This window comes from Streptomyces sp. NPDC006393, from assembly GCF_040628575.1.
Lineage (GTDB): Bacteria > Actinomycetota > Actinomycetes > Streptomycetales > Streptomycetaceae > Streptomyces.
In genome coordinates this window covers 1-51527 of the sequence record NZ_JBEXZD010000050.1, presented here as the reverse complement: position 1 = coordinate 51527, position 51527 = coordinate 1, and the positions used below count along the sequence as shown (strand labels likewise).

At 70.9% G+C, this 51527-nt stretch carries 40 protein-coding genes and 1 pseudogene; 17 read left to right on the top strand and 24 right to left on the bottom strand.

From position 1 onward, the window contains the following. Positions 1-176: 176 nt before the first annotated feature. Positions 177-2960, bottom strand: a complete 2784-nt coding sequence (locus ABZ484_RS21455) for an AAA family ATPase (protein WP_358867485.1) — start codon at positions 2958-2960, stop codon at positions 177-179. 324 nt (positions 2961-3284) lie between these two features. Between ABZ484_RS21455 and ABZ484_RS21450 the strand changes: the two genes are divergently transcribed. Then, positions 3285-3878, top strand: coding sequence for a malonic semialdehyde reductase (locus tag ABZ484_RS21450; protein ID WP_358867484.1), 594 nt, complete (start codon positions 3285-3287; stop codon positions 3876-3878). 90 nt (positions 3879-3968) lie between these two features. Here the strand turns inward: ABZ484_RS21450 and ABZ484_RS21445 are convergent, their stop codons facing one another. The 6 genes from ABZ484_RS21445 to ABZ484_RS21420 form a co-directional block, all read right to left on the bottom strand. Then, positions 3969-4424, bottom strand: coding sequence for a hypothetical protein (locus ABZ484_RS21445; RefSeq protein WP_358867483.1), 456 nt, complete (start codon positions 4422-4424; stop codon positions 3969-3971). A 131-nt stretch (positions 4425-4555) separates the two neighbouring features. Continuing rightward, the gene (locus ABZ484_RS21440) at positions 4556-5071 is read right to left on the bottom strand and encodes a flavin reductase family protein (RefSeq protein ID WP_358867482.1); all 516 of its coding nucleotides are present in this window, start codon (positions 5069-5071) and stop codon (positions 4556-4558) included. 235 nt (positions 5072-5306) lie between these two features. Continuing rightward, positions 5307-6176: a dioxygenase gene (locus tag ABZ484_RS21435; RefSeq protein ID WP_358867481.1), complete on the bottom strand. Its 870-nt coding sequence runs from the start codon at positions 6174-6176 to the stop codon at positions 5307-5309. Between the two features lie 67 nt (positions 6177-6243). Continuing rightward, complete coding sequence (locus tag ABZ484_RS21430; RefSeq protein WP_358867480.1) at positions 6244-7305, bottom strand: maleylacetate reductase; 1062 nt, start codon at positions 7303-7305, stop codon at positions 6244-6246. Between the two features lie 737 nt (positions 7306-8042). Then, positions 8043-8789 (bottom strand): SDR family oxidoreductase, encoded by a 747-nt coding sequence (locus tag ABZ484_RS21425; protein ID WP_358867479.1) that lies wholly within the window; start codon positions 8787-8789, stop codon positions 8043-8045. Between the two features lie 118 nt (positions 8790-8907). Next, positions 8908-10608 carry an FAD-dependent oxidoreductase gene (locus ABZ484_RS21420; protein ID WP_358867493.1) on the bottom strand — a complete coding sequence of 567 codons (1701 nt, stop codon included), beginning with the start codon at positions 10606-10608 and terminating at the stop codon, positions 8908-8910. A 185-nt stretch (positions 10609-10793) separates the two neighbouring features. On the opposite strand from ABZ484_RS21420, the gene ABZ484_RS21415 reads away from it, so the two are divergent. Together ABZ484_RS21415 and ABZ484_RS21410 are read left to right on the top strand one after the other, a co-directional pair. Further along, the gene (locus ABZ484_RS21415; protein ID WP_358867492.1) at positions 10794-11771 is read left to right on the top strand and encodes an RNA polymerase sigma-70 factor; all 978 of its coding nucleotides are present in this window, start codon (positions 10794-10796) and stop codon (positions 11769-11771) included. After that, positions 11755-14202 (top strand): SpoIIE family protein phosphatase, encoded by a 2448-nt coding sequence (locus tag ABZ484_RS21410; protein WP_358867478.1) that lies wholly within the window; start codon positions 11755-11757, stop codon positions 14200-14202. The genes ABZ484_RS21415 and ABZ484_RS21410 overlap by 17 nt, the downstream gene beginning before the upstream one ends. A gap of 23 nt (positions 14203-14225) precedes the next feature. Here ABZ484_RS21410 and ABZ484_RS21405 read toward each other — a convergent pair whose 3' ends face one another. After that, complete coding sequence (locus ABZ484_RS21405) at positions 14226-14780, bottom strand: TetR family transcriptional regulator (RefSeq protein ID WP_358867477.1); 555 nt, start codon at positions 14778-14780, stop codon at positions 14226-14228. Positions 14781-15178: 398 nt separating this feature from the next. Between ABZ484_RS21405 and ABZ484_RS21400 the strand changes: the two genes are divergently transcribed. The 4 genes from ABZ484_RS21400 to ABZ484_RS21385 all read left to right on the top strand — a co-directional run bounded on the left by ABZ484_RS21400 (position 15179) and on the right by ABZ484_RS21385 (position 19747). Then, entirely contained in the window at positions 15179-16294 is a 1116-nt protein-coding gene (locus ABZ484_RS21400; RefSeq protein WP_358867476.1) for an ABC transporter permease, read from the top strand. A 249-nt stretch (positions 16295-16543) separates the two neighbouring features. Continuing rightward, the gene (locus ABZ484_RS21395; protein WP_358867475.1) at positions 16544-17017 is read left to right on the top strand and encodes a carboxymuconolactone decarboxylase family protein; all 474 of its coding nucleotides are present in this window, start codon (positions 16544-16546) and stop codon (positions 17015-17017) included. Between the two features lie 405 nt (positions 17018-17422). After that, entirely contained in the window at positions 17423-18655 is a 1233-nt protein-coding gene (locus ABZ484_RS21390) for a glycoside hydrolase family 6 protein (RefSeq protein ID WP_358867474.1), read from the top strand. 726 nt (positions 18656-19381) lie between these two features. Beyond that, the gene (locus ABZ484_RS21385) at positions 19382-19747 is read left to right on the top strand and encodes a hypothetical protein (RefSeq protein WP_358867473.1); all 366 of its coding nucleotides are present in this window, start codon (positions 19382-19384) and stop codon (positions 19745-19747) included. Positions 19748-19770: 23 nt separating this feature from the next. On the opposite strand, the gene ABZ484_RS21380 is transcribed toward ABZ484_RS21385, so the two are convergent. Continuing rightward, positions 19771-20802: an endonuclease/exonuclease/phosphatase family protein gene (locus ABZ484_RS21380; protein ID WP_358867491.1), complete on the bottom strand. Its 1032-nt coding sequence runs from the start codon at positions 20800-20802 to the stop codon at positions 19771-19773. Between the two features lie 329 nt (positions 20803-21131). Between ABZ484_RS21380 and vanR-Sc the strand changes: the two genes are divergently transcribed. The 3 genes from vanR-Sc (at position 21132) to ABZ484_RS21365 (ending at position 24353) form a co-directional block, all read left to right on the top strand. Beyond that, complete coding sequence (gene vanR-Sc / locus ABZ484_RS21375) at positions 21132-21845, top strand: VanSc-type vancomycin resistance response regulator transcription factor VanR (protein ID WP_358867472.1); 714 nt, start codon at positions 21132-21134, stop codon at positions 21843-21845. Positions 21846-21855: 10 nt separating this feature from the next. After that, on the top strand, positions 21856-22947 hold the full coding sequence (locus tag ABZ484_RS21370) for a HAMP domain-containing sensor histidine kinase (RefSeq protein ID WP_358867471.1): 1092 nt from the start codon (positions 21856-21858) through the stop codon (positions 22945-22947). Between the two features lie 281 nt (positions 22948-23228). Then, on the top strand, positions 23229-24353 hold the full coding sequence (locus tag ABZ484_RS21365; RefSeq protein ID WP_358867490.1) for a peptidoglycan bridge formation glycyltransferase FemA/FemB family protein: 1125 nt from the start codon (positions 23229-23231) through the stop codon (positions 24351-24353). Between the two features lie 108 nt (positions 24354-24461). On the opposite strand, the gene murF is transcribed toward ABZ484_RS21365, so the two are convergent. From murF to ABZ484_RS21340, 5 genes are all read right to left on the bottom strand, one after another. Beyond that, a complete protein-coding gene (murF, locus tag ABZ484_RS21360; protein ID WP_358867470.1) occupies positions 24462-25805 on the bottom strand; it encodes a UDP-N-acetylmuramoyl-tripeptide--D-alanyl-D-alanine ligase in 1344 nt (447 codons plus the stop codon). Further along, a complete protein-coding gene (gene vanX / locus ABZ484_RS21355) occupies positions 25802-26464 on the bottom strand; it encodes a D-Ala-D-Ala dipeptidase VanX (protein ID WP_358867469.1) in 663 nt (220 codons plus the stop codon). Before vanX ends, murF begins: the two co-directional genes overlap by 4 nt. Further along, complete coding sequence (gene vanA-Sc, locus ABZ484_RS21350; RefSeq protein ID WP_358867489.1) at positions 26454-27500, bottom strand: D-alanine--(R)-lactate ligase VanA-Sc; 1047 nt, start codon at positions 27498-27500, stop codon at positions 26454-26456. The genes vanX and vanA-Sc overlap by 11 nt, the downstream gene beginning before the upstream one ends. Continuing rightward, positions 27493-28533, bottom strand: a complete 1041-nt coding sequence (gene vanH, locus ABZ484_RS21345; protein ID WP_358867468.1) for a D-lactate dehydrogenase VanH — start codon at positions 28531-28533, stop codon at positions 27493-27495. Before vanH ends, vanA-Sc begins: the two co-directional genes overlap by 8 nt. 146 nt (positions 28534-28679) lie before the next feature. Continuing rightward, the gene (locus ABZ484_RS21340; protein WP_358867467.1) at positions 28680-29294 is read right to left on the bottom strand and encodes a TetR family transcriptional regulator; all 615 of its coding nucleotides are present in this window, start codon (positions 29292-29294) and stop codon (positions 28680-28682) included. Between the two features lie 178 nt (positions 29295-29472). On the opposite strand from ABZ484_RS21340, the gene ABZ484_RS21335 reads away from it, so the two are divergent. Both ABZ484_RS21335 and ABZ484_RS21330 read left to right on the top strand, forming a co-directional pair. After that, complete coding sequence (locus ABZ484_RS21335) at positions 29473-30951, top strand: DHA2 family efflux MFS transporter permease subunit (RefSeq protein WP_358867488.1); 1479 nt, start codon at positions 29473-29475, stop codon at positions 30949-30951. 319 nt (positions 30952-31270) lie between these two features. Beyond that, positions 31271-33145 carry a CocE/NonD family hydrolase gene (locus ABZ484_RS21330; RefSeq protein WP_358867466.1) on the top strand — a complete coding sequence of 625 codons (1875 nt, stop codon included), beginning with the start codon at positions 31271-31273 and terminating at the stop codon, positions 33143-33145. A 181-nt stretch (positions 33146-33326) separates the two neighbouring features. On the opposite strand, the gene ABZ484_RS21325 is transcribed toward ABZ484_RS21330, so the two are convergent. From ABZ484_RS21325 to ABZ484_RS21295, 7 genes are all read right to left on the bottom strand, one after another. Then, entirely contained in the window at positions 33327-35207 is a 1881-nt protein-coding gene (locus ABZ484_RS21325; RefSeq protein WP_358867465.1) for a DUF2264 domain-containing protein, read from the bottom strand. Continuing rightward, the gene (locus tag ABZ484_RS21320; protein ID WP_358867487.1) at positions 35204-36187 is read right to left on the bottom strand and encodes a hydroxyacid dehydrogenase; all 984 of its coding nucleotides are present in this window, start codon (positions 36185-36187) and stop codon (positions 35204-35206) included. Before ABZ484_RS21320 ends, ABZ484_RS21325 begins: the two co-directional genes overlap by 4 nt. Positions 36188-36210: 23 nt before the next feature. Then, the gene (locus ABZ484_RS21315; protein ID WP_358867464.1) at positions 36211-37074 is read right to left on the bottom strand and encodes a carbohydrate ABC transporter permease; all 864 of its coding nucleotides are present in this window, start codon (positions 37072-37074) and stop codon (positions 36211-36213) included. Then, positions 37071-38054 carry a sugar ABC transporter permease gene (locus tag ABZ484_RS21310; RefSeq protein ID WP_358867463.1) on the bottom strand — a complete coding sequence of 328 codons (984 nt, stop codon included), beginning with the start codon at positions 38052-38054 and terminating at the stop codon, positions 37071-37073. The genes ABZ484_RS21315 and ABZ484_RS21310 overlap by 4 nt, the downstream gene beginning before the upstream one ends. Before the next feature lie 29 nt (positions 38055-38083). Further along, positions 38084-39436 carry an extracellular solute-binding protein gene (locus tag ABZ484_RS21305; protein WP_358867462.1) on the bottom strand — a complete coding sequence of 451 codons (1353 nt, stop codon included), beginning with the start codon at positions 39434-39436 and terminating at the stop codon, positions 38084-38086. Between the two features lie 112 nt (positions 39437-39548). Beyond that, positions 39549-40691, bottom strand: a complete 1143-nt coding sequence (locus ABZ484_RS21300) for a substrate-binding domain-containing protein (protein ID WP_358867461.1) — start codon at positions 40689-40691, stop codon at positions 39549-39551. Positions 40692-40806: 115 nt separating this feature from the next. Beyond that, positions 40807-41388 (bottom strand): NAD(P)H-dependent oxidoreductase, encoded by a 582-nt coding sequence (locus ABZ484_RS21295; RefSeq protein ID WP_358867460.1) that lies wholly within the window; start codon positions 41386-41388, stop codon positions 40807-40809. Positions 41389-41835: 447 nt separating this feature from the next. Between ABZ484_RS21295 and sepF the strand changes: the two are divergent. The 3 genes and pseudogenes from sepF to ABZ484_RS21280 form a co-directional block, all read left to right on the top strand. Continuing rightward, a pseudogene (gene sepF, locus ABZ484_RS21290) lies at positions 41836-41937 on the top strand (cell division protein SepF); the annotation flags it as partial. Between the two features lie 113 nt (positions 41938-42050). Continuing rightward, positions 42051-42188 carry a hypothetical protein gene (locus ABZ484_RS21285; RefSeq protein WP_358867459.1) on the top strand — a complete coding sequence of 46 codons (138 nt, stop codon included), beginning with the start codon at positions 42051-42053 and terminating at the stop codon, positions 42186-42188. A gap of 310 nt (positions 42189-42498) precedes the next feature. Then, positions 42499-44868, top strand: a complete 2370-nt coding sequence (locus ABZ484_RS21280) for an isoamylase (protein ID WP_358867458.1) — start codon at positions 42499-42501, stop codon at positions 44866-44868. 95 nt (positions 44869-44963) lie between these two features. Here ABZ484_RS21280 and ABZ484_RS21275 read toward each other — a convergent pair whose 3' ends face one another. The 3 genes from ABZ484_RS21275 to ABZ484_RS21265 all read right to left on the bottom strand — a co-directional run bounded on the left by ABZ484_RS21275 (position 44964) and on the right by ABZ484_RS21265 (position 48362). Then, a complete protein-coding gene (locus ABZ484_RS21275) occupies positions 44964-46505 on the bottom strand; it encodes a 3-hydroxyacyl-CoA dehydrogenase (protein WP_358867457.1) in 1542 nt (513 codons plus the stop codon). A gap of 16 nt (positions 46506-46521) precedes the next feature. Continuing rightward, on the bottom strand, positions 46522-47352 hold the full coding sequence (locus ABZ484_RS21270; protein ID WP_358867456.1) for a CoA-transferase: 831 nt from the start codon (positions 47350-47352) through the stop codon (positions 46522-46524). A gap of 92 nt (positions 47353-47444) precedes the next feature. After that, positions 47445-48362 carry a CoA-transferase gene (locus tag ABZ484_RS21265; RefSeq protein WP_358867486.1) on the bottom strand — a complete coding sequence of 306 codons (918 nt, stop codon included), beginning with the start codon at positions 48360-48362 and terminating at the stop codon, positions 47445-47447. A gap of 254 nt (positions 48363-48616) precedes the next feature. On the opposite strand from ABZ484_RS21265, the gene ABZ484_RS21260 reads away from it, so the two are divergent. Both ABZ484_RS21260 and ABZ484_RS21255 read left to right on the top strand, forming a co-directional pair. Beyond that, positions 48617-49540, top strand: coding sequence for a LysR family transcriptional regulator (locus ABZ484_RS21260; RefSeq protein WP_358867455.1), 924 nt, complete (start codon positions 48617-48619; stop codon positions 49538-49540). Between the two features lie 533 nt (positions 49541-50073). Next, positions 50074-51411: an MFS transporter gene (locus ABZ484_RS21255; RefSeq protein WP_358867454.1), complete on the top strand. Its 1338-nt coding sequence runs from the start codon at positions 50074-50076 to the stop codon at positions 51409-51411. The last annotated feature ends 116 nt before the right edge of the window (positions 51412-51527 follow it).

Below are 51527 nucleotides of genomic sequence, written 5' to 3'. Positions count from 1 at the left end.
GTGCCCGCGGCGTGGACCGGGGCGTCCCGGTGCGGCTGCAACTCCTGCTGCTGACCACCCGTCTGGCCGCCGCCTGGGCCGGCTCCTCCGTGTCGACGCGCGGAACGGGCGGATGCTGCATCGTGCCGGGGTGAGCACCCGAGCGGACGGACCGAATCACCCGGGTGATCGGCGCGTCAGGCCTCCGGCGGGCCCGCGGCCTCGCGCTCCACGAGCAGCCGGGTCAGTTCGACTCTGGTGTTGATGCCCAGCTTGGTGAAGATGTGACGCAGATGGGTGTTCACGGTGTGGACGGACAGATACAGGCGTTCGGCGATGGCACGGTTGGTGAGCCCCTCCGCGACCAGCGGTGCGACCCTCAGTTCCGACTCGGACAAGCTGTCCCATCCGGACGTGGCCGCCGGGCGGTGCGGTCCGGGGGCGGCACGCACACCGAGGTCGGCCAGACGCCGCCGTACCCGGTCGTGGTCGCGGGTGGCGCCGCATCGCCGCAGCAGGCCCTGCGCCTCCCGAAGCTCCTGGACGGCCTCGTCGACGGCGCCCTCGCCGATCAGCGCATGGCCCAGATCCTCGTGGGCGGCAGCGAGGGCCAGGACCCGGGGTCCCAGCCGGTAGTCCCGGACGGCGGCCCGGAGCAGCCGGGAGCTGCCCTCGACCAGGCCCTGGACATGGGCGTGGACGGCCCGGGTGACGACGTGGCCGCCTGACTCGGCGGCGATGCGCCGCAGCACCGCGAGGATCGCCTCCGCCGCCTCCCGCCCGCCGCCCCGCAGCGCGATCCGCACCAGCCGCGGCCAGTGGCCGGGCGGTACCGACGGCAGCCAGGCCGGTCCTGTGCCGAATCCGCGGGTGAGGTCGGCCGCCTCCCGCGAGTGGTTCTCCGCGTCGAGCAGAGCGGCCTTGGCCAATGCCAGCCAGGGACCGTGCGGCGGGTTCGCGATGCCGGCCGTCGCCTCGGCGGTCCGCAGGTGCGTCCGCGCCTGGGACAGGTCTCCGCGGCGCACGGCGACATCGGCGAGCACCGCCCGCGCCAGCGGGACCGCGCGGGTGATCTCCAGTTCGTCGGCGACCGCCAGGCACGCCTCCGCCTCGACGGCCGCGTCGTCCAGGGCGCCGCGTTCGAGCAGCACGAAGGCGCGGTGGACGTACCAGTGCGGAAGGGACCAGCCGAGCCCCACCGCCTCGGCCTGGCGCCGGCCTTCCCGCAGGGTCCGTTCGGCCTCGTCCAGGCGGTCCGTAGCGGTCAGGACCGTGGCCAGCCACAGGGCGGGCACCCGCGGCGGGCGCAGCCGTATGGTGTGCGGCTCGGCGTCCGACCGCTGCCTGGCCTGCTCGGCGAGTTCGACGGCGTCGGACAACCGGCCGCGGTAGAAGGCGATCTGGGACTGGAAGACCATCGCGCTCACGACCACCGCGGTGTCCCGGCTCCTGCGGGCGCCCTCGATCAGCATGCCGCCGATCGCCTCGGCCGACACGAGCTCGCCCATCGACACCAGTCCGGTGCCCTGCGTCTTGAGCAGTTGGGTGCGCAGGTCCTCGCGCAGGTCGGGCAGCGCGAGCGCGAGGCGTGTGTGCGCCATGGCCGTCGTGTCGTCCCCCGTCGCCTGGTGGATCTCGGCCGCGACCAGGTGCAGGGCTGCCTGTTGAGCGGCGGCCAGGTCGTCGGAGAGCGTGGTGTTCACCAGGTGGAGTGCCTCGTGGATCCGGCGGGTCCCGGTGAGCTGGTACGAGGCCTCGGTCAGCAGCTCGATCCGGCGCGGGTCGCTCGGCGGCAGCCGTTCCGCGGCTTCGAGCGCGAGGTCGGCGGCGGCTTCGGGCACCGTCTCGGCGATGTCGCCCACCGCCCGCAGCAGCGTCCGCATCGCCTCCTGGTCCAGTGGCCCCCCGCCCAGCACGACGTGCCGGATCACCTCCGCCGACGGTGCGCCCGCGGTGCCCAGGAGCTCTCCGGCCTCCCGGTGCAGGGCCGATCTCATGGGCCGGGGGAGTTCCTCGTACACGGCGCGGCGCACCAGCTCGTGCCGGAAGGCCAGGCGGTCGCCGTCCTCCGCCAGCAGCTCGGCGCTCAGCACGGCGCCGACCGCGGGCAGGAGCGTTCCGACCCGGCGGTCGAGCATCCGGGCGGCGGTCGTGAGGTCGAACCTCCTGCCGAGCACCGAACCGACCTGGAGCAGCCGCATGGCGTCCTCGGGCAGTTCCCCGAGGAGCCGGTGGACGGTGCGCCGGAAATCGGCGGGGACGGGTGGACCGCCGGCGAGCGGAGCCTGGCCTCCGCTCCGCTCCAGGGCTCCCAGGAGCTCGACGACGAGGAAGGGGTTGCCGTGCACGTCCCGCAGGAGCGGCGCGAGGCCGGACTCCGGGGTGCGGCCGAGCAGGTCCGCGGCGATCTGCGTGATCGCCTCGGTGCCGAGGGGGCGCAGGACGAGCCGTGTGGCCCCGTTCTCCTCCCAGTGGTCGCGCGCACGGCGGGCCAGGGACCGCCCGCTCGCGGACTGCATGCCGAACAGCCACAGGATCCGTGAGCCGGCCAGCCGCTTCGGCAGCGCGCGCAGCGCGGCCAGTGTGGTGGGGTCCGCCCACTGCACGTCGTCGACCACGACCGACACCGGTGCCCGCCGGACCCGGCGCTCGAGGATCTCGGCGATGCGGTCGAGGACCCAGAACGGCTCCTCGGCGACGGCCTGTTCAGGCCCGTCGCGGTCGGCTTCGCCGGTCTCCCGCAGCGCGGCCAGCAGCGAGGACTGCGCGGCGTACTGGTCGAGCTCGTCGGCCTGGACACGGACGACCTCGAAGCCCTCCGCGCGACCGACGCGCACCGCTTCCTGAAGGAGCCTCGTCTTGCCCACGCCCGGGGCGCCTTCGACGAGCAGGCACATTCCGCCGCCACCGCGCACGGCGGTGTGGGCCCGGCGCAGGACCGCGAGCTCGCTGTCCCGGCCGCGGAGGGGGAAGGTCGTCATCACCGTTGGTCCGTGCCGTCGGGGGACCAGTCGGTGATCCTGTCGTTCCGCATGGGTCCAGCATGCCGGATCCACCCTGCCGGAGCGCTGCTCACCGTCCCGGCTTCACCCGGGTGACAACTCCTCGCCAGGGCCTGCCCGAGCGGCGATGCCCGCCGGCCCGGAGGCATGCGGCGAGCGGAGCGCGATCTCCCGCGAATCACCAGTTCATGCGATGTGGCCGGGAGTCGCCTCTCCGACACTGGCGACGTCGGGCGATGTGCGTCGGTCCCGTACGCCATCGAGCCCGCCCTGTCCCGTTTCCGACTTCCCTCAGAGGTGTCCATGTCTCTCGTACTCGACTCAGCGGCCCAACGTCTTCTGTTCCGCGACGCACGCACGGCGAACGCGTTCACGGACGAGCCGGTGACGGACGAACAGGTGCGCGCCATCCACGACCTGGTGAAGTACGGCCCGACCTCCATGAACCAGCAGCCGCTGCGTGTCGTCCTCGTCCGGTCGGACGAGGCCCGTGAACGCCTGCTCGGGCACATGGCCGAGGGCAACCGGGCCAAGACCGCTTCGGCCCCGCTCGTGGCCGTCCTCGCGGCGGACTACGAGTTCCACCGGGAACTGCCGAGCCAGTTCCCGCACTTCCCGCAGGCCAAGGACGTCTTCTTCGCCGAGCGGTCGGTGCGGGAGGAGTCCGCGCGACTCAACGCCGCGCTCCAGGTGGGGTACTTCATCGTGGGGGTCCGCGCCGCCGGACTCGCCGCCGGACCCATGACGGGCTTCGACGCCGAGGGGATCAACAAGGAGTTCTTCCCCGACGGTGAACACGGGGTCCTCGCCGTGGTGAACATCGGCAAGCCCGGCGAGAACGCGTGGCAGCCGCGCCTGCCCCGGCTCGCGTACGACGACGTCTTCACCACCGTCTGATCCGGATCCGGTGCGCGCACGCACCGGGCCGGGCCCAGGACACGACGATGCGGCCGCCGCCTCCCAGGAGGCGGCGGCCGCATCGTCGTGTCAGGACGCGTGCCGCGCGTCCTCGGGCCGTAAGGGGGCCTCGGCGCCGTGACGTTCGGCGTACCAGAACTGTGCGGCGGCGCCCACCAGGTACGCGGCCGTGCTCACCGCACCGACCGCCGCCCACAGGACGCATCGGGAGAGGAAGGAGGCGAGCAGCCGGCACAGCAGCATCCCGGCGCCCGCCGACGGCAGGTGCAAGGCCGCCCAGACCGGGGTCGGGCCGGCGGCACGCGGGCCGATCGGCCGGCGCGGGCCGCCGGCGGCGATCGCGCCCACGGCCACGAAGGACAGCGCCGCCCCGACCAGGAGCGCCGCCGCGTCCACGGCCCGCGGCTCACCGCGGGTCGCCGATGTCACCGTGGTGGCGGTCCACAGGGTCAGCGTGTAGCCGTAGGGAGTCGCGCTGCCGGAGACGACCGCCCGAAGCTGCCGTCGGTACCCGGGTACCGGCATGTCGACCCACCTCTCTGTCACCGCCCCGGACGCGGAGCGCTGGGAAAGCGCCTCGCCGGCGGGTGGCCGGACGCTGCCGTCCGTCCACCCGCCGCGAAGCCCACGGTGATGTGCGGCTTGCGCCCCACCGGTCAGCGCGTGCCCACGGGCGCGGCGCGCCGGGGTGCACGTCGCATGCTGCGGAACCCGCCCGCGAAGTACAGGAGCGGACGCGCCTGTTCCCGGTGCTCGAAGTGCCGTGCGTTGCCGACGAAGATGGTGTGGTCGCCACCGGGGAGCGCCGCCGCGACGTCGCACACGACGTGGGCGATGGCGTCCCGGAGGACCGGTACGCCGTGTTCGGTGTGGAAGTCCACTCCGGCGAACTTGTCGGGTTTGGAGACGGCGAAGTTCATGGCCAGGTCCTCGCTGCCCTCGCCGAGGACGTTCACCGCGAACCGTCCGGCGTTGGTGATGGCCTCACATGTGTACAGGTGATTGCCGATGCAGACGATGAGCTGGAGCGGATCCATCGACAGCGACGCGACAGCACTCGCCGTCATGCCGATCGGGTCGCTCTCGGTGTGCGTCGTGATCACGCTCACGCCGGTGGCGAGCCGGCCCATGGTGGCTCGGAAGGCGGCGGTCAGGTCAAGGGGTGCAGGCATGGTTGCCTCCGGGGAAGGGCGCTCGGCTGGCTGCCGAGGGACGGGGAAGTGCACGGGGATGTCCGTCGGCTGACGGGGCGTCGGCCGCGAGCTGTTCGGGTCCGGGACCGGGCGGCCCGGTGTCCGGGCAGGTCCGGTGCGCCTCTGCGAGCACGTGGCCGTGTGTTCCTGGAGCGTGCTGGGACGGGTGGCCCGGGGACGCGGACGCGGTGTCCCGCCCCGGGCGCCACGGCGGTCAACGACCGGAGAGCGGATCCAGGACGAAGGTGTGCCGCATGGCGGTGTAGGCCTCGTCGGTCGACTGCCGGTGCGGGCCGGTCCCCGCCGCGAAGGTGGTGAATTCGGCGATGAGCGACTGCTTGACGCCGAAGACGGGATCCTGGTCCAGGTAATCGTCGTCCGAGGGGAACAGCATGGTCGTCAACCGCTGGTATCCGGCCGCCTCGACGACCAGGTGGATGTGGGCGGGGCGCATCAGCGGGCGTCCTGTCGCCTTCATCAGTTCGCCCACGGTGCCGTCTCCGGGAATCGGATAGCTGGCGGGCCTGACGGAGCGGAAGGCGAAGCGGCCCTCCGCGTCCGTCCGGAACAGGCCGCGCATGGCGGGCTGGGTGAGCCCGGGAACGTCCACGTCGTAGTGGCCCGATCCGTCGCTGTGCCAGATGTCCACGGCCGCTCCGGCCACCGGTTCGCCCCGCTCGTCCAGCACCTGGCCGTCGAAGAAGAGGGGGGTACCGGCCAGTCCACCGGAGATGTCGTCCCCCGCGTCCCGCGCCGGCCGGTCCTCCCGGAAGAAGGGACCCTGGACGCTGTTCTCCGTGGCCTTGCCGTCCCGTCGGTGGTTGATCGCGTCGACGAGCATGGTGATGCCGAGAACGTCGGACAGGAGGATGAACTCCTGGCGTTGCGGCGAGCACAGCTGGCCCGTACGGGTCAGGAAGTCCACGCCCTGCGCCCATTCCTCCTCGGTCAGACCGACCTCGCGGACGAAGTCATGCGCGTGACGGACGAGTGAGCCGAGAATCCGCGCCACCCGCGGATCCGCGGTTCCGGCCATGGCGGCGATCACTTCCCCGGTGATGTCCGTGCTGTCCAGATCTCGCATGTATGTCTCCCTTGCACTTGGTCGCCACCGCGGACCACGGGCCACGGCGGACGCGGGTTCTTCGAGGTCATGCAGTCGGTGCGGCCCCGCGCCAGGCGCGGGTGAGGATCCCGGTGGCGGTGCGCCGGTCCACCGGGCGGGGGTTCCAGTAGCCGTTCTCCAGCACGAGGCCGGCCGCCGCCTCGATGCCCGACTCGGGCATGCCGAGTTCGCGCAGCGACCGGGGGACCCCGAGCCGCCCGGCGAACTCGTACAGACCGGTCGCCGGGTCGGCGGCGGACACAGCGGTGCCGATCCGTGCCATCGCCCGCGGCGCGGACGGCGCGTTGAACGCCACGACATGCGGGAGCACGACCGCGTGGGTCTCGGCGTGCGGCAGTGCGAACGTGCCCCCGAGGACGTGACAGATCTTGTGGTGCAGAGCCATGCCGACCGTGCCCAGACAGGCGCCGGCCAGCCAGGCTCCGTACAGGGCCCCGGAGCGGGCCTCGACGTCGTCCGGTCGCTCCGCGACGTCGGGGAGGTGCGTCGTCAGCGCGGTCAGCGCCTCACCGGCCATCAGGAACGCGAGCGGATCACGGTCCTCGGAGTAGAGCGCCTCCACGGCATGGGCGAGCGCGTTGAGCCCACTGGCCGCCGCCATGCGCGGCGGAAGCGTGAGGGTGAGGTCCACGTCGTAGACCACGGTCCTCAGCCGCACCTCGGGCAGGCGACGTGTCGTCTTCCGTTCGCCCTCGGTCTCGCCCAGGATCGGCGACATCTCCGAGCCCGCATACGTGGTCGGCAGCGCGATGTGCGGGAGTCCGGTGCGCAGCGACACCGCCTTGCCCAGCCCGATCGCCGACCCGCCGCCCACGCTGACCAGGCAGTCGGCCCGCTGCGCCGCCACGAAGCGGACGGCTCCTCGGGTGACGTGCGACGGCGTGTGCATGGCCGCTTCGGCGAAGACGCCGGCTGCCATGTCACCGAGTGTCTCCTCCACCGCGGCGGCCTGGGCGGCCTGACCCGGTGTGGAGAGCACCACCGCCCGCCTGCGTCCGAGGGCGGCGACCTCCTGCCCGATGCGGAGCCGTGTGCCGCTGCCGAAGACCACCCTGGTGATCTGCCCCTGGTGCACGAACCCGTCCATTGCGCTGCTCCTCAGCTCGCTCCGCCACATTCCGCCCGTCACCTCCCGCACAGGCCGCGGCAGTGACGGACGCAGCCGCCGATGCACCGCGTGGGCACCTTTCAGCCGACCGGCGCGCCTTGGGCGGGCCCGCCGATGGGCCGGCCGGGAGGTGTGCCGGGTTTTCCCGGTGCCGGCCGAAGGACGCGAACGCCGCGGCACCCACGACGGTGTTGTGGACGCGGCCCCGTCACCCGCGGGCGACGGGCGTCGCCGCCCGCGCTCCGAGCACGGTCGGCGCCGCCGCGGCGGTGTGCGTGCCGCGATCCCCGCCGTCCGTGACGTCCGGGACTTCGTCCATGCGCCGGCCGTCTGCCGACAACGTCAGTCTCGGTGTGACGGCGAGGGGCGCGCATCGCATGATCTGGTGATTGGCGCCGTGTACCGGGCGTTGCGTTCAGCCTCGTGGCTCCGGCGCACGCGGGTATGCCCGCGGCGATGCGTCCGCGGTGAGGGATGTGCGACGGCGTGCGAGGAGCGCGACCGGCGGGCCTGCGCCGCGGGGGCCGCTCGATCGGAGGGAGGCCGGTCCGGAGCAGTGGGGACGGCTCTCATCCCCTCGTCGCGGGCCCGCGAGTTGACGGCGGAGACCGTCCACGCCGCCCACGTGTTTCCGGGGATCGCCGGGTTCCGCCGCCGGCGACACGATCATGGCCGGGTGGCCCCCACCTGCCGGCGGAGGCCACCCCAGGGTTTGCTCACTTCTGCTGTGCGAGCCAGTCGGCGAACGTGGTCTCGGCGATGCGGGCGTCCGGCCCCGGCAGGAGCGTGGCCTCCCGCAACTCGGCACCCCAGTAGCGCGCCTGCGCGTCCGTGACGACCTCGCGGGGGTCGTTCCCGGCGGCGAGTCCCGTGCGGATGAAGTCGTCGAGCTGGAACGCCTCGGGGCCCGCGACCTCCACGACGCCGTTGACCGGGGCGCCGACCGAGGCGCGGGCGACGGCCGCGGCCACGTCGCCGGAGGCGATGGGCTGGATCCGGGCGGCGGGTACGCGCACGGTGCCGCCCTCGGTCATCCCGTCGGCGAGTCCCGTCACGAACTCGAAGAACTGGGTGGCGTGGACGATGGAGCAGGGGATCCCCGACGCCTTGATCAGGTCTTCCTGGACCTGCTTGGCGCGGAAGTACCCACTCTCCTGGAGGCGCTCGGTGCCGACCACGGACAGCGCCACGTGGTGTGTCACGGCGGCGTCCGCCTCCGCCTTCAGGACGTTGGCCGTGGACGCGCGGAAGAACGCCATGACCGCCTCGTCCTCGAACGAGGGCGAGTTGGACACGTCGACCACGACCGACGCGCCCCGAAGGACGTCGGCCAGGCCCTCGCCCGTCAGCGTGTTCACGCCGGTGCTGGGTGCGGCCGCGACCGCCTCGTGTCCGTGCTCGCCGAGCCCGGCGACCACCTTGGAACCGATGAGCCCGGTGCCACCGATCACTACAACCTTCATGACGGAATTCCTCCCGGAGTTTCCCGATGTCTGTACTAAGGAGAGACAGCACGGCGGTGCCGCCTGTGACACACCGTTCGCGACGGCGGGAAAGGATTCCGCCGCCGCCCTCAGTGGCCTATTCGGCGAGTTTTCCCTCGGTCGAGACCTCTCGCATCAAAGAGGAGATCGCTTCCGGGATCGCGGGGATGCTCTCACGGGTGACGCCCGTCGCCGGGGACCACACGAGGTTGACCCGCAGCGTGGGATCCAGGTCCGGAAAGTCGCTCCGGTTGTGGCAGCCGCGGGTCTCGCGGCGCTCGAGCGCCGCTTCGAGGGTGGCCCGGGCCGCCAGGGCGGAGGACTTGAGATCGAAGGCGTGTGCGAGGTCCTGGTAGCCGGCGATGTCCGGATGGACGCCGACATCCTCCATCCTCTTCTCGATCTCCGTGAGTTCCGCCAGCCCGGTGCGCAGGCCCGCCTCGTCGCGTACGACGCCCGCGTGCTCGGTCATGGTGTTGCGGATGGCGCGTTGCAGGGCGCGGACGTTCTCCCGTCCGTCGGCCGCGAGCAGCTCGTCGATCTCCGCGCGGGCCTGTGCCACGGCCGACGCCGACCGCGGCTGCGCGGTCAGGGACTGCGAATAGGCGGCGGCCGCCTGCCCGGTGATGCGGCCGAAGACCAGCAACTCGATGAGGCTGTTCCCGCCGAGGCGATTGGCGCCGTGCAGTCCGCTGGAGGCCTCACCGATGGCGTACAGGCCGCGCACGTCGGTGCTGTGGTCCTCGGGGCGCACCCACACCCCGCCCATCGAATAGTGCGCGGTGGGAGCGATCTCGACCGGTTCCCGGGTGATGTCCAGCATCTGGAGGTCGAGAAGCGTCTGATAGACGCGGGGAAGCCGGGTCATGATCGTCTGCCGTGGCAGGTGGGAGACGTCGAGCCAGACGCCTCCCTTGGGGGTCCCCCGCCCCTCCTTGATCTCCGTGTAGGACGCCAGTGCCACGCGGTCGCGGGTGGACAGCTCCATACGGTCGGGGTCGTAGCGGGTCATGAACCGCTCCCCGAGCGCATTGCGCAGGATCCCGCCTTCGCCGCGGGCGGCCTCGCTGACCAGGGTGCCGGCCGCGCTCTCCGGCTCCAGGATCCCCGACGGGTGGAACTGGACCAGCTCCGGGTCGCGCAGTCGGGCTCCGGCCTCCACCGCGAGGCGGAAGGAATCGCCCGTGTTCTCGTCGCGCCGCGAGGACGTGCGCCGCCAGATCCGGGTGTGCCCGCCCGCGGCGAGAATGACGGCGTCGGCGTGGATCAGGTACCGCGTTCCGTGCGTGAGATCGAAGCCGTAGGCACCGAAGACGGCGCCGTCGTGCACCAGAAGGCGGGTGATGTAGACGCCGTCGAGCACGGGGACGCCGAGCTGTTCCGTGCGACGGACGAGCGTGCGCTGGATCTCCAGGCCGGTGTAGTCGCCGGCGAAGGCGGTCCGCCGGAACGTGTGCGCGCCGAAGAAGCGCTGGGATATCCGGCCGTCGTCCTCCCGGGCGAAGGCCATACCGTAGCGTTCCAGGTCGTCGATGCCCCGGGCGGCGCCCTGGGTGACGATCTGGACGGTCCGGGGGTCGGCCAGCAGATAGCTCTCCTTGAGCGTGTCCGCCGCGTGCTGCTGCCAGGTGTCCTCGGGATCCATGGTGGCCAGCGCCGCATTGATCCCCCCGGCCGCGAGTGCCGTGTGGGCGTCGTCCTTGGGGCGCTTGCCGACCGCGAGGACGTCGACTCCGGCCTCGGCCAGTTCGATCGCTGCTCGCAGCCCGGCACCTCCGGTGCCGATCACCAGCACCATGGTGGAAAGACGTTGTTCGACGAGAGCCACGGTCCACTCCGATTGTCGGGGATGTCAGTCACTACGACCGGTGCGTCCCGGAATCTGTGACACCCTCCGTCAGGGCGGCCGGTCGCGGCGAATCACGCGTTCATGCGATGCGCCTCGGTGGCGCCCCGAGCCACCCTGGTCAGGTGGCCGAAACGATGTACCGCAAGTCCCCCGGGCCGAACGACCTGGAAGCGGCTGTCCCCGTCTTCGTGCAGCACCGGGCGCGTCTGTTCGGCATCGCCTATCGCGTGCTGGGCAGCGTCGTCGAGGCCGAGGACGTGGTCCAGGAGGTGTGGCTGCGCTGGCAGAAGACCGACCGCCGCGCGGTGGTCAGCCCGGCGGCCTTCCTGTCGAGCGCCACGACCCGCCTGGCCATCAACGTCGCGCAATCGGCGCGCGTGCGCCGCGAGACCTATGTCGGTCCGTGGCTGCCCGAGCCCGTCGACACGAGCGCGGATCCGGCGGTGGGCGCGGAGCGCGCGGAGGCCGTGGAACTGGCCCTGCTGCTGGTGCTGGAGAAACTGAGCCCGACCGAGCGCGCCGCGTACGTACTGCGCGAGGCTTTCGACTACGGCTATCCCGAGATCGCCGAGATCCTGCGGCTCAGTGTCGTCAACGTGCGGAAGATCGTGAGCCGCGCTCGCAGGCGTCTGTCGGCCGAGCAGCGGGAGAGCGTGGACACGGTGGAACACCGACGCCTCCTGGACGCCTTCGTCTCAGCGGCCCGAACGGGGGACATGGACGCACTGGAAGCCCTTCTCACCCCCGATGCCGTCAGCCTGTCCGACGGCAACGGCATCCGCGGGGCCGCTCGTGTACCCGTGCTGGGCCGCGCCCGCGTGGCGAACCTGGCGACCGCCACGCGGCGGTTCTGGAGCGGCGCGGACCTCAGGCCCGTCGACGCCAACGGCCGTTCAGGAGTCATGATCCACCGGGACGGCGAGCCCACCACGTTCCTGACGACGGCCGCGTCGCGGAAAGGCATCCACACGGTCATGTGGGTATGGAACCCGAGCAAGATCGCGGCCTTCCTGGGATCACGCTCGTGCGGCGCGAGGGCTCCCGTGGCCCGGTCGGAACCAGCCGATGTGGGCCAGTTCTCGAGGGCGGACGACGATGGCTTCCCGTCCTGAGACCGGGGGCGCAGCCCCGTCGTTCGAGGCCGCTCTGGTGATGCTGAACGCGCGGGGTCTGATCACCGCTTGGTCGGACCGCGCCGAGGAGCTCCTGGGCTATGCGGGCCCGGAGATGCTGAGGAGGCCGGTCGATTCGTTCCTGGTCTCCGGTGACCTCGTCGACGCGCTCGGCGAGGGCGGGCTTCCCGGTCGGGGTGCGGCCCGCGATCAGTACGTCGTGGCCAGGCACCGCGACGGACGGCGTCTGGGGCTGATCGTGCGGGTGTCCGTCCTGTTCGACGACGACGGAGCCGAGGCGCGACTGCTTCAGGCCCTTCCGGCCGAGCAGGTGCCCTGGTACGGCGTGGACCCGTCGGCCGTCAGACGGCTGCTCGAGGACGCACCGGTCGGCGTGGCCGTGCTGGATCCAAACCTGCGCTGTGTCTGGCTCAACGACGCGCAGACCCGCGTCGGCGGAGTGTCCCGGGAGCAGCGCCTGGGTCAGGGCCTGGACGCTGTGTTCCCACCCGCCCAGGCCGCCGAGCTGGGGGCGCGGATACGGCGGGTGCTGGAAACCGGTGTGCCACTGATCGACCACGAGTTCCAGAGCGGCACGGTGGCCGATCCCGCCGGCCGCGCCTACTCGGCTTCCTTCGCCCGGCTCCAAGGGCCGCGGAACGGCGTTCTCGGTGTGGCGTGCCTTGTTCTGGACGTGACCGAGCGCTGGCGTTCCCGGCAGCGCAGGCAGCTCATGAGTGATCTCGGCGACCGCATCGAGGACAGCCTCGACATCGCACGGACGGCGCAGAGCATCGCGCACGCCGCGGTGCCGCTGCTCGGCGACTACGCCGCCGTCGACCTGCTGGACACGACCGTTCCCGGCGGCGCGCTTCCGGACGGACGCGCCCGTCCGCGGGTCCCGCTGCGCCGGGCCGGGCAGGAGTCCCTGCGGCCCTTCTCGGCGTCGGGACCGGCGGTCGGCGACGAGGTGCGGACGGGGCCGTCGTCCGTGGCGGCGCGTGCCCTTTCCGAGGGCCGGGAACTGCTCGATCGGATCGAAGAGCCGGCGAGTGGGGCCGCCTCGGCCGAGCAGGACACGGACGCACACCTCGCCGCACTGGTCCGGGACTTCGGACCGCACTCGCTCCTCGCCGTCCCCATCACCTCTCCGGACGGCGTGCTCGGAGTCATGTCCGTGGCACGGGCGTCGCGGTCCGGACCCTTCACGGAGGACGAACTCCTGTTCGTCCAGCAGTTCACCGCTCGGGCCGCGACCGCCCTCGCGCGTGCGCATCGATACAGCAGAGAGCACGCCACGGCGCTGGCCCTCCAGCAGAGCCTGCTGCCGCACCGCCTGCCGCCGCGCGGCCCCGCACGAGGGTCTCTGCTCGACGTGGCCTGGCGCTACCTGCCCGCCGACACGCACGGAGGAGTCGGCGGCGACTGGTTCGACGTCATCCCGCTCTCCGGTGCCCGTACCGCGCTGGTGGTCGGCGACGTGGTCGGACACGGAGTGCATGCGGCCGCCACCATGGGCCGGCTGAGGACCGCCGTGCAGACCCTGGCCGCCATGGACCTGGCGCCGGAGGAGCTGCTGGCGAACCTGGACGACCTGGTGGTCCGGCTCGCCGAGGACGAGACGGTGGACGGGGAGCGGCTTCGCTTCGGACCGGTGGGCACGACGTGCCTGTACCTCGTGTACGACCCGGTTCTCGGGGAGTGCACGGCGGCCGGCGCGGGCCACCCGCCGCCGGCCCTGCTGGCCCCGGACGGCACGGTCACCTTCCTGGATCTGCCGCCGGCGCCGCCACTCGGTGTGGCGACGCTCCCGATCGAGCCGGTGCGGTGGAAGCTGCGCGAGGAGAGCCTGCTGGTTCTCTTCACCGACGGGCTGATCACGTGCGGCGGCCGGGATCTCGGCACGGGGATGACGCGGCTGTCCGAGGCACTCTCGCACACCGGGCGCCACCCCGGGTCCTCGTCGGACGAGCTGTGCGGCAGAGTGGCCGCCGACGTGCTCGACCAACCGCTCTGGGACGACGCGGCCCTGCTCATGGCGCGCACCCACGCCCTGTCCGCCGACCGCGTGGCCCGCTGGGATCTCCCCACCGACCCGGCCGTCGTGACGTTGAGCCGGGAACTGGCCATGCGTCAGCTGGCCGAGTGGGGACTGGAGGAGCTGGCGTTCACGACCGAACTGATCGTCAGTGAGATGGTCACCAACGCGGTTCGCTACGGCAAGGGTCCGCTCACCCTGCGCTTGATCCACCACGACGTCCTCACCTGCGAAGTCTTCGACAGGAGCAACACGTCACCTCGGCTCCAGAACGCGCGGACACTGGACGAGGGCGGCCGGGGTCTGTTCCTCGTCGCCCGGCTCAGCAAGCGGTGGGGCGTTCGGCACACCGAACCGGGCAAGGTCGTCTGGGCCGAGCAGGAACTCCCCTGACCCAGGCGCACCATGCGGGCTGCTCAGTGGCTCAGCAGGCGCCGCACCAAGGGCAGCAGGTCCTGCGGGTCCGCCGCCGCCAACTCCTCGAACGCACCGGCACCGCGTCCCAGCAGCACCCCGATGAACGCGGCCGTCGCCACCTCGGCCCGCAGCTGTGGCCGGTCCAGTCCCTGCTCCGCGAAGGCCTCCTTCAAGGGAGCGACCATCCGGAGCTGGAGTTCCTCGCGTGTCGCGCGCTCGACCGCCGTGTCGTGAGGACGCTGGACCGCGGCCTGGAAAATGGGGCCCGGACCGCGCTGCCCGACGCGTTCGAGCACCTCCCGCACCCGCTCGGTATGGAGCAGGTCCAACGGCACGTCGTCGCCCGCCTCGGCCCGCAGCACGGCGATGAAGAGCTGAGACTTGCCCCCGAAGTAACGGGCGATCAGAGCCTGGTCGAGCCCCGCGCGTTCGCCGATGTCCCGCACAGTGGTGCGTTCGAACCCGCGCTCGGCGAGCAACTCGCCCGCGGCCTTGATCAACAGCTCTCTGCTGCGCGCCGCGTCCCTTCGGCGCGGGGGCTTCTCGGCGCTCATCGACGTGACGTCCCTCCTTCTGTCGTCTGCCCGACCCTGCGCAGCCGACTCTGCCACGGCTCGGTCGCCTCCGGCGCGCAGACGCCACGCCCATCGGATGCCGTCGCTCACCAGGCGCCCAGGTGACAGGCCGCATGGACGTGAGCCGCATCACGTGGATGGCAGTACCTACGTCCCGGCCTAGTAGCGGGCGAGCCGCGCCGGCTGATGCCGCTGTCTGGTGTCCGGGCCGCGATCGCCGGTCCTTCGACGCGGTCAGTACTAAGCAGCTTCGTGGCAAGCGCTCACCCGCAGGCCGTGGGATTCACCTACAGTCTCCTATGTCAGCGATTGCTGACTTGGCGGGCCGGAGGGGGGCCCGCCACTTCTTTTCGGGAGTCTCACCAGGAGATGTGCTCGTGCAGCAAGACGCCTTCACACCCGACATGCCCGACATGCCCGACATGCCCGACGCGGGTCAGGACAAAGGTCGGCACCGGGCGGGTACGCGCACCGACGCGGCGCCGGTGCGACGAGGCCTGACCGGCTCCAAGGCGGTGCTGGCCCCGGTCGTCACCGTGCTCACCATCGGACTGGTGTTCGTCGCTGTCTTTCTCGCCGCCTTCCACACGCCCAAGGCCCACCGACTGCCGGTCGCCGTGGCCGCTCCGGACCGCGCGGCGGCACTCTTCGACGTGAGGCTGCAACGGGTGGCGCCCGACGCGTTCCAGGTCGAGCGCTACCAGGACGAGAACGCCGCCAGGTCGGCGGTCGAGCACCGCAAGGCGTACGCGGCCTACCTGGACACCTCCGGCCCGCCCCGGCTTCTGTACGCGGGTGCCAACGGCCTGGCCGTCCAGGCGATGATCGCGCCGCTCGGCCATGCCGCCGTGCCGGAGGGGAGCAGGATGCGGGTGCAGGACGTCCTCCCGCTGTCGAGGGGGGACAGCCGCGGCCTGTCCGTCTTCTACGCCTCCTTCGGGCTCGTCCTGGCGGGATTCCTCTTCGGCCAGATGACGTACCAACTGGCGCCGCGGCTGTCCTTCGCGCAACGCGTACTCAGTCTCACGATCTTCGCGGTCGTGGGAGGACTGGCCACCGCGCTCATCGCGGGGACCGTCTTCGACGCGATCCCGGGGTCCTTCATCGCCCTCGCCGGCGTCATCGCCCTCATGGCGGGAGCCGTCGCGGCCGGAACCGTCCTGCTCATCCGCATCTTCGGGCCGCTCGGCGTCCCACTGGGCTCGATCTTCATGCTGGTGATGGGCAACGCCACGAGCGGCGGGGTCCTGCCCCCGTCCTTCCTCCCCGGCTGGCTGCAACCGCTGGCCTCGGTGATGCCCGCCGGTGTCGGAGTGCGAGCCATCAACGGGCTCGCCTACTTCCACAACGACGGAGTCGGGGACGGGGTGACCATCCTCTCCGTCTGGGTGGTGTTCTGCATCGGGGCCATCTTCAGCCTCGACCAGATCGCCGCGTCGACGGCCATCGTCCACGTCGCCCACCGCGGAAAGCCCTCGCGGACGGGCGTCTGAAGTGCTGCGGTCCCACAACCGCGTCGGACGGCACCCGGCACCCGAGGGATGCGCCTGCCCGCCTTCTGTGACGGTCCCGCTCTTCCACGACTCGCAGCCGGCGGGTTCGTAAGGACCGGAGACCGGCATCAAGACCGGAGACCTGCATCAAGACCGGAGACCTGCATCACACGGTTTCGGGTGTCACACCTGGCCGGGCTGTCCGGTCAGTAGTGCGTAACGGCAACTCTGCTAGGAGGGCTCAGACCCATGGATCCGCGTCTCAACTACTACGGCAACTCCGTCGGCGCCAAGGTGCTGAAGCACCTCGTCTCGGCCAGCAAGGTGCTGGCGGGCTCGACGCTGCCGGCCACCGTTCAGCACCTGGTGGAGATCCGCGCCAGCCAGATCAACGGCTGCGGCTTCTGCACCGACATGCACACCAAGGAGGCCACCCACGCCGGGGAGACCCCGGTGCGGCTCAACCTGATCGCCGCCTGGCGGGAGGCGACGGTCTTCACTGAGGCCGAGCGTGCGGCACTGGAGTTGACCGAGCAGGGCACCCGTGTCGCGGACGCGGCCGGCGGGGTCACCGACGAGGCCTGGGAGAGCGCCGCGAAGCACTTCGACGAGGACCAACTCGCCGCCCTGACCTCGCTCATCGCCATCATCAACGCCTACAACCGCATCAACATCGTCACCCAGCAGCCGGCCGGCGGCTACAAGGTCGGCATGTTCGGCTGAGCCAGGGCACTCCACCCGGCCGGACACGTCCGGCCGTCTCCCCGCCGTTCCGACCTCCGGCGGGGAGACGGCTTTTCGGGTGACCCCGGAGTGCCCCCAACGAGGCTCCTGTCGGTCGCGCAACCCTGGGCAGCGCGGCCGTCCCGTCGTCCCCCCGCGTGAATACCTCACCGCTCCACGGCAGTTGACGAACGTTCGGAGGGAAGGCCGAAGCCGGTCTCCGTCAGCGGTTTCGGGACGCGTCGCTGCCACGAGGACGCCCCGCGCCTTCACTTCTTGAAACTCGTCGGGGGGATTGACGCCGCTCCCGCATGAGAGGTTAATTTCTTGCTGCCGTTCATGGGAGCGCTCCCAAAATTGTCGTGAACGGGCACGGCCACCCCACGCATCCGAGGAGCCATCCGCATGACCGCACGCGACCGTGCCGGAAGCACCGGAACACCCGGCAGAACAGGCCGAACCGGCGGAGCCCCGCGTCCGCTCACTGTCGCCGCAGCCGCCGCCGCGCTGGCCGCCACCGCGTTCGCGGCCACTCCCGCGCAGGCCGCGCCGGCGCACGCGGCGCCGCCCGTCGCCCTGTACACCCCGCCCGCGAACCCGGACGCCGACCGGCAGATACTGGACCTGGTGCGGCACCGGCAGTTCAAGGACGCGGCCGGCGTGCTGGCGATGACGCTGACCCCCCAGGCCGTGTGGTACGGCGACGGCACGCCCGACGAGGTGCGCGCGTCGGTGCACAAGACGGTCGTGGCCGCGGCCCGGCACCACGCGCTGCCGGTCCTCGCGCTCTACAACATCCCGGGCCGCGACTGCGCCCAGTACTCGGCCGGCGGCGCCGCCGACACCCCGCAGTACGAGGCGTGGATCGACGCCGTGCGCGCGGGGATCGGCAGCCTGCCCGCCACCGTCGTCCTGGAGCCGGACTCGCTCGCGCTGCTGCCCTCGGACTGCGGCCAGGACGACGCGCAGGGCAGCAGGACCACCGAGCGCTACACGGAGATCCACTACGCGGTGGACGCCCTGGAACCGCTGGCCGGGACCAAGGTCTACCTGGACGCCGGGCACAGCGGCTGGCACAGCGTCAACGACATCGTGCCCCGCCTCGTCGCCGGCGGCGTCGACGACGCCACCGGCTTCTTCCTGAACATCTCCAACTACCGCTCCGACAGCGAACTGGCCTGGTACGGCAAGCTGATCTCGTCCTGCCTGAGCTACGTGTCGGCCGGCGGCCCGGCGGCCGACTGCCCCAACCAGTGGTGGCCGGTGAACGACGCCCAGGCGTGGCTCGACGCGCACGTGCACGCGGCGCCGTCCGCCATGAAGCACTTCGTCACCGACACCAGCCGCAACGGCCAGGGCCCGTGGACCCCGCCGGCCGGCGTCTACTCCGACCCGCAGGACTGGTGCAACCCGCCCGGCCGCGGCACCGGCGCCCGGCCCACCCTCGACACGGGGGACCCGCTGGCCGACGCCAAGCTGTGGGTGAAGATCCCCGGTGAGTCGGACGGGCAGTGCACCCGCGGCACGGCGGGCCCCGACGACCCCGAGCGCGGCTACCAGGACCCGGCGGCCGGCCAGTGGTTCCCGCAGCAGGCCCTGGAACTGGTCCACAACGCCAACCCCCCGCTGTTGCGCTGACCGGAGAGCGCGGCCGGGGGACCCAGGGTCAAGCCTCGGCGACGGCGACGCCGCCCTGCCCGCCGACATCACCGCCTGACCCGAAGACGAGATGACCGAGTGAGCGTCGATGCACCAGGGCAGGCAGGCGAGGGGCGGGGCGGCGTTGTCAGTGCCGCGTGGCACCATCCGGCCATGACGGACGAGTCCCTCAACTGACGTGATTTCCCGGGACGTTGGCAACAGAAGCGGGTTCCGCGCGCGGACGACGACGGCGGGCGGACCGTCGTCTCCCTGGGCCGGCCGGGGGCGGACGAGGCGGCGATCGCCGCGGCCGAGGAGCGGCTGGGGCGGCGGCTGCCGCCCTCGTTCCGGGGTTCCTGGCCGTGAGCGACGGGCCGCCTCACGAAGACAGCACCTCGGCCATCCCCCTGCTCTCTCTCCGGGGTTCCTCCTGAGGCATGGGCGATGCCCGCGAGACGGAGCGCCGGGGTCCCCGGCCACTGCTCGGCACGGTGTGCTCCCCGCGCTCGCACCGACTCCACCGCGAGCCGCCCGGCCACCACCTACCGCACCGGAACCGCCCCGGAGCGCGACCGCTGCTGCTGCATCGGCACCACCGATGCCACCGGGTCGGGGGACCGGGCCTCCGGCCGGCAGGCCGGACACACCGGATCAGTGTGAACATCGCCCCAGGACGACATGGCGACTCAGTGCCGTCACCACACCTGGCAGGAGGACCAAGCGATGAGCCTCACCCTGAAGCGTCTGCTCGGCGTCACCGCGGCGGTGACCACGGGCGCGGCGGCCCTGCTCGGCGCCGGCGCCGGCACCGCCGGGGCCTCCGGCGGCGCGTATTGCGACCGCGCCGAACAGGACATGTGGAGCGACGGGCCGAGCCGCAGCCTGACCGGTCACCACTGCAGCATCCCGTCCGACGGGCACCGCTGGTACACCGTCGAGATCGGCACCCTCGTCCAGAGGCACTACAAGGGGGACACGCTGGACGGTCGGATCGACCGGACCGAGACCCTGCACCACACGACCATCCGATGCCTGGGCTACACCTCCGGAAACGGCACGGTGAACTGGTTCGGATGCCCACCGGTCTGACACGCCCGGGGACGGGCAGGCGTTCACCAGCTGATGGTGGCCGCCACCGGCAGGTGGTCGCTGCCGGTGGCCGGCAGCACCCAGGAGCTCTCCGGCTGCACGCCGCGGACCAGGATCTGGTCGATCCGCGCCACCGGGAACTTCGCCGGCCAGGTGAAGCCGAAGCCCTTCCCGGCCTCGTTCTGGGCCGAGCGCAGTTGCGAGGTGACGCCCTCGAGCGCGCGGTCGTCCGTGGTGCCGTTCAGGTCGCCCAGCAGTACCACCCGCTCGTTCCGCTCGGCGGCGAGGGCCTCGCCGAGCGCCTGCACGCCGCGGTCCCGGCTGTCCGTCCAGAAGCCCCCTCGGGGCATCAGCCGTACGGATCCCAGGTGGGCCACATACACCGCCAGCGGCCCTTGGTCCGTGGCCACCGTGGTGCGCAGCGCCCGGTTGTAGGACATCTTGACGTCGGCCGGCTTGGTGGCCGCCAGCGGCCCGAAGTCCGTGATGTCGATCGGCCGGGTGTCCGACAGCGGCAGCTTGCTCCACAGCCCGACCGTGCCCAGCACCGTGTGGTACGGGTACGCCTTCGCCAGTTCCTTGACGTACGTGCCCCGGGCCTGCTCGGTCAGCTCCACCAGGGCCAGTACGTCCGCACCGGAGTCAGCCAGGTCGCGGGCGGTGCCGGCCGGATCGGCATTGGCGTCGCCGACGTTGTGCTCGGCCACGGTGAGATCGCCGCCCGGGTGGGACTTGTCTCCGAGCAGCCCGCCGAAGAGGTTCAGCCACACCACGACGGGCAGCAGCAGCGCGACCACCGCCGAGACGGCGCGACGCCACAGCGCCCCGGCCAGCAGTACGGGGATGAACAGGCCGAACCACGGCAGGAAGGTCTCCACCAGGCTGCCGAGACCCCCGCGGTCCGTGATCCGCGCGTGCAGCAGCATGAGCAGACCCAGGAGCAGCGACAGCGCCGCGAGCAGCCGGCCGCGCTTCCAGGGACCCGGCCGCAAGACGGCGCGTACCGCCCCGCGGACGCCCGCGCACCACCTCCCGGCACGAGCGTCCCACCGCATGCCCGCGTGCCCGGCACCGGTGTCGGCGTCCCGGCGGCCGGCGCCCTCCTGCCCGCTCTCCGCCGTGTCGGCCCGCGCCGTCGTCACTCCTCGCTCACCGCCGGTCACTGCTGCGTCCTCGGGTCCTGGGTGGGGTCGGCATACGTGGTCGGGCAGCCGTGAACGATCGCCGTCGGGCCGACGGGACGGAGCGGGCGAATCCCGTGGGCTGTGGTTCGTGCTGATGGTGCGGGCCGGTGCATGCCGCCAGTGAAGGCGGCGCCGTGTTGCCTGAGCGTATGGATTTTCCGATACGCCGACGATATGTGTCGGCTTGTAGCATCAAACGCATGCGTGTGTTGATTGTCGAGGACGAACCCTATATGGCGGAAGCGATCCGCGACGGCCTGCGCCTGGAAGCGATCGCGGCCGACATCGCAGGTGACGGTGACACCGCTCTGGAACTGCTGAGCGTCAACACCTACGACATCGCCGTCCTCGACCGTGACATTCCCGGGCCTTCCGGTGATGAGATCGCCAAACGCATCGTCGCTTCCGGAAGTGGTATGCCGATCCTCATGCTCACCGCGGCCGACCGTCTCGACGACAAGGCATCCGGTTTCGGACTCGGCGCCGACGACTACCTCACCAAGCCTTTCGAACTCCAGGAGCTCGCACTCAGGCTCAGAGCGCTCGACCGCAGACGTGCCCACAGCAGGCCGCCCGTGCGGGAGATCGCGGGGCTGCGGCTGGACCCGTTCCGCCGCGAGGTCTACCGGGACGGCCGCTACGTCGCACTGACCCGGAAGCAGTTCGCCGTGCTCGACGTCCTCGTCGCCGCCGAAGGCGGTGTCGTCAGCGCCGAGGAACTCCTGGAACGCGCGTGGGACGAGAACGCCGACCCCTTCACCAACGCCGTGCGCATCACCGTGTCGGCACTGCGCAAGCGTCTCGGCGAACCCTGGATCATCGCCACCGTGCCAGGAACCGGCTACCGCATCGACACACAACTGGAAGCCGCGGACGAGCCGGAGGCCGCAGACCGGGGAGCAGAGCGTGGATAGGGCGCCGGGTGTGAGCGTCCGCCTCAAACTCACCCTCAGCTACGCCGGGTTCCTCATGCTGGCCGGGGTCCTGCTGCTCGCGGCGGTGTGGGTGTTCCTCCTGCGGTATGTCCCCGAGCGTGCGATGCTCATCAACCCCGATGACAAACTCAATGGAGTCTTTCCCGTCCGGTCCGTCCTCCTGGAGGTTTTCGCTCCGAGGGCGGCCGCGGTGCTGGCGTTCCTGATGGTTTTCGGTCTCCTGGGAGGCTGGATCCTGGCGGGCCGCATGCTCGCCCCGCTGACCCGCGTCACCAACGCCACACGCATGGCCGCGAACGGATCGCTCGCCCACCGAATACGGCTACCCGGCCGCAGGGACGAGTTCCGCGAACTCGCCGACGCCTTCGACACGATGCTCGCCCGGCTCGAAGCGCACGTCGCCGAACAGCAGAGGTTCGCGGCCAACGCCTCGCACGAGTTGCGCACGCCGCTGGCGATCTCCAAGACACTTCTCGATGTGGCCCGCACCGATCCGAGCCGCGCCAACGGGGAACTCATCGACCGCCTGCACGCCGTCAACTCCCGGGCGATCGACCTCACTGAGGCGCTGCTCCTGCTCAGCCGCGCCGACCAGCGGTCCTTCACCCGAGAACACGTCGACCTGTCCCTCACAGCGGAAGAAGCCGCCGAAACACTCCTCCCGCTCGCGGAGAAGCGCGGCGTCACCATCGAGACGTGTGCCGACGTCACCCCCACGGTCGGATCGCCAGCCCTCCTGCTGCAACTGACCACGAACATCGTGCACAACGCGATCGTCCACAACCTGCCTGAACAGGGCACCGTGTGGGTCAGCACCGGCGTCCGACCCGCAACGGTGGTCCTCACCGTCGAGAACACCGGCGAGATGCTCACCCCGGAACTGGTCTCGACACTCACCGAACCGTTCCAGCGCGGCACCGAGCGCATTCACACCGACCATGCGGGCGTCGGACTCGGCCTGGCCATCGTCAAGACCATCACCCGCGCACACGACGGGACACTCACCCTCACCCCGCGCCCGGCGGGAGGGATGCGCGTCACCGTGGAACTACCGGCGACAGCCCCGCCCACCGACAGGTGACGCATTTCCTCCTGCGCTCCGGCCGCCCCGCTGCCGCCGGGACGCATCCGTGAGTCACAGGCCCGGAACGTATCGTCCGCATATCGAAAACCGCATACGTGCCGGCAACACGACACTCTCTTTACTACCGGCATGTCCTACTGCGAACCAGCACGAACAACAGCCCCGACCCGATGGGACCCGGAGTGCACCGGCGCGCCCTCCCAGAACCCCCACATGAGGATGGCGGGTCAGTGAGCCGAACCGCGCACCCCCAAGGGGACGGGACCGCGGGTGCGAGGCTGACCGTCCGGCCGATCAGCGCCACCGATCACCTGGCGTTCGTGCGGGCACAGCGGTCGGTCAGCTTCCTTCAGACTCCGGCATGGGGCCGCGTCAAGACCGAGTGGCGCAGCGAGTCCCTGGGCTGGTACCACGGCCGGCATCTGGTCGGTGCCGCGCTCGTCCTGCACCGCCCCGTGCCGCGGCTCGAGCGCTGGACACTGGCCTATCTGCCCGAGGGCCCGGTCATCGACTGGACCGGTGAGATCGACGCATGGCTCGATCCGCTGGCGGCCCATCTCAAGGCACACGGGGCGTTCGCGATCAGGCTCGGTCCGCCGGTCCGGACGAACATTTGGAGCGCCGACCAGGTGAAGGAGGGCATCGCCGACTCGGGGGTCAAGCGACTCACCGAGATGTCCGGCCAGTGGGCCGATCCCGTCGGCGCCCGTGTGACCAGCAGACTCAGGGACGCCGGCTGGCTCCCGCAGAGCCCGGAGGACGGCTTCGGCGTCGGGCATCCGCAGTTCAAGTACCAGATTCCACTGGCCGGCAGGACCGAGGACGACCTGCTCAAGGGCATGAACCAGCAATGGCGCCGCAACATCAAGAAGGCGGCCAAGGAGGGCGTCGAGGTCACGGCCGGCCGGGTCACGGCCGGTGGTGAGGACCTGAAGGCGTTCCACGACCTCTACGTCCACACCGCCGAGCGCGACCGCTTCACACCCCGGCCGCTGCGCTACTTCGAGACCATGTTCGCGGCGCTGAGCGCCGAGGACCCCGAACGGATCAGGCTCTACCTGGCTCGCCACCAGGGCGACCTGGTCGCCGCCACCATCCTGGTCCGCGTCGGCGCTCACGCCTGGTACTCCTACGGCGCCTCGTCCACCGAGAAGCGCGAGGTGCGCGGCTCCAACGCCTGCCAGTGGGCGATGATCCGCGACTCGCTGGCCGCCGGCTGCGACGTCTACGACCTGCGCGGCATCACCCCCACCCTCGACGCCGACGACCCGCACGTCGGACTGATCCGGTTCAAGGCCGGCACCGGCGGTCAGGCGGTGCGATACGTCGGCGAGTGGGACCTGCCGCTGCGGCCGACGATCTACCGGGCCTTCGACCTCTTCATGAGGCGGCGCGGGCGATGAGCCGACGCGGGCCATGAGCCGGCGCCACGCCCTCCAGCCGGGCGTGGCGCCGCATTTCTCCATGGCCCGCGCCACCTCCCGGAGCCTACGGCGGCGCACCCCGTCCGGCTACGCGAGCGCGGCGGCGACCTCGTCGAGGCGCGCCCCGCGGGAGGCTTTGACGAGCACCACATCGCCGGCGGCGAGGTGGCCGCGCAGCCAGTCGACGGCCGCGTCGTTGCCGGCCAGCGCCACCGCCCGCTCACCCGCGCCGTCGGCGATCGGCCGGGCGGCCTCGCCGACCGCGACCACCACGTCGGCCCGGGACGCGGCGTACCGTCCGACGGCGCGGTGCTCGGCCTCGCTGCCGTCGCCGAGTTCGAGCATCTCGCCGAGGACGGCGATGCGGCGCCGGCCCTGGATCGCCGCCAGTGCGTCGAGCGCGGCGCGGGTCGAGTCGGGGTTGGCGTTGTAGGAGTCGTCGAGCAGTGTCGCGCCGCCGGCGAGGGCGCGCAGTTCCATGCGCCACTTCGACAGCGAGGCGGTGGCCAGCGCCGACGCGGTCACCTTGAGGGGTACACCGGCCGCCAGCCCCGCGGCCGCGGCGGCCGACGCGTTGAGCGCCTGGTGGGCGCCGACGAGCGGAAGCACGACGGAAGCCGAGGCGTCGGCGGTCCGCAGCGTGAAGGCGGGCCGGCCGAGCCGGTCCAGCGCCAGGCCGAGCGCCCGTACGTCGGCGTGCTCGGCGCGGCCGAAGGTCAGCACCGGCCCGTCGGTGAAAGAGCGCATCGCGGCCACCCGGGGATCCTCGGCGTTGAGGACGGCGGTGCCGCCGGGTGCCAGCCCCCGCACCAGCTCGCTCTTGGCCTCGGCGATGGCCTCGCGCGACCCGAACTCGCCGAGATGGGCCTGGCCGACGTTGAGGACGACGCCGATGTCGGGTGCGACCAGGCCGGTGAGCTCCGCGATGTCGCCGACGTGGCGTGCTCCCATCTCGAGGACGAGGAATCGGGTGGCCGCGTCGGCGCGCAGCATGGTGAGCGGCACGCCGAGCTCGTTGTTGAACGAGCCGATCGTGGCGATCGTCGGCGCGGCGCTCGACAGCACGGCCGCCAGCAGATCCTTGGTGCCGGTCTTGCCCTGGGAGCCGGTCAGCCCGACAACGGTGAGTCCGTCGCGCAACCGGGCCACGACATGGGCGGCGAGCGCCTGGAGCGCGGCCTGGGCGTCCTCGACGACGACGGTGGGCAGCGGTGTGGGCCGGGAGCCGAGCACGGCCACCGCGCCGGCCCGGCCGGCCTGGGCGGCGTAGTCGTGGCCGTCGACATGCTCGCCTGCGAAGGCGACGAAGAGGCCGCCCGGCTCGGCCTGCCGGCCGTCGAGCACGGCCGGCGCGGTCACCGTGACGGCGCCATGGCCCTGGACCGTTCCGCCCACGACCGCGGCGATCTCGTCGAGGCCGAGCGGGATCATGCGCGTCCGGCGCGTGCGGCGCCGAGGGGGAGAGAACTGACGGGGCTCACCTGTGTGATGGGAAAGTCGAAGTAGGTGTCCGGATAAGGTTCGTCTTTGAGTGTGTAATGCCACCACTCGCAGTCGTACGAGCTGAAACCGGAGGTCTCCATGACAGCGCGAAGGTAGCGGCGGTTTCGTGCTTCGGTCTGTGTGACGCCTTCTGCTCCGTGATGGGACACCGGATCCATCAGGTCGTGGTCACCGCCCATGGGAGCAAGTTCACCGGTAGCCAGGTGATAGAGCGTCAGGTCGACCGTGCTGCCGCGGCTGTGGCCCGACTTGGCGGCTACGTACCCGTTTTTGAACATGTCGGTCCGGTCGATGTTCGGATAGTGCCGTGGTTTCGTCCGGCCGTCCTCCGGCTGTTGTGACCAGCGCACGAAGCAGTCCACGGCGCGTTGCGGGCGATAACCGTCCCAGAGGAGCAGGCCGAAGCCCAGGGACGCGGCCTCTCCACGCGCTCTGTCCAGTGCCGCGCACAGAGCCGTCGTACCGACGATTCGATTCACCAGGTATCCGTCCACGGGTTTTCCGGTGAAGTTGTCCCACGTGGCGTACTTGGCGTCCCAGCGTAGGCCGGGTATGAACTCGTCCAGAAAGACGAAGTCATGATTCATCGGCTTTTCCTGTCAACGTCTGCGACACCATCCGGTCGATCACTTCGGAGAGCGGCAGTCCAGCGGCGGCCATCATTCTCGGATAACGGCTGTACGAGGTCATGCCGGGCAGAGTGTTCACCTCGTTGAGGACGACCGTTCCGTCCGCCTTGAGGAACATGTCCACCCGGGACAGCCCTCTGCACCCCAAGGCGCGGTACACGGCCTTCGCCGTCTCCTGGACGAGCGCACACTGCTCCGCCGAGATGTCGGCGGGAACGATCGGTGTCGAGTTCTCGGAGCCGCTTTCCGGGTCGTCCTCCTGATGGATCCTGAAGAAGCCGTGGGACAGAGCCATTCGGTCCACCTCGCCGACGACCAGATCCAGGTCGTTCCCCAATATGGCGCATCCGACCTCGCTGCCGGCGACGGCCTCTTCGATCAGCACCTTCGAGTCGTACCGCGCCGCGGTTTCCACCGCACTCGGCAGTTCCTCCTTGCGGGACACCTTGCTGACGCCGAAAGACGACCCCGAACGGGCCGGCTTCACGAAGACGGGATAGGTGAGCCGGTCGGCATCGACGCTCTCGTTCGCCGTGACGGTCCAGAAATTCGGCGTGGCGATGCCCGCGCTTCGGGCGACGACGTAGGCCAGGGATTTGTCCATGCACAGGGCGGAGCTCTGTACATCGCACCCCACGTAGGGGATGCCGGCGAGCTCCAGCAGACCCTGCATCGCACCGTCCTCGCCGAGCCTGCCGTGCAGCACGGGCAGTACGACGTCCAGGCCGATCGTGTCGTAGCGTCCCCGGTCCAGTACGAGCAGTCCGCGTACACTTCTGTCCGGTGACAGCACGGCAGGACGGCAACCGCCGTTCTCCCAGTTCGCGTCAGGGCCGTCGCACAGCTTCCAGGCACCGCTCCGTGTGATGCCGATATAAAACGGTTCGTACTTTTCGAGGTCGAGGTTCCTCGCGACCTCTTGTGCGGACTTGACGGAGACGGGGTGCTCTTCGGAGCAGCCCCCGAATATGATTCCGACCTTCAGCCTATCCATGCTGGTCCCTGCTTTCAAATTTCAGGCAGTTGGCGATAGAATTTTCTACGGTGTCGCTCAGGGCGTGGTCCGTGTAGTAGGCGGTGTGCGGACTGATGAGCACATTCGGCAGCCTTTGCAGCCGCAGCAGGGCTTTGCTCTCGATCGGCTTGTTCCGGCGGTCCGTGTAGAAGATTCCTTCCTCTCCTTCGAGGACGTCCAGTGCTGCACCGCCCAATCTCCCGCTCTCCAGAGCCGGAACGAGAGCCTCGGTGTCGATGAGTGAACCGCGTCCCGTGTTGATGATGTACGCCCCGTGTTTCATCCGTCCGATACGACGGCGATCGAGGAGGTGATGTGTATCCGAGTTGAGCGGTGCATGGAGCGTCACGATGTCGCTCTGCCGCAGCAAGTCGTCTAGGGGGACGTAATCGGCAACCGCATTGCGGCGATTGCTGTGGGCCAGTATGCGGCAACCGAAACCCGGCAGCCTGTCCATGACTGCTGCGCCGATGCGTCCCGTGCCAATGACCCCGACGGTCAGATCGCGCAGTTCTCTCCCGCGCACGTCATTCAGCCGGTAATCATGGGCATCCGCACGGCGGACAGTGGACTTCGCGTGCCGCACCGCCATCAGCATGAGCATCAGCGTGTAGTCGGCGACACTGTCGGGGGAATAGTGAACATTCTCGACGGAAATGCCGACGCCGGCCGCGTACTCCACGTCGACATGGTTGTAGCCGATGCTGCGTGTGGATATGTATTTCACGCCGGACCGGCTCAGCGCAAGAAGAGTGGAATTCGTGATCCGGGATTTGTGACTGACGCTGACGCATCGGTTTCCGAATGCCAGCTCGATATTGGCCTCGGACACCGCCGCCTCTGTGATGGTCGGTGCCACGCCGAAGCGAGGAGCCAGTTGCCGGAACAGGACGGCCTCGTCCTGCCCGCACCCGTAGACCGTGATTCCCGTTCTCGGGACCGCCGGCGGGGGCGAGGGTGCGGGCGACCGGCTGCGGCGGACCGTTGTTCGTGCTGGTTCGCTGTAGGTCATGCCTCCAGTCAAGGAGACGTGGTGTTGCCGCCGCGTATGTGGTTTTCGATATTACGGCGATATGTTACCTGCTGGTAATGCCGAGGGTCTGAGTCCGTCTCTTCCGAACCCGATGGGTGGACGCCTGTCAGGCCCTGGCCTCACGGTCACTGAGTGGTGAACGGACCTGTGAGGGGCCCGGTGAGGTAGTGCTGGAGGACCGGTCCGACGGCCGCGGCCAGGGTCTGGGCGCTGCTGGACGCCAGCGGTTCCACGCCCACGATGTGCCGGGCCATCATCAGGCCGACGATCTGGGAGCCCGCCAGCGCGGCGCGCAGCCGGGCGTCGGGTGAGCCGAGACCTTCCGCCAGGGGCAGCAGCAGGGCTTCGGTGATCCGTTCGCGGATCTGACGGGCAGCCAGTTCCTCGGACGTGGCCGCGCGGATCAGTCCGGTGATCTTCTGCTGTCCCTCGGCCGTCTCCGTCTGGCTCAGGACGCGTGCGGTCAGCCGGTGGCCGATGCTCTCGCGCGGGCCGCCCAGCAGGTCGGCGAGCAGTGACTCGGGCTCCAGGGGCAGGGGAGCGGCCTCGGCGAACAGCCGCTGCTTGGGTCCGAAGTAGTGGGACACCAGCGCCACGTCGACGCCGGCGTCCGCCGCGATGCCGCGCAGCGTGGTGCGGTCGTAGCCGAGATCGGCGAAGTGGCGCCGGGCGGTGCGGAGGATGACCTCCCGGGTGCCGCTGTCGCCGGGGCGCCGTCCGGTGCGGGATGGGGGAGTCATGCGGGGCCTCCTGAGGGGTCCGGAAGGTTGACAGCAGGAATTCATCATGCGCAGAATAAAGATCTCAACGCTCGTTGAATTCATTCTAGGGGCGCGCCCGTGATCCGCAGCGCTCCTCCACGTGCGCTTCCATCTCCAGGAGTCCTCTCGCATGCCCAGCACCGAGCCACGGCCCCCCATGGCCGGCACCGACGGCGCCGACCCATCAGCCGCCCGCCGCTGGTGGATCCTGGCCGTCATCGGCCTGGCCCAGCTGATGGTGGTCCTCGACGCCACCATCGTGAACATCGCACTGCCTTCGGCCCAGCACGACCTGGGCTTCTCCGACTCCGACCGGCAGTGGGTGGTCACCGCCTACTCCCTGGCCTTCGGCAGCCTGCTGCTGCTCGGCGGGCGCCTGGCCGACCTGATCGGCCGCAAGCTCGTCTTCCTCACCGGCGTCGCCGGATTCGCCTGCGCCTCCGCCGTGGCGGGAGCCGCGGGCAGTTTCGGCACGCTGATCACGGGCCGCGCCTTGCAGGGGATGTTCGGGGCTCTGCTGGCCCCGGCCGCCCTGTCGCTGCTGAACACCACCTTCACCCAGGCCAGGGAACGCGCCAAGGCCTTCGGCGTCTACGGCGCCATCGCCGGCACCGGCGGAGCCATAGGCCTGCTGCTCGGCGGTCTGCTCACCGAGCACCTCAGCTGGCGCTGGACGCTGTACGTCAACCTCTGGTTCGCCGCCCTCACCCTGGCCGGCGGTGCCGTCCTGCTCCGGCGTACCCGGCGCGACCCCGGCGCCCGCCTGGACCTGCCGGGCACCCTGCTCGTCTCCGCCGGCCTGTTCGGCGTCGTCTACGGCCTCTCCAACGCCGAACCCCGCGGCTGGGACTCCGCCATGACCTGGGGCTACCTCACAGGAGGCGCCTGCCTCATCGCCGCCTTCGCCGCGTGGCAGACGCGCGCCGTCCATCCGCTCCTGCCGCTGCGCATCCTGCTCGACCGTGACCGCGCCGCCTCGTTCGCCGCCGTGCTGGTGGCCGCCTCCGGCATGTTCGGCATCTTCCTCTTCCTCACCTACTACTTGCAGGTGTCCCGGCACTACAGCCCCGTGTCCACCGGACTGGCCTTCCTGCCGATGATCGCCGCCCTCGTCGTGTCCGCGCAGATCGCCGCCAACGTCACCCTGCCGCGCCTGGGCCCACGGGTCGTGGTGCCCGTGGGCCTGGCCCTGGCCGCCGCGGGCATGGTCTGGCTGACCCGCATCGGGCTGGACACCTCCTACGCCGGCTATGTGCTGCCACCGCTCCTGGTGCTCGGCCTGGGCCTGGGGCACGTGATGCCGCCCGCCATGAACAGCGCCACCGCCGGGGTCACCCCCAACGACGCCGGAGTCGTCTCCGCCACCGTCAACACCATGCAACAGGTCGGCGGCTCCATCGGTACGGCACTCCTCAACACCCTGGCGACCAGCGCCGCCACCCACTACCTCGACGGCAGGACACCCACCCCGCACGTCCTCGCCCAGGCGCGACTGCACAGCTTCACCACCGCGTTCTGGTGGTCGGCCGCGGTCTTCGCCCTGGGGCTGGTGTGCACGGGGGCGCTCTACCGCACCCGTAAGCCCACCGCTCCGACGGCCCAGGACTCACAGGAGAAGGCCGCGATGCACCTCTGACGGAACATCACGTCACGTCCGGTGCCCGGTGCTCACCAGCGCAACCCCGCGCAGAGCACCGGGCACTGGTCGTCTGTCACACAACGGACATGCCGCCGCATTGACGGTGTTCCGTCACGATCATAGGCTCGCTGTCCGTCGGCTTCCGCTCGCCCCCGTACCCGTGATCAGGCTGCCTCCGGGTGTGTTCGTGCGCCCAGTGCCGGCCGTACACACCACGCCGGGCCGGCGGCCGCTGCTCGACGGGCACTACCAGCATCACCGGCACTACCGGTACCACCTGCACCACCCCGTAACTCGCCATTCTCGGGAGGAGCATGTGAACAGACGTCGCGCGGCTGTCCGGGCCGCGTCAGCGCTCGCCATCACCCTGGCACTGACCGGCGCGCTCACCGGCCCCGCCGCCGCCACACCCGGCGCCGCGGCTCACGCCGGGACGACAGCGGTCGCCACCGCGACCGACCCCGTCACGCACGACCAGAACGACCGTGTCCCCGAGGGCTCGGTGTGGACCCAGCACTACTTCCCGTCCTCCGATCACTCCGGCACCGAACTGCACGCGGACGTGCTGCTGCCCGAGGGAATGAGAGCGGGCCAGAAGGTGCCGGTCATCCTGTCGATCGGCCCGTACTTCGCGCACACCGGGCAGACGGGCCCCGAGGGATGGACGCACACCGGGCCCTCGTCCCGCTTCCAGGACTTCATCGAGGGAACCGACCTGTTCCACCACGGATACGCCTTCGTCATGGTGGACCTGCGCGGCTTCGGCGGCTCCACCGGCTGCCTGGACTGGGGCGGCCCGGGCGAACAGGCCGACGTCAAGGCCGCCGTGTCCTGGGCCGCCCACCAGCCGTGGTCCACCGGCGCGGTGGGCATGTACGGCAAGTCGTACGACGCCGTCACCGGCCTCATCGGCAACGACCTGGACCAGGACGCCCTCAAGGCCGTCGTCGCCCAGGAACCCCTGTGGGACATGTACCCGTACATCTACTCCAACGGCGTGCCCCGCCCGAACGTCACCGGCACCGCCAACGCCTACAACGGCATCGCCACGATGCCCCCGATGCCGGACGACGACCCGCACTACCAGGCCAACGCCCGCTGGGAGGACACACACCCGGAGTGCCTCACCGAGAACTCGGCCGGGTACCGGATATCCGACCGGACGGACCCGTACTGGAAGGCCCGCGACCTGGCGAGGATGGCCAGGGGTACCGACACGCCGCTGTTCGTCACCCAGGGCTTCATCGAGAACAACACCAAGCCCGAGGAGATGCAGGAGTACCTGGACAACCACCGGGGCCCCGAGCGCGGGTGGGTCGGCCAGTGGGACCACGTGCGCGGCGGCGACCGCGTCAGTGACGGCCGCCTGGCCATGGGCCGCGAGGGCTGGTACGACGAGACGCTCTCCTTCTACGACCAGTACCTCAAGCACATCAGGCCGGCGGTCCGCTACCCCGCCTACGCCGTCGAGGACTCCACCGGCACCTGGCGCGCCCAGCGCACCTGGCCGGTCGTCGAACGGTCCGTCACCCTTCCCCTCGGCAACGGCTCCTACATCGACGACGGCGGAGCCTCCGCCCGCCAGGCCCTGGGCATCTCCGCCGCCCCGGCGCCCCGGCAGGCACAGCCGTCGGGCCGGTGGGACATGGAGAACGCGCCGGCCACCGATCAGCCCGCCCCCCGGGGGCTGGCCAAGGGGCTGGCGAAGCTCCAGAAGGCCGGCGAGGTCACCTCGAGCTTCTTCGTGTGGTCGAAGCCGACCGCGCGGAACGTACGCGTCACCGGCACTCCGCGGATCTCCCTGACCGCCAAGGGAGAAGGCAACGTCATGCTCAAGCTGTACGACGTGGCCCCGGACGGCACCGCCGTGATGTTCGACGAGCAGGTCTCCCTGCTGGACTCGGGACGGATGACCGTCGATCTCAAGGCGACCGACTGGACCCTGGCGGCCGGGCACGTCCTGGCCGTGGAGATCGGCTCCATCCAGACCGGCTCCTGGCGCGACACGCCGTCGGGCCAGACCATCGACGTCAAGGGCGCCCAACTCAGGCTGGCCCTGGACGACCCGTCCGACGACATCGCCACGCCCGGCGCCCGGTCACCGTTCCTGGACACCTATCTGCGCCAGTACACGGTGGACCTGCCGGCCGGTCCGGCGACGTTCACGGTGACACCGGGCGGTCACCTCTGACCCACCGGGCCGGCGCCGGCCACCACGGTCTCCGGGACGCCCCGGAGCGCCGGCCGGCGCCGGCCCGCCGACCACCGCCTCGCGCGGTCGTGGCCCGGGCGCGCCCGTCCGAATCCGTGCGCCCGGGCCCCGGCCGCGTTCCGCCACGCCACGCCCCCGCGGTCGGGGCGCAGCGGCTTCGTCAGACCTGTGCCGTCGTCACGCGCAGCGGCTCGAACGTCACGGCGGTCTGCGGGCCGTCGGCCCAGCGCACCCGCAACTCTCCGTCCGCCCACACCACTTCCGCGATGGCGGCGGCGGGCGGCGGGGCATCGGCGTCCGCCCCCAAGCCGGCCAGCGCGACGAACACCGCCGTCCCCTGGACATCCGCCGACAGCCGGGGCATCCGCACCCACGGCTCGTACGCCGTGCCCTCGGGCGCGCGCACCTGATCCGGCTCACCCCAGCCGTGCAGCCCCACCAGGTCGGAGCGAAGCGCCTGGGTGGCCCACCCGGTGAGCGTGACCCGCGCCCCGTGCGGCGCCCCGACCACCCGGTGGATCCGCAGTTCGTGACGCCCGCGCGCAACGGTCAGGCTCTCCACCCGCAGCCCGGGCACCATCGGCGGCCCGGACTCGAACACCGGCCGGTGCCAGGAAGCCGCCCACCCCCACCCGTCGCCTCCTCCCGCGCCGAGCGGACGGATGCGCCGCCGCACGCTCGGGATGCCGCCGACCTCCACGGACAGATGGTTGTCCGCGAAGTTGTCCCGGGACGTGGGTCCGGTGTGCGTGGAGTAGGCCTGGCGGCCGTACAGCGGGTCGTCCTCCGCCGCGAACTCCCCCTCGTGCGGCCGGACGTGGTCACTGCCGTGGTTGTGCAGACGCACGATCCCGTCGGCCCCCGTCGACTGCACCAGCAGCCCGGGCGCGGGCAGCGGCAGCACCCGGTCGGGGCCCTCGCTCGGCGCCCGTTCCTCGGTCGCCGTCCACAGCGGGTGGTCCTCCGGCGCGAGCAGTGCGACGAACGCCTTCGACGCCCAGTACGGGGACGCGGGGCCGGAGTAGTCCTGCAACGTGGCGGCGTGCGGGCCGTGCCAGCCCAGGCTGAGGAGCCCTTCGTCCGTCACCGCGCCCCGGTCGAGGAAGTACTGCAGACTGCCGCTGATCAGACGGCGTGACGTGCCCGGGGACAGCGGCGTGTGACCCGTGACGGCACCCACGCCGACGGCTGCCGCCGCCGCGAACCGGTAGGTCAGCGAGCGCCCGAAGTGGATCGGCGCCCCGTCGGCGCCGAAGAGGAGCGAGAAGCCCTCCAGATGCTCGCGCAGCCGCGGCCCGAACCGGCCCGACAGCGCCGTGTCGTCCGACAGATGGGCGTGGAGCAGCGGATACAGGTGCAGCGCCCACCCGTTGTAGTGGTCGAAGGCCCGACCGTCGCCGTCCGCGTACCAGCCGTCGCCCCGGTACCACGTCTCCATCAGGTCCAGCGCCCGCTCCATGGCCCGCGCCGTCGCCCGGTCGCCGCGGCCGACGGACTCCAGGAACGAGGCCACCATGAACGGGAAGAGATACCAGTTGTTCGGCGCGGGGGTGTGCGTGAGAGCGCCGCGCAGCCACGTCTCGGCCCTCTCCTGTACGTCATCGTCGAGCCGGTCCCACAGCCACGGCCGGGTCAGGGTCAGGCCGAGCGCCACCGAGGCCGACTCGACCATCGGCTGGCCCTGCACATGGTGGTCGAGGATCAGCGGCCACGACTCGGCGTCGTCGCGGCCCGGTGTGCGGGTGCCCGCCGCGAGTCCGTCGGCGTACCGCTCCAGCCACCCGTGCGGGTCCTTGCCGCCGGCGCCCGCGACGCGGAAGCCGGCCGCCAGGAGCGTACGGGCGTAGCCCTCCAGGCCGTCCGAGCGGACACCGGACCGGGAGGGGCGGCCCGGCAGGTCCAGCAGGGCGCCGCCGGGGCTCGCCCAGCGCCAGGCGGCGCCGAGCAGTCCGTCGGCGACGCTCTCCCAGTGCGCCCGGGTGTAGCCGGTGTACGGGCTCAGCTCCCGGTTCTCGGCGGGCAGGTCGAAGGGGATGCTCATGCGAGGAAGGCCAGCCTTTCGCGTCGTACGGGATGGGCGAGTTCCGCGCCCGCGGCCCAGCGGGCCACCTCGGCGACGGCCGAGTCGGCGAGCCGTTCCCACTCACTGCCCTGGGAGCCGGCGAGGTGAGGGGTGATCAATGCGTTCGGACAGTCCCACAGCGGGTGGTCGGCGGGCAGGACCTCGGGGTCCGTCACGTCGAGCACGGCCCGGATACGGCCCGCGCGCACCACGTCGGTGAGCGCGTCCTGATCGAGGACCGCGCCGCGGGAGGTGTTGATCAGCACGGCGTTCGGCCGCATCGCATCCAGCAGCTCACGGCCGACGAGGCCGCGGGTGGCGGGCAGCAGCGGTGTGTGGACGCTCACCAGGTCGCTGCGGGAGAAGAGACCGGGCAGGTCCACTCCCTCCACGCCCATGCCGGCGGCTTCCGCCTCGGTGACGTACGGGTCGTGCAGCAGTACCTCGTAGTCGAAGGGGCGCAGCAGTTCGATGACGCGCCGGCCGATCAGGGAGGCCGAGAGGATGCCCACCGTGCGGCGGTAGTTGCCCACCTCCCCCTGCGAGGTGCGCAGCCAGTCGTCGCGCTCGCGGGTGCGCCGGTAGTCGCGGGCCCGTTCCAGCGCGTACTTGCCGTGCAGCAGGATCATGGCGAGCGTGTACTCGGCGACCGGCAGCGCGTTGGCCGCGGCCGCCGAGGACACCTCGATACCGCGGTCCCAGCAGGCGTCGGTGACATGCCCGCGCACCGAGCCGGCCGCGTGCACGACGGCCTTGAGCCGGGGCGCCGCCGCGAGGACGCCGGCGTCGAGCGGCGGGCACCCCCAGCCGGTGACGAGCACCTCGACACCGGCGAGGACGTCCTTGGCCCGTGCCGTCGTCAGGTCGTCGAGGACGGGCAGTGGCGCCAGGTCGCACACGTCCCGGAGCGCGGCCAGCGCGCGCGGGGTGAAGACGGCGGCAGCCGCCTCGGTGGACATGGCCAGCGCCACGCGTGGCTTGCTCACTTGACCGCCCCCGCCGTCAGACCGGACCGCCAGAACCGTTGCAGGAGGGCGAACGCGAGGATGAGGGGGAGGACCGCCAGGAGCGAGCCCGTGATGACCACCGGGTAGTACTCGGGCGAGACCGACGCCTGGCTGTTCCACTGGTACAGACCCAGGCTCACGGGATACAGGTCCTGGTCGGAGAGCATCACCATCGGCAGGAAGAAGTTGTTCCAGATCGCCGTCAGCTGGAAGAGGAAGACCGTGACCAGGCCGGGGCCCAGCATGCGCAGCGACACGCGTACGTACGTCGTCAGCTCGCCCGCGCCGTCGACCCGTGCCGCCTCGAGAACCTCGTCGGGCACATAGCCCTGGGCGAAGATGCGGCCCAGGTACACGCCGAACGGGTTGAACAGGACGGGGACGAACACCGACCAGAAGGTGTTCACGACCCCGGTCTCGGACGCGATCAGGTACAGCGGCAGCGCGAGCACCGTCTGCGGCACCATCACGGCGGCCAGCACGAGGCCGAACAGCTTCTCCTTGTGCCGGAAGTGGTACTTGTCGAAGGCGTAGCCGCAGGCGACGCTGACCAGCGCGCCGAGCGCCGCGCCCAGGACGGCGTACAGCAGGCTGTTGCCGTACCACCGCCCGTACAGTCCGCCGTCCATGGCGAACAGGTCCTTGACGTTCTGGACGAGGGAGAAGTCGCTGAACGACAGGATGCTGCTGCTGAACAGGGCGTCGCGGGACTTCGACGCGGCGAGCAGCAGCCACAGCACCGGCAGCAGCGTGTACAGGGCGGAGATGGCGACGACGACGTTGACGGTCGCCCGGCCCAGCAGGCGTGGGCGCAGCAGGGTGGAGTCCATGGCGCTCATCGGGCGTGCTCCTCGGCCTTGTCGACGCGGTTCGTCCAGCGGGTGACCCCGTAGGAGACGGCGATGGTGATGATCAGCAGGATCACCGACGCGGCGGCCGCGAGTGAGTAGTTGTTGCGGCTGAAGGCCGCGTCGTAGATGTACATGCTCGGCGAGAACCTGGTGTTGATCATCTGTGAGGACTGGTGGAGCAGCATGGGCTCGGTGAACAGCTGGAGTGCCCAGATCAGTGTGAACATGGCGACCATGACGATCGAGGAGCGTACGAGCGGCGCCTTGACCTGGAGTGCGGTGCGCACCGGTCCCGCGCCGTCGACCACGGACGCCTCCAGCACCTCACGGGGGACCGCCTGGAGCGCGGCGTAGAAGACGACCATGTTGTAGCCGAGGTTGCTCCACAGGGCGATGTTCACGATGGACGGCAGTGTGGTGTGCAGACCGAGGAAGTCGACGGTGATGTCGGCCTTGCCGAGCGCCTCGATGACCGGGCTGATGCCCGGCGTGTACAGGTACAGCCAGATCAGGGCGGCGATGATGCCGGGCACCGCGTGCGGCAGGAACAGACCCAACTGGGCCCAGGAGCGCAGCCGGACGACACCGGAGTCCAGCAGCAGGGCGAGGGCCAGGGAGCCGATCACCATCAGCGGGATGTAGAGCACGCAGTACAGCGCGACCGTGCCGAGCCCGGAGAGGAACGTCGGGTCGGTGACCACGGCGGCGTAGGAGCGCAGCCCCACGAACACGGTGCGCTCCGGGCCGAAACCGAGGTCCGGCTGGTCGTCGCTGAAGAAGCTCAGCCAGACCGCCGTGCCGACCGGGATCAGGAAGACGAGCAGGAGAAGGGCGAAGAACGGCGCCATCAGAATGCCCGCGGCGCCGTTGCGGCGGCGCTGGGCCGAACGCCGCGCCGTGCGCCGGGAGACGTCCGCCGCCTGCGGTGGGGCGGCCTGCGCCGTTCGGACGTGGGCTGTCGCGGTCATGGGGTCACCTGCCTCTCGTGTGCGGGCGTTCACGTCGAGTGCTGGGTGGTGGTCAGGCCCAGCGCCTTGAGGTCGGGCATCGTGCCGTCCTGCGCGGCGCGTATGGCGGACAGGATCGTGCCCGAGCCGGCTCCGGCACGGGCGAACGCGTCCTGCATGACGTAGCCGGTGGCGGTCATGCGCGGGCCCCACACCCAGCCGTCGCGGATCTTGTGGGCCTCCTCCTCGAACAGCCGGTAGATGTCCTGGCCGCCGTAGTACGACCGGTCGAAGGCGGCGCGTCCCACGGGGATGAGGCCGGTCGCGGCGGGGTACTGGCTGCTGGCGCTGCTGGACAGCCGGGCCCTGAGCGCGTCGGGGTGCGCGACCTGCCACGCGATGAACTCCATGGCGGCTTCGGGGTGCTTGCTGTCCTTGGTGACGGCGAACGTCGAGCCGCCGTGCGTGCCGAGCGCCGGCCTGCCGGGGGTCCACTGGGGGAGCGGCGCGATGCGCCACTTCCCCTTCTGCTCCGGGCGCGCGTTCATCTGCGCGCCCGCGTCCCAGGCACCGCTGAGCCGGGTCAGGACCAGGCCGCCCGCGACCTGCGCGTCGTAGAGGCGGGAGGTGGAGGAGTTGCAGTGGACGAGGTCCTCGTCGATGAGCCGCTGCCAGTACGCGGCCACCTTCCGGGTCGGGGCGTCCGCCATGGACACGTTCCAGGCGCCCTTGGAGATGTCGAACCACTGGGCCCCGGCCTGCCAGCACCAGGCGGCCATCTGCGACATGCCGTCGGTGGGGAAGGTGGCGATCCTGCGGCCCCCTCCTGTGCGGCGCACCCGGCGGGCCAGCTCGGCGTACTCGTCCCAGGTGGTGGGGACGTCGAAGCCGAACTTGTCGAACAGGTCCTTGCGGTAGTGCAGCACCATGGGCTCGATGTCGAGCGGCACGCTGTACGTGCGCTGCTCGAAGGTCGTCTGGCCCAGTGACTGGGGGAGCAGTTCCGCCCTCAGTTCGTCGCCGATCAGCGATGTGATGTCGCGGGCGACGCCGTCGATCGCGAAGCCCGGCAGCTGGGGGTACTCGATGGTGGCGACGTCGGGTGCGTTGCCCGCCCGCGCCGCGTTGCTCAGCTTGAGGTATCCGCCCTGGGTGCCGGAGGGGATCTGTTCGAAGTCGACCTGGATGTGGTCGTGGGTCTTGTTGAACGCGTCCACCACCTGCTGGCTGCCGCGCAGCGCGGACCAGAAGGTGATGGTGGTCGTGCCTTTGGTGCCGGACTTGCTGCTGCTCCCGGATCGGGCGGACGCGCTGTCGTTCCCGCTGCAGGCGCTCAGGGCGCCCGTCAGTGGCAGCGCGGTGATCGCGGCGAGCACGGATCGACGGCTCTGTCGACCAGGCATGGGCGCCTCCCGCGGCTTCTGCGGCTCCTGCGTGTTCGAGTCACGGGAATACTGATCGACTGAACCGATCGGGTCAATAGAGCGATCAGAAGAAAATAAAACGGTCAAACGCTCATTCCGAGGCGGCGGTTGAGTCCGGACACGATGCCGAGTTCGGCGCCTGTGTGGAACCGCGCACCTTCAGCGCCGGCAGCAGCTCCACCCGCCGCACGGGCGCGGCGGCCCCTCCGGGGTCCCCCGGGTCGAGCCGGCGCAGCAGCAGTTCCGCCGCCGCGCGGCCGACGTCCGCCTTCGGCGGGGACACCGCCGTCAGAGGAGTGCTGCCGAGCGCCGCGACCACGTCGTCGTAGGCGATCACGGAGCAGTCCTCCGGGACCCGCACGCCGTTGTCCCGCAGCGACTGCACCAGCATCAGAGCATCCACGTCGCCGTGCAGCACGGCCGCCGTCGCTCCCGACTCGGCCATCAGGGAGTGGAGTTCGAGCGGCGCTGCCGCGCTTTCGGCCGTCGGGTCGGGCGCCGCGCCGGGCGAGCTGAGCGCCACGGCCCACTTGTCGACGTCCGGATGGTCCGCCGCGATCTCGGTGAACGCCGCACGAATGGCGCGCGCCGTCGGGCTGTCGTCGCGCGCGGCGAGCACGATGCGCCGATGCCCCAGTTCCGTGAGGTGGCCGACGGCGAGATGGATGCCGTACCAGTGGTCCGTGCAGACGGTGTCCACGGCGTGCAGCGCACTGCCGCGCCGTGGCCTGCGCTCCATCACCACCGCGGGCACCTCCAGGCGCGACAGCCAGGCGTAGTCCTCCTCCTCCGTGGTGCGGGTGCGCCAGCGCGGAGCGATCAGCAGGCCGCGCGCGCCGTCCGCCAACGCCCGCTCCACAAGCGGCCGCTCGGCCCCCGGGGCGGTCGGCGCGATGTGCAGCGCGATACGGATCCCGGCCTCTTCGAACGCGGTCCGGGCGCCGTGCAGCGCCTCGTACAGATACGCGTGGCGCTCGGGCACCACGACCGCGACCGGACCTCCGTCGGCCGGGGGCGGCTGGGGTGCCGCGGCCTGCTCCGACTCGGGCAGCACCGGGCGGGCCACCCCGTGGCCGCGGCGCAGCTTGCCCTCGCGGGCCAGCTCCTCCACGTCCCTGCGGACGGTCACCACCGACACCGCGAGCTCCTCGGCGAGATCACTGACCCGGGTCGCACCCCGCGACCGCACCGCCGCGAGGATCCGCTGCCGCCTGAGATCGACCGGTTCGCGCATGCTGGTGGCCCCCTCACAACCCGCTGTTCGTTTGAGCGCTTCGCTGAACGCTTCGGCGGCAGCATAACCAGGGGTGCCGGGCGGGGTCAGTGCCCGGCGGCTTGCGGTTCCGCCGTCACTCCTCCTCGTACGGGAAGCGGACGAGCGGGGCTTCCCGGGTGAAGAACGTCTTGGCTCGGACGGCCGCCCGTTCGTCGTCGCGTACCTGCCCCGGCCGGGAGCCGTTGCCGAGCAGTACGCCGCCGAAGCGCATTCCCATGTACGCGGCGCTGTGATGAAGGCTGAGCACCAGCGGCTGAGCCACGACCTCCTCGCGGTGTGCCATCGCCGTCACGCCCCACAGGGTGCGGCCGGCCATCTCCGCCCTGAAACCCGGGTCCGGGGTGGTCAGCCACTTCGACCAGTAGTCGAGGTACCGCTTGGCGTACGACGACAGGGAGTACCAGTACAACGGGGAGACGATCACGATATCGGTGGCGGCGAGCGTCGCCTGCCGCAGCAGCTCCTCGTTGTCCTGCTCCGGCCGGGGCGCGTCGGCGTGCCGTGCGTCGACGAAGTCGGCAAGGCGGAGCCGCGTCAGGTCCAGCCATCGCTGCCCGGTGGTGCTCGGCAACTGTTCCGCCGCGACTCGGGCCAGCTGCTCGCTGTTGCCGTCCGATCGGGCGCTGGCGAGGAGAAAGAGGAACGAGCGGTTCATATGCGCTCCAGAGGTCCGGCGGTCGACTTCTCCGCTTCCAACCTTGGTCCACGTCACGGTATTTCCCCACCGCGCACCGACGGCGGCCGTGGTCTGGGGCGAGTGGCTGAACTGGCGCTGGTCTCGAACTCTCGTGGAGGTCGGGGGAGAGCGGGTGCGCTTCCGAGGGCGTGGTCGTGCTGGGTTACCGGAACCCACAAGCGACGCCGAACCTCGTCAACCGTCGGCGAGTCCGCGTGCTCGAGGGCGTCGACCGCATCAAGATGGCCCTCTCAGCCGGCTCACGCCCTGGGCCGTCCCCGCGGAGCCCTGCCGCCCGGCGGGCATCCCGGCCCCGTGGCATCCGTCACCCAGGAACGCAGGCCTGGAGAAGAACCCACCTGTGCTCACGCCTCAGACGCCCAGACGATGACGCGTGCGACCGGGCTGAATGACGCAACGACGTAGCGACTTGTCGACTTCGCCGCCGGGCTGGTCTTCGACCTCCGCGGCAGCATGCGGCGGGCGACGCAGAAGGTGTTCCTGTGGTCGCCTGCTAACGTCGAGTAGTCACGGAGAAACGGCGACTCTTCTCCTTGCCAGGGACGTGAGTTCGCTGGGGACCCCACTGTCCCATGGGGGCCTCAGGGGGCTCATGACGCCCCGGGAAGGAGATGGAGAAGATGCCCGGATCAGACCAGCACGACGACAGTCCGGTCGGCCGGGACCCCCGTCGCTCGCTCGGTCCGGTCGGTCAGTTCCTGGCGCTGGTTACAGCCCTGGTGATCGATCTGACGATCAGGCACCTGTTCGGCGCTTGATACGAGCACGGCCCCGGCGGTAGGACGCCGGGGCCGTGGGCGCTGCGGGGTTTCTCCCGAGCGGGATGGCCCTGTCCGTCGCATTCGGGTCGGCAGGGCCTTCCTGAACACCAGCCTAATCCCGGTCGCCGCGCAGGCCGAGACCGGACGCGGTCTCAGCCCAGGACGCGGCCGGCGGTGCGCTCTGCCGAAGGTCTTTACGGTGCTCAGGGGTTGCACTAGTTTTCGGCAAGGTTCAGCAACTCCTTTCAGGCCAGCGGCGCCACGGGACGGCGCCGATGGCTGCCCTTGCCTGCCCTCGGGAGCCGCCGTGTCTTCGCACGCCACCGCCGCCGGCCCACGAAGAAGACGCCGCCTCGGCACCCTGACCGCGCTCGCCGTCCTCACGGCCGGCGCGGTCGTTGCCGGACCCGTGGCCCCCGGTGGACTCGCCACCCGGGCCGCAGCCGCGGCCGGCGGTCCTCTCGGAGCCCACTACGACGCCGCGAAGACGGCCATCGACTTCCGTCTCTACTCCTCCCGGGCCACCCGGATCGACCTGTACCTGTACCGCAGCGCGTCGGGCGGTCAGGAGGCCGCCGTCGTCTCCCTAGGCAAGGACGCCACGACGAACGTCTGGTCGGCGAGCGTGCCGGTGTCCACCCTCCAGGGGCAGTACGGCATCACCGGCACCGTCTACTACGGCTACCGCGCCTGGGGGCCCAACTGGCCCTACGACCCGGCCTGGAGGAAGGGTTCGAGCGCGGGGTTCGTCGCGGACGTCGACGCGGCGGGCAACCGCTTCAACCCCAACAAACTCCTGACCGACCCCTACGCCCGCGAGTTGAGCCACGACCCGGTCACCCCCGGCGGCCCCGGCCCCACGGTCTACGGCACCGGCCCGCAGTACCGCACCGTGGACGACGGCGCCCAGGCCCCCAAGGGCATCGTGCTCCCGGACGACACCACGAGCACCGGAAGCAAACCGACCCGCGCCCTGAAGGACGACGTCGTCTACGAGGTACACGTCCGTGGCCTCACCGAGAACGACTCCTCCGTGCCCGCCGCCGACCGCGGCACCTACAAGGGCGCCGCCGACAAGGCGGCCGACCTGGCCGCCCTCGGCGTCACGGCCGTGGAGTTCCTGCCGCTCCAGGAGTCCCAGAACGACGCCAACGACGCCGATCCCGCCTCCACGACCGGGGACAACTACTGGGGCTACTCGACCCTGGACTACTTCGCACCCGACCGCAGATACGCCTCCGACAAGAGTCCGGGCGGTCCCACCCGCGAGTTCAAGGCCATGGTCAAGGCCTACCACGACGCCGGGATCAAGGTGTTCGCCGACGTCGTCTACAACCACACGGGCGAGGGCGGCCCGTGGAACGCGAGCGACAAGAACACCTACAGCCTCTACTCGTTGCGGGGCCTGGACAATCCGACGTACTACTCGCTGACCAGCGACATGCAGGGCCCGTGGGACAACACGGGCGTGGGCGGCAACGTCAACACCTACAACCCCATCACCCGGAACCTGATCACGGACTCGCTCGCCTACTGGAAGGACGGCCTGGGCGTCGACGGCTTCCGCTTCGACCTCGCACCGGTCCTCGGCAACACCTGCCAGCACGGCTGCTTCCAGTACAGCCGCACCGACCCCGACACCGCCCTGAACCGCATCACGGCGCTGATGCCCCCTCGCCCGGCGAACGGAGGCACGGGCACCGACTGGATCGCCGAACCCTGGGCGCTGGGCAGCGGCACCTACCAGGTGGGCAACTTCCCGACGGGCTGGTCCGAGTGGAACGACAAGTTCCGTGACACCCTGCGCCGCGACCAGAACGCGATGGGCGTGGAGAACGTCACCCCGGGAGAACTGGCCACCCGGTTCGCCGGATCCTCGGACCTTTACCAGAACAGCGGCCGGGCACCGTTCAACTCCGTCAACTTCATGGTCGCCCATGACGGTTTCACCCTGGCCGACCTCTACCGGTGCAACTCCAAGAACAACTCCCAGCCCTGGCCGTACGGGCCTTCCGACGGAGGCTCCGACCACAACCTCTCCTGGGACCAGGGCGGCGTCGCCGCGGATCAGCGCAAGGCCGCCCGCAACGGCTTCGCGTTCCTGATGCTGTCGGCCGGAACGCCGATGATGACCGGCGGCGACGAGTACCTGCGCTCGCTGAACTGCAACAACAACCCCTACAACCTGGACTCCTCCGCCAACTGGCTCAGCACGGACCGGACCGCCGACCAGAGCACGTTCCGTACCTACGTCAAGCGACTGATCGCCTTCCGCAAGGCCCACCCCGCGCTGCGGCCGGCCACCTTCTACACCGCCTCCGACAGCAACGGGAACGGCATGGGCCGGCTCCAGTGGTTCACGCCTGCCGGGAGCACACCGGACAGCACCTACTGGTCCGACCCCGACAGCCACGCACTGGGCTGGCGCATCGACGGCTCGGAGTTCTCCGATCCCAGCAGCGCGCTGTACGTCGGCTACAACGGCTGGTCCGGCGACGTCGACTTCACCCTGCCCTCACCGGGCGCCGGGAAGAACTGGTACCGCGTCACCGACACCTCCACCTGGGCGGAGGGCGACGACCAGGTCGCCCAGCCCGGGGCCGAGAGCTACATCGGCGGTGCCGGGACGGTCTACCGCCTGCACGGCCGTGCCACGCTGCTCCTGATCGCCAAGTAGGCCTCCGCGCACCGCCCTCACGCACCGCCCTCACGCACCGCCCTCACGCACCGCCCTCACGCACCGCCCTCACGCACCGCCCTCACGCGCCGGTCTCAGGCGCCGACGTCGGCGGGCGAGGTACCGGTCTCGGTCAGCGGCAGGCCGAGCCGGGCGCGCTCGGTGACCCAGCGGGTCGGCCGGTAGCGAGGATCGCCCGTGCTGCGGTGCAGCTCCTCCTGAAGGGTGAGGAGTCGTCGCCCGCCGACCCGGTCGCCCCACGCCAATGGGCCGAAGGGGTAGCCGAGGCCGGCCGTGACCGCGGTGTCGACGGCGTCGGGGGTGGCGATGGACCGCTCGGCGATGGACGCCGCCACGCCCACGATCGAGGCGAGCAGGCGCTGGGCGACGGATCCCGCCGTGTCACGGACGACGGACACACGGGGTGGTTCGCCTGTGCCTTCCGCCCTGGCGAGAACCGCCCGGGCGTCGCGTACGGCGGCCGGGTCGGAGGCGGGCGTGAGGGCGAGAACACGGCGGCCGGTGGCGAGGGAGAGGGGATCGACTCCCAGGGTGCGCCGGGCGGGCAGGCTGTCGGCGGCGACCGCCGAGACGACGGTCGTGCCCCAGGCGGGAACCAGCACCAGCGCACCGTCCGAGGGCCCCGGCCCGGTCTCGAGGGACGCCCCCGAGCGCACCAGGGCCTGGCGCAGCGCGTCGGCGTGCTCTCCCGCGCCGTGCACCAGGATCGGGCGGCCCGCGTCGCCGGTGACCGGCGGCTCGGCCGAGGCGGCGGGAGCCGGCGCCTGCGGACCGTAGGCGTAGAAGCCGCGCCCCGTCTTGCGGCCGTGCAGTCCGGCGGCCACCCGGTTGGGCGTGAGGAAGGACGGCCGGAGCCGGTCGGAGTGCCGGAATCCGTGCCAGATGGAGTCGATGACGGCGGCGGTGACGTCCAGGCCGGTGAGGTCCATCAGTTCGAAGGGGCCCATGCGCAGGCCGAGCACGTCGCGGGCGACACGGTCGATCCCGGCCGCGTCGGACACGGATTCCTCGAGCAGGGCGAGGGCCTCGGTGACCAGTCCGCGCCCGGCGTGGTTGACGAGGAAGCCGGGGGTGTCGGCCACGACGACGGCGCTGTGTCCGGTGCCCTGGACCAGTTCGACCAGGGTGGGCGGGATGTCCGAGCGGGTCAGCGCGCCCGGGACGACCTCGACGACCTTCATCAGCGGGACCGGGTTGCAGAAGTGCAGCCCGGCCAGCCGGGAGGGATCGGCCAGGCCGGAGGCGATCTGCGTGACCGGCAGTGAGGAGGTGTTGGTCGCGAACACGGTCCGTGCGGGCAGGGCGACCTCCAGTTGCCGGAAAAGCTCCGTCTTGGTGGCCAGATCCTCGCGCACCGCCTCGATGACCAGCCGCACCTCCTCGCCCGGTGCGGTGGGCGACCCCAGCGGGATCACCCGCTCCACGGCGGACGCGGCGGCCTCGGCGGTCATCCTCCCCTTCTGTACGGCCCGTTCGAGCATGCTCCGGACGAAGTCGGCGGCCTCGGAAACCGCCTCCTTCCGGGCGTCGCAGAGCTCGACGGTGTGGCCGGCTGCCGCCGCCCACTGGGCGATACCCCGGCCCATGACCCCGGCGCCGACGATCCTGATGCGCATGTGACTCCTCGTTCTCTCAGCGCAGGTAGACGCGGCCGGGATCGACGTCCTCGCGCAGCAGGCGCAGTTCGGACGCGGTCGGCGGGTCGATCGTGGTGAGGTCGTCGGCGACCTGGAGGTCCCAGCCCGTGGCCCGGCGGACCTGGTCGACCGTGACACCGGGATGGGTCGCTACCAGCCGCAGCTCCTCGCCGACGCCGCCGCGGGCCAGGATGCCCAGGTCGGTGATGACCCGGGTGACGCCCGCGCCGAGCGGGCGCACTCCTTCGGCCAGTGCGCGGTCCGGGCCGGGCGAGGTGCAGAAGTCCAGCTCGGCCATGAAGGAGCGCGGGCTGTGACGGCGCATCACCACGAAGACCTCGCGCGCGTTGGCCATGACCTCCATGGCGCCTCCGGATCCGGGCAGCCGAACGGAGGGGGCGTGCCAGTCGCCGATGACCGAGGAGTTGAGGTTGCCCCACCGGTCGATCTGTGCGGCCCCGAGGAAGCCGACGTCGATGTGGCCGCCCTGGAGGACGTAACCGAACAGGGCGGGCATCGGCAGCACCGCCTCGGCGCCGGTGATGAGCACGGCGTCGGCGATCGTCTCGGGCAGGTGCGACGGATGGGCTCCGCACACCCCGGACTCGTAGACGATCTCGATCCCGGGCGCGACGGTGAGCTGGGCCAGCGCGGTCGCGAGCGTCGGCAGTCCGATGCCGGCGAAGACGGTCCGCTTGCCGGCCAGTTCACGCGAGGCGACCACGGACAGCAGCTCCGAGGACGTCGCGGCTCCGGAGACCGCCGAGCCGGTCGCCGTGGCGGTCGCCGAGTCGGTCACCGAGGTGGTCGCTGAGGCGGCGTTCATGTCCCTCTCTCGTTCGGTGCGTTCGGTGCGTTCGGTGCGTTCGGGTCCCGGGCCGCCGCCGCGGGCGTCGGTCGGTTCGGTCCGCGCACGGGTCACAGCCGCCGCCCGTAGTTGACGGGCAGGCTCATGGCGTCGCCGACGGCCAGCGCCGCCCAGGACGTCTCGCCGAGCTTGGCGACGTACTCCTCGTGGTCGCGGGTGCCGTACACCCACTCCGCCATCCACTCCCGCAGACGTGCGGGGTCCTTGCTGATGTGCGACCAGGCCCGGTAGAAGGCGTTGTCGCGGTCGTAGTAGCCCTGGGCGAAGGACGGGTGCGCGCCGCGGGGACAGACGACGACGGCGTCCACGGCGTGCGCGGGGATGACCGTGCGGTTGGGGTCGGAGCGGATCACCTCGTCGTCGACGACCTCCTCCACGACGACGACGGCCCTGGCGGCGGCGTAGACGGCCTCGGCCTGGATGCCGGTCAGGCCCCAGATCTGGGTGTTGCCGGACCGGTCGGCGCGCTGGGCGTGGACGATGGTCACGTCCGGGTTGACCGGCGGTACGACGTGGACGTGCTCCTCCCCGCCGTCGGGGCCGGGATACGGTGACGTGATCCTCCGGATGCCGGCGTTGACGGACGGAAGGTCGCTGCCCGCGTAGGACCTCAGCGGATAGAAAGGCAGGCGCTGGGCGCCCGCGAGGTAGCGGCAGACCATGCCGTAGTGGCTGTACTCCTCGAACTCCAGCGGTTCGGGCACCTTGTGCTCGATCCGGCGGCGCAGCTCGCCGAGCGAGCCGGCCGACGAGTTGCCCACGAAGGAGGAGACCAGCCTGGACACGCAGCCCCCGGCCAGCATCTGGTCCACCACGATGTCCGCGGTCATCCGGACCACGGTGAGGTTCCTGCGCCGCTGCCGGATGATCTCGTGCCCGGCGGCGGTCGGGATCAGGTGGGTGAAGCCCTCCAGCGAGACCGTGTCGCCGTCGTGGACGTAGGCCGCGATCGCATCCCGCATCGTCATGGTCTTGTCCCGGGACGGGCGGGGGGCGGCGGTGGCGGGCGCCGCGATCGGGGCCGGCGGATCGTCCGGTCGCATCGTCGTGCTCCTCGGCAGGGGTGAGGTCGTGCTTCTCGGCATGTGCGTCTCGCGGTGCTTCTCGCCATGGGGAAGGGGTGCTCACACCGTCCCAGCGGTATTGATTGCTGTCCAATACCGAATTAGGGTCGGACCAAGACGCAGGATTGATCAATCACGGAGATCGGAGCCGCAGCGTCATGGAGCTGCGCCATGTGACCGCGTTCCTCGCCGTGGCCGAGGAACTGCACTTCGGCCGCGCCGCCAAGCGGCTTCAGATGGCCCAGCCGCCGCTGAGCCAGCAGATCCGCCAGCTGGAGAAGGAGCTGGGGGTCCAGCTCTTCGAGCGCAACACCCGCTCGGTACGGCTCACCAGCGCCGGCCAGTCCTTCCTCGAACCGGCACGCACCGTGCTGAAGGACCTCGACACGGCCATGCGGGCGGCCAAGGCGGCCGGGCGCGGCGAGTACGGGCGGGTCACCGTCGGCTTCGCCGGCGCCTCCAGCCACGAGAGTCTGCCGCTGCTGACCCGGGCGGTGCGCGCCGCACACCCGGGCATCGAGCTGGTCCTCGCAGGCCAGACGTACGCCAACGTCGCACTCGCCCAGGTCGCGGAGGGCTCCCTGGACCTCGGATTCGTACGCCTGCCGGTGACCCAGCCGGGCGTGGCGACCCACGTGATCGCGGAGGAGGAGCTCATCTGCGCCCTGCCCTCCGACCACCGGCTGGCAGAGCGAACGCACATCCCCGTCGCCGACCTGCGCGAGGAACCCTTCGTCAGCTTCCCCGCCAACACCGGATCCTCCCTGCGGGATGCCACCGTGTCGGCCTGCGAACAGGAGGGATTCACGCCGCGGGTCGTACAGGAAGCACCGGACTCCCACACGATCCTCGCCCTGGTGGCCGCCGGAGTCGGTGTGACCCTCACCCTCACCTCCTGCCAGCACATCCAGCAGACCGGCCTGGTCTACCGCCCGCTGGAGGGACCGTCCGTCCGGCTCCGGGCCGCTCTGGCCTGGCGCAAGGACAATCCGTCCGCCGCGCTGCGCTCGGTCCTGGCCGTGGCCAGGGAGGCGCTTCCGGCGCCGCGGCGGCTGTCACCGGCTCCTGTGGACACGCCGTAGTTCATTGAGAAGGATTGCGTCTCAATGAAGTACGAATTGGATATTGGACCTTCTTAGTCGGCGGTGCAAGGGTCAGCGGGACATCGTCTCGCTCGGGAAAGGACCGCACATGTCCGAAGAGGCCGCCGACGTCATCATCTGTGAACCGCTGCGCACGCCGATCGGCCGGTCCGGCGGCGGCCAGGGACTGGCCGCCGCCTTCGAACGCATCCGCGCCTGACGCCCCCGCACCGCCCCGGCGGAGGACCGGCCGACGGCAGACCCGTCCGCGTTCCCCCTCCCCACCGCTCGCCCCCATACAACCGCCGCCACCACCGCCGCACTGCCCCCAGCCCGCCCCGCCGGAGCCGCTTCGATCCCGGGCCGGCCCGAGCAGCCGTCATCCGCGGGGCCCGAGCAGCCGTCATCCGCTGGGCAGGCACAGCCGTCATCCGCTGGGCAGGCACAGCCGTCATCCGCGGGGCGCGGACGTCCCTTCCCCGACGCCCGCCCCTTCACCGTCCCCACGATCACCTACACCCACGGGAGCCACCATGAGCGCGTCCGCCGCACGGGAGCGGAACAAGACCGCCAAGCGCGCCGGAATCGGAGCCTTCATCGGCTCCACCATCGAATGGTTCGACTTCTACATCTACGGCACCGCGTCCGCCCTCGTCTTCGGCAAGGTGTTCTTCCCCGAACTCGGCGGCGCGGTGGGCACCCTGGTGGCCTTCGCGACCTTCTGGGTGGGATTCCTCGCCCGTCCCCTCGGCGGCATCCTCTTCGGCCACTACGGTGACCGGCTCGGCAGGAAGAAGACCCTGGTCATCACCCTGCTCATGATGGGCGTCTCCACCACCCTCATCGGTCTGCTGCCCAGCTACTCCTCGATCGGCATGGCAGCTCCCGTACTGCTCGTCTGCATCCGCATGGTGCAGGGCATCGGCCTCGGCGGCGAGTGGGGCGGATCCGTGCTGATCGCCTCCGAGCACGCCCCCAAGGGCAAGTCGGTGCTCTACGGCGCGTTCGCCCAGCAGGGTTCGCCCGTGGGCAACACCCTGAGCACCGTCGCCTTCCTGGCCACCAGCCAGATGCCCGACGACGCCTTCGTCTCCTGGGGCTGGCGCGTCCCCTTCCTGGCCTCCGCCGGCCTCGTCGTCGTCGGCCTGTTCGTGCGGATGAAGGTGGCCGAGTCGCCCGCGATGGCGGACCTCATCAAGAACAAGGAGGTCGCCAAGCTGCCCGTGGCCGAGGTGGTGCGCACCCAGCCGCTCCTCATCGCCCTCGGCGTCGGCGCCTGCACCATCGGCCTGTCGGCGACGTACTTCAAGTCGACCTTCGCACTGTCCTGGGCCACCTCCAGCCTCGACTTCGACCGCAGCTCCTTCCTGACCATCATCCTGGTCGCCAACATCACCCAGGTCATCGTCCAGCCCTTCGGAGCGGTCATCGCCACGAGGATGCGCAGCTGGTCCCGCGCGGTGACGCTCATGCTGCTGCCCGAACTCGTGCTGCTGCCGCTGATGTTCATCCTGATCGGCACCGAGAACTACGGCCTGGCCATGCTCGGCGTCGCCGTCGCCACCATCCCGCACTGCCTGTACTACGCGGCGCTGGCAGGCATGCTCGCCAGCCGTTTCCCCGCCCGCCTGCGCTACACGAGCATCTCCCTGTGCTACCAGCTGTGCGGCACGCTGCTCGGCGGGACGACCCCGATCATCGGTCAGTTCCTGCTGAACCGGACCGGATCGATCACGGTCGTCATCGGATACGCCGTCTTCCAGGTCGTCCTGACCCTCGGCTGCATGCTCCTGCTGCTCAAGCGCCCCAACCACGACGAGCGGGCCGTCCTGGACCGGCCGACGCCCGCCTCGGCCGCCGTACCGGCCTGACCCACCCACCGCCCACCACACACCCGCCGGCGCCGCCCCCTTCCCCCCAAGGGGGGGCCCCCGCGCCCCCCCGCGCCACAACCGGCCGGCCGGCCCCCCCGGTCCGCCCCAGATTC

Bases quoted from the DNA above. Each gene is read 5' to 3' on its own strand.
- ABZ484_RS21455 (WP_358867485.1), bottom strand. From the start codon at position 2,960: ATGACGACCTTCCCCCTCCGCGGCCGGGACAGCGAGCTCGCGGTCCTG.
- ABZ484_RS21450 (WP_358867484.1), top strand. From the start codon at position 3,285: ATGTCTCTCGTACTCGACTCAGCGGCCCAACGTCTTCTGTTCCGCGAC.
- ABZ484_RS21445 (WP_358867483.1), bottom strand. From the start codon at position 4,424: ATGCCGGTACCCGGGTACCGACGGCAGCTTCGGGCGGTCGTCTCCGGC.
- ABZ484_RS21440 (WP_358867482.1), bottom strand. From the start codon at position 5,071: ATGCCTGCACCCCTTGACCTGACCGCCGCCTTCCGAGCCACCATGGGC.
- ABZ484_RS21435 (WP_358867481.1), bottom strand. From the start codon at position 6,176: ATGCGAGATCTGGACAGCACGGACATCACCGGGGAAGTGATCGCCGCC.
- ABZ484_RS21430 (WP_358867480.1), bottom strand. From the start codon at position 7,305: ATGGACGGGTTCGTGCACCAGGGGCAGATCACCAGGGTGGTCTTCGGC.
- ABZ484_RS21425 (WP_358867479.1), bottom strand. From the start codon at position 8,789: ATGAAGGTTGTAGTGATCGGTGGCACCGGGCTCATCGGTTCCAAGGTG.
- ABZ484_RS21420 (WP_358867493.1), bottom strand. From the start codon at position 10,608: ATGGTGCTGGTGATCGGCACCGGAGGTGCCGGGCTGCGAGCAGCGATC.
- ABZ484_RS21415 (WP_358867492.1), top strand. From the start codon at position 10,794: ATGTACCGCAAGTCCCCCGGGCCGAACGACCTGGAAGCGGCTGTCCCC.
- ABZ484_RS21410 (WP_358867478.1), top strand. From the start codon at position 11,755: ATGGCTTCCCGTCCTGAGACCGGGGGCGCAGCCCCGTCGTTCGAGGCC.
- ABZ484_RS21405 (WP_358867477.1), bottom strand. From the start codon at position 14,780: ATGAGCGCCGAGAAGCCCCCGCGCCGAAGGGACGCGGCGCGCAGCAGA.
- ABZ484_RS21395 (WP_358867475.1), top strand. From the start codon at position 16,544: ATGGATCCGCGTCTCAACTACTACGGCAACTCCGTCGGCGCCAAGGTG.
- ABZ484_RS21390 (WP_358867474.1), top strand. From the start codon at position 17,423: ATGACCGCACGCGACCGTGCCGGAAGCACCGGAACACCCGGCAGAACA.
- ABZ484_RS21385 (WP_358867473.1), top strand. From the start codon at position 19,382: ATGAGCCTCACCCTGAAGCGTCTGCTCGGCGTCACCGCGGCGGTGACC.
- ABZ484_RS21380 (WP_358867491.1), bottom strand. From the start codon at position 20,802: ATGCGGTGGGACGCTCGTGCCGGGAGGTGGTGCGCGGGCGTCCGCGGG.
- vanR-Sc (WP_358867472.1), top strand. From the start codon at position 21,132: ATGCGTGTGTTGATTGTCGAGGACGAACCCTATATGGCGGAAGCGATC.
- murF (WP_358867470.1), bottom strand. From the start codon at position 25,805: ATGATCCCGCTCGGCCTCGACGAGATCGCCGCGGTCGTGGGCGGAACG.
- vanX (WP_358867469.1), bottom strand. From the start codon at position 26,464: ATGAATCATGACTTCGTCTTTCTGGACGAGTTCATACCCGGCCTACGC.
- vanA-Sc (WP_358867489.1), bottom strand. From the start codon at position 27,500: ATGGATAGGCTGAAGGTCGGAATCATATTCGGGGGCTGCTCCGAAGAG.
- vanH (WP_358867468.1), bottom strand. From the start codon at position 28,533: ATGACCTACAGCGAACCAGCACGAACAACGGTCCGCCGCAGCCGGTCG.
- ABZ484_RS21340 (WP_358867467.1), bottom strand. From the start codon at position 29,294: ATGACTCCCCCATCCCGCACCGGACGGCGCCCCGGCGACAGCGGCACC.
- ABZ484_RS21335 (WP_358867488.1), top strand. From the start codon at position 29,473: ATGGCCGGCACCGACGGCGCCGACCCATCAGCCGCCCGCCGCTGGTGG.
- ABZ484_RS21325 (WP_358867465.1), bottom strand. From the start codon at position 35,207: ATGAGCATCCCCTTCGACCTGCCCGCCGAGAACCGGGAGCTGAGCCCG.
- ABZ484_RS21320 (WP_358867487.1), bottom strand. From the start codon at position 36,187: ATGTCCACCGAGGCGGCTGCCGCCGTCTTCACCCCGCGCGCGCTGGCC.
- ABZ484_RS21315 (WP_358867464.1), bottom strand. From the start codon at position 37,074: ATGAGCGCCATGGACTCCACCCTGCTGCGCCCACGCCTGCTGGGCCGG.
- ABZ484_RS21310 (WP_358867463.1), bottom strand. From the start codon at position 38,054: ATGACCGCGACAGCCCACGTCCGAACGGCGCAGGCCGCCCCACCGCAG.
- ABZ484_RS21305 (WP_358867462.1), bottom strand. From the start codon at position 39,436: ATGCCTGGTCGACAGAGCCGTCGATCCGTGCTCGCCGCGATCACCGCG.
- ABZ484_RS21300 (WP_358867461.1), bottom strand. From the start codon at position 40,691: ATGCGCGAACCGGTCGATCTCAGGCGGCAGCGGATCCTCGCGGCGGTG.
- ABZ484_RS21295 (WP_358867460.1), bottom strand. From the start codon at position 41,388: ATGAACCGCTCGTTCCTCTTTCTCCTCGCCAGCGCCCGATCGGACGGC.
- ABZ484_RS21285 (WP_358867459.1), top strand. From the start codon at position 42,051: ATGCCCGGATCAGACCAGCACGACGACAGTCCGGTCGGCCGGGACCCC.
- ABZ484_RS21275 (WP_358867457.1), bottom strand. From the start codon at position 46,505: ATGCGCATCAGGATCGTCGGCGCCGGGGTCATGGGCCGGGGTATCGCC.
- ABZ484_RS21270 (WP_358867456.1), bottom strand. From the start codon at position 47,352: ATGAACGCCGCCTCAGCGACCACCTCGGTGACCGACTCGGCGACCGCC.
- ABZ484_RS21265 (WP_358867486.1), bottom strand. From the start codon at position 48,362: ATGACGATGCGGGATGCGATCGCGGCCTACGTCCACGACGGCGACACG.
- ABZ484_RS21260 (WP_358867455.1), top strand. From the start codon at position 48,617: ATGGAGCTGCGCCATGTGACCGCGTTCCTCGCCGTGGCCGAGGAACTG.
- ABZ484_RS21255 (WP_358867454.1), top strand. From the start codon at position 50,074: ATGAGCGCGTCCGCCGCACGGGAGCGGAACAAGACCGCCAAGCGCGCC.